The sequence below is a fragment of the Neobacillus niacini genome, assembly GCF_023715785.1.
In the GTDB taxonomy this organism is placed as follows: domain Bacteria; phylum Bacillota; class Bacilli; order Bacillales; family Cytobacillaceae; genus Neobacillus; species Neobacillus niacini_E.
The window spans coordinates 230,685-288,355 of record NZ_JAMBOX010000004.1 but is presented as its reverse complement, the minus strand read 5'-3'; the positions used below and the strand labels follow the sequence as shown (position 1 = coordinate 288,355).

At 42.3% G+C, this 57,671-nt stretch carries 56 protein-coding genes, 1 tRNA gene, 1 pseudogene and 2 other annotated features (1 of these 60 only partly in view); of the genes and pseudogenes, 52 read left to right on the top strand and 6 right to left on the bottom strand.

The window, feature by feature from the left end; all coding sequences use genetic code 11:
* From M3234_RS11045 to yihA, 16 genes and pseudogenes are all read left to right on the top strand, one after another.
* Positions 1 to 143, top strand: the 3' end of a protein-coding gene (locus M3234_RS11045) for a recombinase family protein (RefSeq protein ID WP_262304763.1). 1,327 nt of this gene lie to the left of the window's left edge; only the last 143 of its 1,470 coding nucleotides appear in the window; its start codon lies beyond the left edge, outside the window; it ends in the stop codon at positions 141 to 143.
* Positions 144 to 156: 13 nt separating this feature from the next.
* A complete protein-coding gene (locus tag M3234_RS11040; RefSeq protein WP_262304762.1) occupies positions 157 to 813 on the top strand; it encodes a tetratricopeptide repeat protein in 657 nt (218 codons plus the stop codon).
* Between the two features lie 37 nt (positions 814 to 850).
* A pseudogene (gene gerE, locus M3234_RS11035) lies at positions 851 to 940 on the top strand (spore germination transcription factor GerE); the annotation flags it as partial.
* A 195-nt stretch (positions 941 to 1,135) separates the two neighbouring features.
* Positions 1,136 to 1,585 carry a MarR family winged helix-turn-helix transcriptional regulator gene (locus M3234_RS11030; protein ID WP_262304761.1) on the top strand — a complete coding sequence of 150 codons (450 nt, stop codon included), beginning with the start codon at positions 1,136 to 1,138 and terminating at the stop codon, positions 1,583 to 1,585.
* Between the two features lie 70 nt (positions 1,586 to 1,655).
* Complete coding sequence (gene racE / locus M3234_RS11025) at positions 1,656 to 2,450, top strand: glutamate racemase (RefSeq protein WP_262304760.1); 795 nt, start codon at positions 1,656 to 1,658, stop codon at positions 2,448 to 2,450.
* 110 nt (positions 2,451 to 2,560) lie between these two features.
* Positions 2,561 to 3,610, top strand: coding sequence for a GerMN domain-containing protein (locus tag M3234_RS11020; RefSeq protein WP_262304759.1), 1,050 nt, complete (start codon positions 2,561 to 2,563; stop codon positions 3,608 to 3,610).
* A 211-nt stretch (positions 3,611 to 3,821) separates the two neighbouring features.
* Positions 3,822 to 4,577, top strand: coding sequence for a ribonuclease PH (gene rph / locus M3234_RS11015; protein ID WP_262304758.1), 756 nt, complete (start codon positions 3,822 to 3,824; stop codon positions 4,575 to 4,577).
* A 19-nt stretch (positions 4,578 to 4,596) separates the two neighbouring features.
* On the top strand, positions 4,597 to 5,208 hold the full coding sequence (locus M3234_RS11010; RefSeq protein ID WP_262304757.1) for an XTP/dITP diphosphatase: 612 nt from the start codon (positions 4,597 to 4,599) through the stop codon (positions 5,206 to 5,208).
* Positions 5,205 to 5,720: a metallophosphoesterase family protein gene (locus M3234_RS11005; protein ID WP_262304756.1), complete on the top strand. Its 516-nt coding sequence runs from the start codon at positions 5,205 to 5,207 to the stop codon at positions 5,718 to 5,720. The genes M3234_RS11010 and M3234_RS11005 overlap by 4 nt, the downstream gene beginning before the upstream one ends.
* A 107-nt stretch (positions 5,721 to 5,827) precedes the next feature.
* Positions 5,828 to 5,904 (top strand) — tRNA-Arg (locus tag M3234_RS11000).
* 104 nt (positions 5,905 to 6,008) lie between these two features.
* Positions 6,009 to 7,073 carry a tetratricopeptide repeat protein gene (locus M3234_RS10995; protein WP_262304755.1) on the top strand — a complete coding sequence of 355 codons (1,065 nt, stop codon included), beginning with the start codon at positions 6,009 to 6,011 and terminating at the stop codon, positions 7,071 to 7,073.
* A gap of 160 nt (positions 7,074 to 7,233) precedes the next feature.
* Complete coding sequence (gene tig, locus M3234_RS10990) at positions 7,234 to 8,520, top strand: trigger factor (RefSeq protein ID WP_262304754.1); 1,287 nt, start codon at positions 7,234 to 7,236, stop codon at positions 8,518 to 8,520.
* 372 nt (positions 8,521 to 8,892) lie between these two features.
* Positions 8,893 to 10,152 (top strand): ATP-dependent protease ATP-binding subunit ClpX, encoded by a 1,260-nt coding sequence (clpX, locus tag M3234_RS10985; RefSeq protein ID WP_262304753.1) that lies wholly within the window; start codon positions 8,893 to 8,895, stop codon positions 10,150 to 10,152.
* Positions 10,153 to 10,411: 259 nt separating this feature from the next.
* Positions 10,412 to 12,079: an ATP-dependent protease LonB gene (lonB, locus tag M3234_RS10980; protein WP_262304752.1), complete on the top strand. Its 1,668-nt coding sequence runs from the start codon at positions 10,412 to 10,414 to the stop codon at positions 12,077 to 12,079.
* Between the two features lie 217 nt (positions 12,080 to 12,296).
* Positions 12,297 to 14,630, top strand: a complete 2,334-nt coding sequence (lon, locus tag M3234_RS10975) for an endopeptidase La (RefSeq protein ID WP_262304751.1) — start codon at positions 12,297 to 12,299, stop codon at positions 14,628 to 14,630.
* Entirely contained in the window at positions 14,627 to 15,208 is a 582-nt protein-coding gene (yihA, locus tag M3234_RS10970) for a ribosome biogenesis GTP-binding protein YihA/YsxC (RefSeq protein ID WP_262304750.1), read from the top strand. Before lon ends, yihA begins: the two co-directional genes overlap by 4 nt.
* A 41-nt stretch (positions 15,209 to 15,249) precedes the next feature.
* Here yihA and M3234_RS10965 read toward each other — a convergent pair whose 3' ends face one another.
* On the bottom strand, positions 15,250 to 15,738 hold the full coding sequence (locus M3234_RS10965; RefSeq protein ID WP_262304749.1) for a LiaI-LiaF-like domain-containing protein: 489 nt from the start codon (positions 15,736 to 15,738) through the stop codon (positions 15,250 to 15,252).
* Positions 15,739 to 15,954: 216 nt separating this feature from the next.
* Here M3234_RS10965 and hemA point away from each other — a divergent pair, with 216 nt between their 5' ends.
* From hemA to ysxE, 8 genes are all read left to right on the top strand, one after another.
* Positions 15,955 to 17,295 carry a glutamyl-tRNA reductase gene (hemA, locus tag M3234_RS10960; RefSeq protein ID WP_262304748.1) on the top strand — a complete coding sequence of 447 codons (1,341 nt, stop codon included), beginning with the start codon at positions 15,955 to 15,957 and terminating at the stop codon, positions 17,293 to 17,295.
* Positions 17,296 to 17,313: 18 nt separating this feature from the next.
* Entirely contained in the window at positions 17,314 to 18,147 is an 834-nt protein-coding gene (locus tag M3234_RS10955) for a cytochrome C assembly family protein (protein WP_262304747.1), read from the top strand.
* Between the two features lie 9 nt (positions 18,148 to 18,156).
* Positions 18,157 to 19,095: a hydroxymethylbilane synthase gene (gene hemC, locus M3234_RS10950; RefSeq protein WP_262304746.1), complete on the top strand. Its 939-nt coding sequence runs from the start codon at positions 18,157 to 18,159 to the stop codon at positions 19,093 to 19,095.
* Positions 19,088 to 19,861 (top strand): uroporphyrinogen-III synthase, encoded by a 774-nt coding sequence (locus M3234_RS10945; RefSeq protein ID WP_262304745.1) that lies wholly within the window; start codon positions 19,088 to 19,090, stop codon positions 19,859 to 19,861. The genes hemC and M3234_RS10945 overlap by 8 nt, the downstream gene beginning before the upstream one ends.
* Positions 19,862 to 20,308: 447 nt before the next feature.
* Positions 20,309 to 21,289 (top strand): porphobilinogen synthase, encoded by a 981-nt coding sequence (gene hemB / locus M3234_RS10940; RefSeq protein WP_262304744.1) that lies wholly within the window; start codon positions 20,309 to 20,311, stop codon positions 21,287 to 21,289.
* A gap of 24 nt (positions 21,290 to 21,313) precedes the next feature.
* Complete coding sequence (gene hemL / locus M3234_RS10935) at positions 21,314 to 22,600, top strand: glutamate-1-semialdehyde 2,1-aminomutase (protein WP_262304743.1); 1,287 nt, start codon at positions 21,314 to 21,316, stop codon at positions 22,598 to 22,600.
* Positions 22,601 to 23,083: 483 nt separating this feature from the next.
* Entirely contained in the window at positions 23,084 to 24,229 is a 1,146-nt protein-coding gene (gene spoVID, locus M3234_RS10930) for a stage VI sporulation protein D (RefSeq protein WP_262304742.1), read from the top strand.
* A gap of 111 nt (positions 24,230 to 24,340) precedes the next feature.
* Positions 24,341 to 25,381, top strand: coding sequence for a spore coat protein YsxE (gene ysxE, locus M3234_RS10925; RefSeq protein ID WP_262304741.1), 1,041 nt, complete (start codon positions 24,341 to 24,343; stop codon positions 25,379 to 25,381).
* A gap of 30 nt (positions 25,382 to 25,411) precedes the next feature.
* Here ysxE and M3234_RS10920 read toward each other — a convergent pair whose 3' ends face one another.
* On the bottom strand, positions 25,412 to 25,600 hold the full coding sequence (locus M3234_RS10920) for a hypothetical protein (RefSeq protein ID WP_066311554.1): 189 nt from the start codon (positions 25,598 to 25,600) through the stop codon (positions 25,412 to 25,414).
* A gap of 157 nt (positions 25,601 to 25,757) precedes the next feature.
* Positions 25,758 to 25,992: a binding site (T-box leader), on the top strand.
* 175 nt (positions 25,993 to 26,167) lie between these two features.
* Between M3234_RS10920 and M3234_RS10915 the strand changes: the two genes are divergently transcribed.
* From M3234_RS10915 to M3234_RS10905, 3 genes are all read left to right on the top strand, one after another.
* A complete protein-coding gene (locus tag M3234_RS10915; RefSeq protein WP_262304740.1) occupies positions 26,168 to 28,810 on the top strand; it encodes a valine--tRNA ligase in 2,643 nt (880 codons plus the stop codon).
* 64 nt (positions 28,811 to 28,874) lie between these two features.
* On the top strand, positions 28,875 to 30,197 hold the full coding sequence (locus M3234_RS10910) for a bifunctional folylpolyglutamate synthase/dihydrofolate synthase (RefSeq protein WP_262304739.1): 1,323 nt from the start codon (positions 28,875 to 28,877) through the stop codon (positions 30,195 to 30,197).
* Positions 30,198 to 30,266: 69 nt separating this feature from the next.
* Positions 30,267 to 31,985, top strand: a complete 1,719-nt coding sequence (locus M3234_RS10905) for a sensor domain-containing diguanylate cyclase (RefSeq protein ID WP_262304738.1) — start codon at positions 30,267 to 30,269, stop codon at positions 31,983 to 31,985.
* Positions 31,986 to 32,097: 112 nt separating this feature from the next.
* Here M3234_RS10905 and M3234_RS10900 read toward each other — a convergent pair whose 3' ends face one another.
* The 4 genes from M3234_RS10900 to M3234_RS10885 all read right to left on the bottom strand — a co-directional run bounded on the left by M3234_RS10900 (position 32,098) and on the right by M3234_RS10885 (position 35,505).
* Positions 32,098 to 32,484, bottom strand: a complete 387-nt coding sequence (locus M3234_RS10900; RefSeq protein WP_262304737.1) for a hypothetical protein — start codon at positions 32,482 to 32,484, stop codon at positions 32,098 to 32,100.
* A gap of 212 nt (positions 32,485 to 32,696) precedes the next feature.
* Positions 32,697 to 34,451, bottom strand: a complete 1,755-nt coding sequence (locus M3234_RS10895) for a hypothetical protein (protein WP_262304736.1) — start codon at positions 34,449 to 34,451, stop codon at positions 32,697 to 32,699.
* A gap of 27 nt (positions 34,452 to 34,478) precedes the next feature.
* On the bottom strand, positions 34,479 to 35,045 hold the full coding sequence (locus M3234_RS10890) for a type II secretion system protein (RefSeq protein ID WP_262304735.1): 567 nt from the start codon (positions 35,043 to 35,045) through the stop codon (positions 34,479 to 34,481).
* Positions 35,038 to 35,505 (bottom strand): type IV pilus modification PilV family protein, encoded by a 468-nt coding sequence (locus M3234_RS10885; protein ID WP_262304734.1) that lies wholly within the window; start codon positions 35,503 to 35,505, stop codon positions 35,038 to 35,040. Before M3234_RS10885 ends, M3234_RS10890 begins: the two co-directional genes overlap by 8 nt.
* A gap of 369 nt (positions 35,506 to 35,874) precedes the next feature.
* Here M3234_RS10885 and M3234_RS10880 point away from each other — a divergent pair, with 369 nt between their 5' ends.
* From M3234_RS10880 to rpmA, 25 genes are all read left to right on the top strand, one after another.
* Complete coding sequence (locus M3234_RS10880; RefSeq protein WP_262304733.1) at positions 35,875 to 36,624, top strand: hypothetical protein; 750 nt, start codon at positions 35,875 to 35,877, stop codon at positions 36,622 to 36,624.
* Positions 36,625 to 36,657: 33 nt separating this feature from the next.
* Positions 36,658 to 37,959 (top strand): VanW family protein, encoded by a 1,302-nt coding sequence (locus M3234_RS10875; protein WP_262304732.1) that lies wholly within the window; start codon positions 36,658 to 36,660, stop codon positions 37,957 to 37,959.
* 15 nt (positions 37,960 to 37,974) lie between these two features.
* Entirely contained in the window at positions 37,975 to 39,636 is a 1,662-nt protein-coding gene (locus M3234_RS10870; RefSeq protein WP_262304731.1) for a GspE/PulE family protein, read from the top strand.
* A gap of 11 nt (positions 39,637 to 39,647) precedes the next feature.
* Complete coding sequence (locus M3234_RS10865; RefSeq protein WP_262304730.1) at positions 39,648 to 40,694, top strand: type IV pilus twitching motility protein PilT; 1,047 nt, start codon at positions 39,648 to 39,650, stop codon at positions 40,692 to 40,694.
* On the top strand, positions 40,687 to 41,892 hold the full coding sequence (locus tag M3234_RS10860; RefSeq protein ID WP_262304729.1) for a type II secretion system F family protein: 1,206 nt from the start codon (positions 40,687 to 40,689) through the stop codon (positions 41,890 to 41,892). Before M3234_RS10865 ends, M3234_RS10860 begins: the two co-directional genes overlap by 8 nt.
* Positions 41,893 to 42,043: 151 nt before the next feature.
* Positions 42,044 to 42,541 (top strand): type II secretion system protein, encoded by a 498-nt coding sequence (locus M3234_RS29255; protein ID WP_285858383.1) that lies wholly within the window; start codon positions 42,044 to 42,046, stop codon positions 42,539 to 42,541.
* 7 nt (positions 42,542 to 42,548) lie between these two features.
* Positions 42,549 to 43,313 (top strand): prepilin peptidase, encoded by a 765-nt coding sequence (locus M3234_RS10850; RefSeq protein WP_262304728.1) that lies wholly within the window; start codon positions 42,549 to 42,551, stop codon positions 43,311 to 43,313.
* A gap of 16 nt (positions 43,314 to 43,329) precedes the next feature.
* Entirely contained in the window at positions 43,330 to 44,325 is a 996-nt protein-coding gene (pilM, locus tag M3234_RS10845; RefSeq protein WP_262304727.1) for a type IV pilus biogenesis protein PilM, read from the top strand.
* Positions 44,325 to 45,113: a PilN domain-containing protein gene (locus M3234_RS10840; RefSeq protein ID WP_262304726.1), complete on the top strand. Its 789-nt coding sequence runs from the start codon at positions 44,325 to 44,327 to the stop codon at positions 45,111 to 45,113. Before pilM ends, M3234_RS10840 begins: the two co-directional genes overlap by 1 nt.
* Positions 45,110 to 45,922: a hypothetical protein gene (locus tag M3234_RS10835; RefSeq protein ID WP_262304725.1), complete on the top strand. Its 813-nt coding sequence runs from the start codon at positions 45,110 to 45,112 to the stop codon at positions 45,920 to 45,922. Before M3234_RS10840 ends, M3234_RS10835 begins: the two co-directional genes overlap by 4 nt.
* Positions 45,923 to 46,051: 129 nt before the next feature.
* Complete coding sequence (locus tag M3234_RS10830) at positions 46,052 to 47,134, top strand: SPOR domain-containing protein (protein ID WP_262304724.1); 1,083 nt, start codon at positions 46,052 to 46,054, stop codon at positions 47,132 to 47,134.
* Between the two features lie 385 nt (positions 47,135 to 47,519).
* Positions 47,520 to 48,092, top strand: a complete 573-nt coding sequence (locus M3234_RS10825; RefSeq protein WP_262304723.1) for a Maf family protein — start codon at positions 47,520 to 47,522, stop codon at positions 48,090 to 48,092.
* 33 nt (positions 48,093 to 48,125) lie between these two features.
* Entirely contained in the window at positions 48,126 to 48,815 is a 690-nt protein-coding gene (radC, locus tag M3234_RS10820; protein WP_262304722.1) for a RadC family protein, read from the top strand.
* Between the two features lie 127 nt (positions 48,816 to 48,942).
* Complete coding sequence (locus tag M3234_RS10815) at positions 48,943 to 49,134, top strand: hypothetical protein (RefSeq protein ID WP_262304721.1); 192 nt, start codon at positions 48,943 to 48,945, stop codon at positions 49,132 to 49,134.
* 2 nt (positions 49,135 to 49,136) lie between these two features.
* On the top strand, positions 49,137 to 50,159 hold the full coding sequence (locus M3234_RS10810; RefSeq protein WP_262304720.1) for a rod shape-determining protein: 1,023 nt from the start codon (positions 49,137 to 49,139) through the stop codon (positions 50,157 to 50,159).
* A gap of 49 nt (positions 50,160 to 50,208) precedes the next feature.
* Positions 50,209 to 51,090 carry a rod shape-determining protein MreC gene (mreC, locus tag M3234_RS10805; RefSeq protein ID WP_262304719.1) on the top strand — a complete coding sequence of 294 codons (882 nt, stop codon included), beginning with the start codon at positions 50,209 to 50,211 and terminating at the stop codon, positions 51,088 to 51,090.
* The gene (gene mreD / locus M3234_RS10800) at positions 51,087 to 51,602 is read left to right on the top strand and encodes a rod shape-determining protein MreD (protein ID WP_262304718.1); all 516 of its coding nucleotides are present in this window, start codon (positions 51,087 to 51,089) and stop codon (positions 51,600 to 51,602) included. The genes mreC and mreD overlap by 4 nt, the downstream gene beginning before the upstream one ends.
* A gap of 117 nt (positions 51,603 to 51,719) precedes the next feature.
* Complete coding sequence (minC, locus tag M3234_RS10795) at positions 51,720 to 52,403, top strand: septum site-determining protein MinC (protein WP_262304717.1); 684 nt, start codon at positions 51,720 to 51,722, stop codon at positions 52,401 to 52,403.
* 1 nt (position 52,404) lies between these two features.
* A complete protein-coding gene (minD, locus tag M3234_RS10790) occupies positions 52,405 to 53,208 on the top strand; it encodes a septum site-determining protein MinD (RefSeq protein WP_262304716.1) in 804 nt (267 codons plus the stop codon).
* Positions 53,209 to 53,318: 110 nt separating this feature from the next.
* Positions 53,319 to 54,101, top strand: a complete 783-nt coding sequence (locus tag M3234_RS10785) for a M23 family metallopeptidase (protein ID WP_262304715.1) — start codon at positions 53,319 to 53,321, stop codon at positions 54,099 to 54,101.
* Complete coding sequence (locus tag M3234_RS10780; protein ID WP_262304714.1) at positions 54,094 to 54,960, top strand: M50 family metallopeptidase; 867 nt, start codon at positions 54,094 to 54,096, stop codon at positions 54,958 to 54,960. The genes M3234_RS10785 and M3234_RS10780 overlap by 8 nt, the downstream gene beginning before the upstream one ends.
* 44 nt (positions 54,961 to 55,004) lie before the next feature.
* Entirely contained in the window at positions 55,005 to 56,465 is a 1,461-nt protein-coding gene (locus tag M3234_RS10775; protein ID WP_262304713.1) for an Rne/Rng family ribonuclease, read from the top strand.
* A gap of 36 nt (positions 56,466 to 56,501) precedes the next feature.
* Positions 56,502 to 56,582, top strand: a sequence feature (ribosomal protein L21 leader region).
* Positions 56,583 to 56,595: 13 nt separating this feature from the next.
* The gene (gene rplU, locus M3234_RS10770; RefSeq protein WP_066311643.1) at positions 56,596 to 56,904 is read left to right on the top strand and encodes a 50S ribosomal protein L21; all 309 of its coding nucleotides are present in this window, start codon (positions 56,596 to 56,598) and stop codon (positions 56,902 to 56,904) included.
* 16 nt (positions 56,905 to 56,920) lie between these two features.
* Positions 56,921 to 57,268: a ribosomal-processing cysteine protease Prp gene (locus tag M3234_RS10765; protein WP_262304712.1), complete on the top strand. Its 348-nt coding sequence runs from the start codon at positions 56,921 to 56,923 to the stop codon at positions 57,266 to 57,268.
* Positions 57,269 to 57,562: a 50S ribosomal protein L27 gene (gene rpmA / locus M3234_RS10760; RefSeq protein WP_262304711.1), complete on the top strand. Its 294-nt coding sequence runs from the start codon at positions 57,269 to 57,271 to the stop codon at positions 57,560 to 57,562.
* The last annotated feature ends 109 nt before the right edge of the window (positions 57,563 to 57,671 follow it).

Here is a 57,671-nt window from a genome sequence, read left to right as displayed (position 1 = left end):
AAACAATAAAAGATGCATTTCAAGAATTGAAAAATCAAAATCAGGATTTATTTGATGTATTTCAAACTTTAATTAAAGAAATCGTCATTCATCCTGATGGAACAATTGATATTCAGTATGCATTTGAAGAACCTAAGGAATAAATGGAGGAAATGTATGCAAGAGCATGAGTTTTCAAATATCAATTCATGGGATGTTATTGGTGAAAACAATAACGAGGAAGAAGATGCCTTTTCGTCTCTTTATAAAAAGGCAGAGAACCAGATGTATAAAGGTAACTATAGGGAAGCAATTGACCTGTATGAAATGGCAGCAAATTTAGGTGTAATTGAAGCCCAGTCCTATTTAGCTAATCTGTATCTTTGTGGTTTAAATGGAACAGATATTGAGCCCAATCATCCCAAGGCATTAAAGTGGTTTCAAAAGCTCGCGGAACACGGGGATGAAATAGCTCAATTTCAGTGTGATTACCTTCATTACTTCGGTGTAGGTACAACCAAAGAAGACAGGGAAACTTTAGAAACCGTCTTACAGGGTTCGGAAGTTGATGAGAGAAATGCTTTAAAGCTAGTTGGGCAGATGTATTACTTCGGTGAGGGTGTTATGCAAGATGTGTGGAAAGGAATTGAATTTTTTAAAAAAGTGGCTGATTTAGGAGACGTGGAGGGACAAATAGCGGTTTGTGCATGTTATTTAGAAATTGGGAAAATCGATGAAACTATAAGCTGTTTGAATATGATTGAAAATGCTAATTATGATTTAGTGGAAGCGCAAAAGAATTGGCTGGCACAAATTAAGTCCAATATTTACTGACTATAGGCTTTTTTGTTGGAAGGGTTTGCAAAAACAACGCATTTCAAATGCCATGCAGAAGCTTGGCGTTAAGGGGCGTTCACAAGCAGTTGTAGAGCTCCTTCGAATGGGAGAGCTAGAACTTTAATCATGACCGGCATCCATTTTGGAGGCCGGTTCATACTTTACATATTAGAAGAGGTTTTTGAGCAAATAGTTTCAACTTGAATTTTTTACGAAAAAAGTAGAAAATAAGGACAAGCATTCAAGTGATCCACCATAGATATTTATTTATATAGATAATCAAAGGCTGAGGAGACGCATATTTTAGGAGTGTATGAACATGAAACTCGAAAATACCCAAAAGCTAAACGGGGATATTGTTGCCAATATTGAGAAGGACTTACGCTATATTTCCGGAATAATAAAACAAAAAGGCAGAGAAATGCTTGCCAATTATAAGATTACCCCGCCCCAATTCGTCGCACTGCAATGGCTGTTCGAAGATGGGGATATGACGATCGGCGAGCTGTCTACCAAAATGTACCTGGCATGCAGCACCACCACTGACTTGGTTGACCGGATGGAAAAAAACCTTTTGGTCGAGCGCGTGAAAGACCCAAATGACCGCCGTGTTGTGCGGATTCATTTGCTTGAGGAAGGCAATAGAATTATTGACGAAGTGATAAAAAAACGTCAGGTCTATCTTGAAGAAGTGTTAAAAGATTTCACGGGGGAAGAAGTTCTTCTTCTGCAAAACAACCTAATGAAACTGCATCAAGAAATGCGCTAAAAAGTTAACCTTGCCGATTTGTCAGGGCAGGTGAATTTGGCGCCAATAGAGAAAAAGAGGCGAAGGGATTTTGAAACAAGCAATTGGAGTGATTGATTCCGGTGTCGGCGGATTGACAGTTGCCAGAGAAGTGATGAGGCAGCTGCCAAACGAGAAAATTATCTACCTTGGTGATACCGCCCGCTGTCCATATGGTCCCAGAACAACCGCTGAAGTTAGAAGATTTACTTGGGAATTGACAAATTTTTTATTGAGAAAAAATATCAAGATGCTAGTTATTGCCTGTAATACGGCAACAGCAGCCGCTCTTGATGACATTCGCAAGGAATTAAACATTCCTGTTCTTGGTGTTATTAACCCGGGGGCACGCGCCGCCGTCAAGCAGACGAAAAACTATCGTGTCGGGGTGATTGGAACGATAGGGACCGTAAAGAGCGGCGCCTATGAGAAGGCGTTGAAATCTTTGCACAGCAGGCTTTATGTGACAAGTCAACCGTGTCCCAAATTTGTCCCGCTCGTAGAAAGCGGCGAATACGATGGGCCGATTGCTGAAAGGATCGTTCAGGAAGCCCTGACACCGCTGTTAAATCAAAATTTGGATACCCTTATCCTTGGCTGCACGCATTATCCATTACTCGAACCGCTCGTCAAAAATGTCATGGGCGAGAAGGTTAGTGTCATCAGCTCTGGTGACGAAACCGCGAGGGAAATCAGCGCCATCTTACAGTTTAACGGCCAGCTGGATGAGAGTGGGGAAGAACCGCAGCATGAGTTTTATACAACCGGCTCGAGGTGGATTTTTTCAAAAATCGCTTCACAGTGGCTTGGCCAGCCAATTGAAAATGTAAAAAAAATAAAGATTTGAGCAGAGCCAATCCAGGCTCTTTTTTTTTTACTGTTTTGTCCCATTAGACGGTCTATTTTTTTATTAGGCTCGTATACATAATAGTACAAACTGTCTTAGGGGGGAAAAATATGTTTAAAAATAAAGCAAAAATCTTGGGAATCACAGTGCTGTCTTCCGCCGTTCTCTTATCGGGGTGCGGTTTATTTGGCACGGAAACAACGAAAAAGATTGATCCGCCGAAAACTGTAACGGAAGAGAAGAAACCGGCTAGCCAGGAAACGACCGCCAAAACTGAAAAGAAGGCAGAAGATGTGGTGCAAACGGAACTATACCTCATTGACAAGAACGGCTATGTCGTCCCGCAAACCCTGAACTTGCCAAAAACGAAATCAGTGGCCAAGCAAGCACTTGAATACTTAGTCGTAAATGGAAAGGTCACCGACATGCTGCCAAATGATTTCCGGGCAGTTATCCCAGAGGATACCGAGCTATCTGTCGATATTAAGGACGGGGTTGCCACGGTTAATTTTTCAAAGGAATTTAAAGACTATCAGGCTGCAGATGAGCAGAAAATCCTGCAATCTATCACCTGGACGCTGACACAGTTTGATAATGTAAAAAATGTCAAACTGAAAATGAACGGCCATGAGCTGACAGAAATGCCAGTAAACGGCACGCCAATCAGTGATAACCTCACAAGAGCGACCGGTATAAATATTGATACGGTAGATGTAATGGATATTACAAATACCAAACCAATCACTGTCTACTATATCGGTGGTGAGGAGGGGTCCTATTACTATGTTCCAGTCACAAAACGGATCAGCAGTAAAGAAAAGGATCCAATCGCAGCTGCGGTCAACGAGCTCGTGAAAGGGCCAAGTGATCATTCAAACCTTGTCTCCGAGTTTATGTCGGATGTCAAACTGCTTGAGGCACCGAAGTACGAGAACGGCACTGTCACCTTGAACTTCAACAAGAATATTTATGGAAGCTTTGAGGAAAAGGTGATTTCCCAATCCATTTTGAATTCCATTGTCCTTTCGTTGACAGAGCAGAAAGGGATTGAAAAAGTAGCTGTTAAAGTCGACGGCAAAGCTGAATTAAAAAATGACCAAGGGAAAAAACTGTCTGCGCCGGTAACTCGTCCAGAAAAAGTCAATACAGGTAGTTTTTAAATGGAAACTCACCGATTGGCGAGTCCTTTAGGACGAAGACAGAGGTGTAGTTGAATGTATGCGTGCGAAGCTGAAATGGGAAATTTGGCAAAAATTTTATACATTCATGTTAGCTAAAAGTAGATTTTTGTTATACTATATAGTGACAATGAAAGAGGTTGGCTGGAGGGCCGCCTCTTTCTTATTGCTTTTATCGAGGAGGGATATGTGGATGCGTGTTGACGGAAGAGAGCAACTGCAATTACGGCCTATACATATTGAAACAAATTATTTAATGCATCCGGAAGGGTCTTGTCTCATTTCGGTCGGCAATACCAAGGTGATTTGCACCGCCAGTATCGAAGAGCGTGTGCCGCCATTTATGCGGGGCGAGGGCAAGGGCTGGATTACCGCTGAATATTCAATGTTGCCGCGGGCGACGGAAACAAGGAACATCAGGGAATCGTCAAAAGGCAAAGTGACAGGAAGAACAATGGAGATTCAACGTTTGATTGGCCGAGCGCTTCGCGCGGTTGTCGACCTTGGGGCACTTGGCGAACGAACGGTATGGATTGACTGTGACGTCATTCAAGCGGATGGCGGGACAAGGACAGCCTCGATCACTGGTGCGTTTGTCGCGATGACTATGGCGTTAAATGGCTTGTCGGAGAAAAAGCCTTTTTCGAAGTTCCCGATTACAGACTATCTGGCTGCGACAAGTGTCGGCATTTTATCAGGTGGCCAAACGGTTTTGGACCTGAATTATGCGGAGGATTCCAAGGCTGAGGTTGACATGAACGTGGTCATGACCGGCGGCGGTGAGTTTGTCGAGCTGCAAGGCACCGGGGAGGAAGCGACGTTTTCCTATGACCAGCTGCAAGGGTTATTGCACGCGGCCCAGGAAGGGTTAATGGAGCTGTTTGAAGTGCAAAAAGCAGCGCTTGGCGAGGGGATTACCAAGAAAATTGATGCTAGACGAAAGAAATAAAGTTAGGGAGATTACTGTTATGAAGGAAGTTATTATTGCAACCAAAAATCCCGGTAAAGCCAAGGAATTTGAGCATATTTTTGCATCCAGGGGGATTGCCGTCAAAACATTATTGGATTTCCCGGAAATCCCTGATGTTGAAGAGACCGGGACGACGTTTGAGGAAAATGCTACCCTGAAAGCGGAGGCTGTGTCAGCAGCGTTAAATAAAATGGTCATTGGCGATGATTCCGGATTGATGGTTGATGCCCTTGAAGGCAGACCAGGTATTTATTCGGCACGCTATGCCGGGGAACCGAAAAATGATTCCAACAATACGAAAAAAGTCTTAGCGGAACTTGAAGGTGTGCAAGAGGAAAACCGGACAGCCCGATTTTACTGTGCATTGGCAGTGGCCGTGCCGGGACAGGAAACATTTACCGTGTCAGGCACCTGTGAAGGACGGATCTTGGAGGAGCCAAGGGGCACTAACGGGTTTGGATACGACCCGGTGTTTTACGTGCCGGATAAAGGTGTGGCAATGGCCGAGCTGTCTTCTGATGAAAAAAACAAAATCAGCCATCGGGCCAATGCCTTAAAAAAGCTTGATGAAATGCTTGATTCCATTTTGGAAAGAGCGGGTCGGTCATGAGTAAGGTTTTGGTGGTCAGTGACAGCCACGGGCTCACAAAGGAACTCGAAATAATCAGGGACAGGCATCAGCAGGAAGTGGACTTAATGATTCACTGCGGCGACTCACAATTGACTCCCGATCATCTAGCGTTAACCGGATATTTTACGGTAGCGGGAAACTGTGACTGGGGCGGATTTCCCAATGAACTGGTTACGGATGTTGCCGGTCGGAAATTTTTCATTACCCACGGTCATCTGTATTCGGTAAAGACGTCGTTAATGGGCTTAAAATACAAGGCGGAAGAGACTAGTGCCGATATTGTCTGCTTTGGCCATTCCCATGTACTTGGGGCAGAGGTGGTTGACGGCCGGTTATATATTAATCCCGGAAGCATTCGCATGCCGCGGGAACGCCTTGAAAAAACATATGTGATTTTAGATTTGCAAGACGGTCGCGTGAGCATGGCGGTATACGAATTAAACGGCAGGGAAATTGCAGGATTGTCACGGGAGTTTGTACTAGGAAACTAATGGGGAGAAAATTCTCCCCTCAGCTTTATTTGCAAAATAAGAAAAATACCTGTTGACATTTAAATGCTAGGATAATATAATAAATCTTGTCTTTGATAACTGACTACGTCCCAGTAGCTCAGCCGGATAGAGCATACGCCTTCTAAGCGTACGGTCGGGAGTTCGAATCTCTCCTGGGACGCCATACTACATACCAAAACATCTACTCACCTGGATTGGGTGAGTTTTTTTTGCTTGTTTTTTATGCTACACTATTTTTCAATGACAATCCAGAAGGACGGTATTCTTATGAAGAAACGGGAGCGTGCAAAAAGAAAAGATAATATCATTTTCTTTCCCGGGATTGAAAAAAGATTAATGGACGAGGGCTTGGAAAGCCTGCAAAATAAAAATTTTACCCAAGCGATTAGGCTGCTAGAGGAAGCAAAAGAATTGGATCCAGATAACGATGATATATTGGTTGGACTTGTCCTGGCTTACTTTGAAGCGGGAAGCTACCTAAAAGCCAAGGAGCTTTCAAAGGAGATTTTACATAAAGGCATTGGCGACTATTTTCAGGCCGTAGATTTGTATTTGACGGTCCTGCTACAGCTTCATGAATATCAGGAAATCGCCTCAACGATTGAGGCCCTTCTTGATGAAAAGGAAATCCCGCCGGATAGAGTGCAGCATTTTATAACCATCCTGCAATTCAGCAAAAGAATGGCGGAAAATCATGATTCCAGTTTAGCTGAACAGGAAATAACAAATCCGGCTGAAATCGACTACAAGGGCAACTTTGATAAGCCTTCTGGGGAAAAGGCGCTAAACCTAACGTCACTAAAGACTTTAAATGAACAAATGCTGCTTGTATCAAGCCTTGCAGAAAAAAATGTCAGGCCTTATCTGCAGGAGATCGAGGGTTATTTACAGGATGATGAAGGAAACCCATTTTTAAAAACGATTTTATTAACGCTATTAAAAGAACAGGAAATCGCTCAGGAAGTCACCATCAAGAAGTTTGCAATTGAACGAAAGGTGTCTCCTACACTAATGCCGGAAATCAAAGAGCAGACCAAAATGATAGAAATCAAATCACTTCTGGAAAATATGCTAGAAAGCAGCGACCCTGTCCTTTTTACAAATATATCTGATATGGTCGAGCGAATCTTTTTCATTAGCTATCCATTTGACCTGGAACCTACTAATCCAAGGGCCTGGGCAGCAGCTTTTCACTATTTGGTGCACGTATACATGGGCAGTGACCCGGAAATAACTGTATTGGCAAATAAGTATGAGACTGCGGCGGATGAAATAACAACCGCCATCCGGCAGATTGAGAGAATTGAACAAATTTCTTATCCGAATCTATAGGCTCGCAGTTGAAAGAAAAAAATCATGTGGTATAATGTAAGGGTTGCATTGTGTAAAAATCTATTTTTACATTAAAAAAGTGGAAAATGGCTTAGTACATATTCCGAAATTAAATTTCGTCACGAATGAAATGAGAATAGATGTTGGAGGGAAAAAAAGCATGACAGCACAATGGGAAAAGTTAGAAGGAAACCGCGGCGTCCTTACAATTGAGGTAAGTGCGGAAAAAGTAAACCAAGGATTGGACGCAGCTTTCAAAAAGGTTGTAAAACAAGTCAATGTACCTGGCTTCCGTAAGGGCAAAATGCCTCGTTCGATGTTTGAAAAGCGCTTTGGTGTAGAAGCACTTTTTCAAGATGCATTAGATTTTATTTTTCCAGAAGCATATATGAGTGCAATTGAAGAAGCTGGAATTGAGCCAATCGCTCAGCCTGAAGATGTTGACTTTGACCTTGACCAAATGGGCAAAGACAAGGAATTCACTTTCAAAGCCACTGTACAAGTGAAGCCTGAAGTAAAACTTGGCGAATACAAAGGCCTTGAAATCGAAGAGCTTGATACTGCTGTTACAGATGAAGATGTTCAAAAAGAACTAGAAACTCTTCAAGGCCGACATGCAGAGCTTGTTGTGAAAGAAGATGCTCCAGCTGAAAACGGCGACACAGTAGTAATCGACTTTAAAGGCTTTGTTGATGGAGAGGCATTTGAAGGCGGCGAAGCTGAAAACCATTCTCTTGAGCTTGGTTCTGACCAATTCATTCCAGGTTTCGAAGAGCAGTTAGTTGGCGTTAAAGCTGGCGAATCTAAAGATGTGGAAGTTACATTCCCTGAAGAATACCATGCTGCAGAGCTTGCAGGTAAGCCAGCTGTATTTAAGGTTACTGTTCATGAAATCAAGGGAAAAGAGCTTCCTGAATTAGATGATGAGTTTGCAAAAGATGTGGATGAAGAAGTTGAAACATTAGACGCATTAAAAGAAAAAATCAAGACTCGTTTAGAAGGCAGCAAAAAGCATGAGGCAGAGCACCACCTTCGTGATTCTCTAGTCGATAAAGCGGCAGAAAATGCAGAAGTGGAAATTCCAGAAGTAATGGTTGAAAACGAAGTAAACCGTATGCTTCAAGAATTTGAACAGCGTCTGCAGATGCAAGGCATGAACCTTCAGTTATATTTCCAGTTCTCTGGTCAAGACGAAGCGGCTCTTCGCGAGCAAATGAAAGAAGATGCTGTGAAGCGTGTTAAGAACAGCTTAACATTAGAAGCAATCGCTAAAGCTGAAAACCTTGAAGTCACTGAGGAAGACGTGAATGCCGAACTTGAAAAAATGGCTGGAATGTACAACATGTCAGTCGACAACATCAAAAAGGCATTAGGTGGAACAGACAGCATCAAAGATGACCTCAAACTCCAAAAAGCAGTAGATTTTCTTATTGCTAATAAAAAATAATCATTAAATAGGAACGAGGCACGATATTTGTCGTGCCTCGTTTTAGCTAATTTTTCAATTACATATTATAATAAAGACAGGGAAACCTTTTCTATAACAGGCGGCAGGAGATAATATTTTTGCGGCGAATTAAATTAAGCTAAGGTTGATTTATTAAAAATTTGGTTATCCTGATTTGAGTACATATGCTTCATTTATTGGCAATTCCAACAAATAATACCATAATTGTTTAAAGCGTTTTATTTCCAGTCGGCCTGTAAAATGTGTTACAATGCAAAATACATACTATTGAAGTAATGTTAAGAAAACTCGGATTTGTTGGAAATTCGCCAGCTTTTTTAAAGATTTAGAAGTGTCGAGGGGTGAAAGGGATTGTTTAAATTTAACGATGAAAAAGGACAATTAAAGTGTTCATTCTGTGGGAAAACACAGGATCAAGTCCGCAAGCTGGTAGCCGGCCCGGGGGTTTATATATGTGATGAGTGTATTGAACTCTGCACCGAAATTGTTGAGGAAGAGCTAGGAACTGAGGAGGAAGTAGAATTTAAAGATGTTCCAAAGCCGCGGGAAATCTGTGAAATTCTTGATGAATATGTCATTGGTCAGGATAAAGCGAAAAAAGCGTTATCGGTTGCTGTTTACAATCATTACAAACGGATTAACTCCAACAGCAAAATCGATGATGTTGAGCTGTCAAAAAGTAATATTTGTATGATTGGACCGACTGGTAGCGGTAAAACCTTATTGGCTCAAACATTGGCAAGAATTTTGAATGTACCATTTGCGATTGCTGATGCCACTTCCCTTACAGAGGCTGGTTACGTTGGGGAAGACGTTGAAAATATTTTATTAAAATTAATTCAAGCTGCTGATTACGATGTGGAAAAAGCTGAAAAAGGCATTATCTATATCGACGAAATTGATAAGATTGCCCGTAAATCAGAAAATCCTTCGATCACCCGGGATGTATCCGGTGAAGGTGTGCAGCAGGCGCTGTTGAAAATTTTGGAAGGAACGGTTGCCAGTGTTCCTCCACAAGGCGGGAGAAAGCATCCGCATCAGGAGTTTATCCAAATTGATACAACGAACATCCTGTTTATCTGTGGTGGAGCCTTTGATGGCATTGAACCAATTATCAAGCGCCGTTTGGGGCAAAAGGTAATCGGTTTTGGAGCTGATCCAAAGCAGCAGGAAATTTCATCAAAAGAGGTTCTCTCCAAGGTTCTGCCAGAAGACTTGCTGCGTTTCGGGTTAATCCCTGAATTCATCGGCCGTCTTCCGGTCATTGCCAGCCTTGAACAACTGGACGAAGCTGCGCTGATTGAAATTTTAACGAAGCCAAAAAATGCGCTGGTCAAGCAGTATCAAAAAATGCTTGAAATCGACGATGTTGAGCTTGAGTTCGAAGAGGGTGCGTTGCAAGAGATTGCCAAGAAAGCAATCGAGCGCAAAACAGGTGCTCGCGGCTTGCGTTCTATTATCGAAGGAATCATGCTAGATGTCATGTTCGACCTTCCTTCACGCGATGATATTTCAAAATGTATCATCACCAAGGAAACAGTTGCGAACAACAGCGTGCCAAAGCTGATTTTAGAGGATGGCACTGTTGTTAAAGAAGAAAAATCTGCATAACGCTTTATGGGAACCCGGCCTTTGGCTGGGTTCTTTGTTTTGGTGGTGGGACAACTTGTGGATGACGCTCTCCAACTTGCGTATAGCACTCTCCAACTTGCGGATAACGCTCTTCAACTTGTGTATAGCATTTGCCAACTTGCGGATGACCTTCTCCAACTTGCCGTTGGTGAGTTTTTGCATTTTGTGGTTTATTCCTCCATGCAGCAGGAAATACTTATTAATATCAATTGAGTAATATGGTGCAGGAGGAAACGATATGAGTTGGACGGGGATTGCTTTATTTATACAGCTATTTTTTGGAATCATTATCGGACTATATTTTTGGAATTTGCTCCGAAATCAACGGACACAAAAGGTATCCATTGACCGTGAATCGCGAAAAGAAATGGAGCAGCTTCGGAAAATGCGGTCCATTTCCCTTACAGAGCCATTATCTGAAAAAGTAAGGCCGACAAGCTTTCAGGATATTGTCGGGCAGGAAGATGGCATCAAATCGTTAAAGGCGGCATTATGCGGACCCAATCCGCAGCATGTGATCATCTACGGCCCGCCTGGTGTCGGTAAAACCGCGGCCGCCCGGCTCGTTTTAGAGGAAGCGAAGAAGAACTCAAAATCACCATTTAAACGGGATTCTGTCTTTATTGAGCTGGATGCCACTACCGCACGGTTTGATGAGCGCGGGATTGCCGACCCGTTAATTGGGTCAGTGCATGACCCGATTTATCAAGGCGCCGGGGCGATGGGGCAGGCGGGCATTCCGCAGCCAAAGCAGGGAGCGGTGACAAATGCCCATGGCGGTGTCCTGTTTATTGATGAAATCGGGGAACTGCATCCGATCCAAATGAACAAGTTACTTAAGGTTTTGGAGGATCGCAAGGTATTCCTGGAAAGTGCCTACTATCATGAGGAAAATCACCAAATCCCAACGCATATCCATGATATTTTTAAAAATGGACTTCCTGCCGATTTCCGGTTAATCGGCGCAACCACAAGGACGCCAAGCGAAATCCCTCCAGCCATCAGGTCACGGTGCATGGAAGTATTCTTCCGGGATTTAAACCAAGAAGAAATCGTCACGGTCGCAAAGAAAGCGGCTGCCAAGGTAAATATGCAGATTAAGGATACCGGTGTCCATACACTTTCTACATATGCAAGAAATGGCCGGGAGACCGTCAATATGATTCAGATAGCTGCAGGATTGGCGATAACCGAAGACCGCCAGTACATTAAAGATGAGGATATAGAATGGGTCATCCATTCCAGCCAGATGACGCCAAGAATGGAACGAATGATCAATGAAGAAGCCCAAGTCGGGCTTGTCAACGGCCTTGCCGTGTATGGGCCGAATTCGGGAGCGCTTCTCGAAATCGAAGTCACCGTCATCCCGGCAAAGGAAAAAGGAACGATCAATATAACCGGTATTGTCGAGGAAGAGAGTATCGGCGGCCAAGGTAAGTCGATTCGCCGCAAAAGTATGGCGCGTGGCTCGATTGAAAACGTGATAACTGTGTTAAGGTCGATGGGTGTACCGGCCAACGACTATGATATTCATGTCAACTTTCCGGGTGGGGTTCCGATTGACGGCCCGTCGGCGGGGATTGCGATGGCAACAGGAATCTATTCGGCCATCTATAAGATTCCAATCGATAACACGGTCGCAATGACTGGTGAAATCAGCATTCACGGGAATGTGAAGCCAATCGGCGGTGTCTATCCAAAAGTAAAGGCCGCCAAAAAAGCCGGCGCGAAAACAGTCATCATCCCGGAAGAAAACAATCAAACCATCTTAAATGAGATAGAAGGGATTCGGATTATTCCGGTGACTCATCTTCACGAAGTATTTGAGATTGCCCTAGTAAATCAATTCCAAAAGAATACAGCCATTCCCGCTTCCATTGAGTTATCTAAAAAGGAAAGTATTTAGCTTAATATAACTTCGGTTTGTGTACTGACTCAAACCGAAGTTTTTATTTGGTCGACATGAAAAAATTTTCATTAGAACAGAAATAAGGAGAAAAGATAGATATTTTCATCGTTTGGGGAAGATAAAATAGACACAAAAAAATAAATAGGATAGAATTTGTACAAAGACTTAATGTTTTATCAGAAGAATGAATGTTTGCATGTGGAGGTGCAGTGTTTTGGCGAAAAAGAACGAATTGCTCGTCCCCCTCCTGCCGCTTCGGGGATTGCTTGTCTATCCGACAATGGTCTTGCACTTGGATGTTGGCCGGGAAATGTCGGTCCAGGCGCTCGAAAAAGCAATGGTAGATGACCATATTATTTTCTTAACAACTCAAAAGGATGTCTCCATCGATGAGCCTTCCGAAGAGGATTTATACAAATTTGGTACCTTAACAAAGGTCAAGCAAATGCTAAAGCTTCCAAACGGCACGATTCGCGTGCTGGTTGAAGGTCTATCCAGGGCGGAAATTGTCTCGTTCCATGAAGAAGAAAATTACTATACGGTCAGCGTCATCACCCACGAGGACGAAGATACAAAAGACGTAGAAGATCAGGCATTGATGAGAACAATGCTGGATTATTTTGAACAATACATAAAGCTATCGAAAAAAATATCTTCAGAAACGTTTGCCTCCGTGGCAGATATTGAAGAGCCAGGCAGAATGGCTGACATTATTGCCTCTCATTTGCCAATCAAGCTGAAGGAAAAACAGGAAATCCTAGAGACGATTGATGTAAAACAAAGAATGAACCGGGTTATCAATATCATTTTTAATGAAAAAGAAGTGTTGAATCTCGAAAAGAAAATCGGTCAGCGGGTCAAACGCTCGATGGAACGTACGCAAAAGGAATACTATCTGCGCGAACAAATGAAGGCAATCCAAAAGGAACTTGGCGATAAAGAAGGGAAAACGGGTGAAATCGCCGACCTCACCAAGAAAATTGAGGATGCGGGAATGCCGGAGCATGTCTATAATGCGGCGATGAAGGAGCTGGAGCGCTATGAAAAGGTGCCAACCAGTTCTGCTGAAAGCGCGGTTATCCGCAATTATCTTGAATGGCTGATTTCCTTGCCATGGTCGAAGAAAACCGAGGATGACATTGATATCCACCGGGCTGAAAAGATACTCAATCAGGACCATTATGGTCTAGAAAAAGTGAAGGAACGTGTTCTGGAATACTTGGCAGTACAGAAGCTGACCAATTCCTTAAAAGGTCCGATTCTCTGTCTCGCCGGACCTCCGGGTGTCGGTAAAACAAGTTTGGCCCGGTCGATCGCCACTTCACTAAACCGAAATTTTGTCCGAGTCTCGCTTGGCGGCGTCCGCGACGAATCTGAAATTCGCGGCCACCGGAGGACTTATGTCGGGGCGATGCCAGGGCGGATTATCCAAGGGATGAAAAAAGCGGGTACAATCAACCCGGTGTTCTTGCTCGATGAAATCGACAAGATGTCAAGCGATTTCCGCGGCGACCCGTCGGCGGCGCTGTTAGAAGTTCTAGACCCTGAACAGAATCATAACTTCAGCGACCATTATATTGAAGAAACTTACGATTTATCGAAAGTTATGTTTATTGCAACGGCGAATAATCTCAGCACCATTCCGGGACCGTTGCTTGACCGGATGGAAATCATCACAATTGCCGGTTATACCGAGCTTGAAAAGGTTCATATTACAAGGGACCACCTGCTTCCAAAACAGATTAAAGAAAATGGCCTATCTAAAAATACGTTGCAGGTTCGTGACGACGCGATTTTGAAAGTGGTCCGTTATTACACCCGTGAAGCCGGTGTCCGCAGTTTGGAGCGCCAGATGGCGACGATTTGCCGTAAAACAGCGAAAATCATTGTTTCAGGCGAGAAAAAGCGAGTTGTCGTTACGGAAAAGAATGTGGAAGAATTTTTAGGAAAAACAAGATTCCGCTATGGTCAGGCTGAAGCGGAAGACCAAGTTGGCGTGGCAACCGGATTAGCCTATACGACAGTCGGCGGCGATACGCTGCAAATTGAAGTGTCCTTGGCACCGGGCAAAGGCAAGCTTGTGCTCACAGGCAAGCTTGGCGATGTCATGAAGGAATCTGCCCAGGCCGCATTCAGTTATGTTCGCTCAAAGGCTGCTGAGCTTGGGATTGAAGAAGACTTCCATGAAAAATATGATATTCACATTCACGTTCCTGAAGGCGCTGTGCCAAAAGACGGGCCATCTGCCGGAATCACAATTGCCACCGCGCTCGTGTCTGCGTTGACAGGCAAGCCAATCCGCCGCGAAGTTGGAATGACAGGAGAGATCACCCTCCGTGGCCGGGTTCTGCCGATAGGCGGCTTGAAGGAAAAAACATTAAGTGCCCATCGTGCCGGATTAACGAAGGTTATTTTACCGAAGGACAATGAAAAGGATATTGACGACATTCCGGAAAGTGTCCGCAGCGGGCTTGAATTTGTTCCGGTCACCCATGTGGATGAAGTGTTGCGGCATGCACTGCTTGAAGGCGGGGGCCCTCAAGCATGAAGGTAACGAGTTCAGAGATTGTCATCAGTGCCGTAAAACCGGAACAGTATCCGGAATCCAATTTGCCGGAATTTGCTCTTGCGGGCCGTTCCAATGTCGGAAAATCTTCATTTATAAATAAAATGCTAAATAGAAAAGGCTTGGCGAGAATTTCGTCCAAGCCCGGAAAAACACAAACACTGAATTTTTACCTGATTAATGAACTGCTGCATTTTGTTGATGTTCCGGGCTATGGCTATGCGAAGGTTTCAAAAACCGAACGTGCGGCTTGGGGGAAGATGATTGAAACCTATTTTACGACTCGTGAGCAATTGCGTGCCGTGGTTTTGATCGTCGACCTGCGCCACCCGCCCACAGAGGATGATATCATGATGTATGATTTTCTAAAGCATTATGAAATCCCCTGTGTCGTGATTGCCACCAAGGCAGATAAGATTCCAAAAGGCAAGTGGCAGAAGCATTTGAAAGTGACCCGCGAATCATTAGAGCTTGACCCAGGTGACCATATTGTCCTTTTCTCATCGGAAACGGGCGAGGGGAAAGACAAGGCATGGGCGATACTGGAGAGTTATATGTAGACAAAAACCGCCAAGCACATGAGTGCAAGGCGGTTTTTTGATTATTTTTTCCTTTTTAAGAGAAAATAAATACCAACTAGAATGAAAAGGACAGGCCAGAATTTCCAGACAATGCTCATTCCATTTTGTAATAATCCAAAATATCCAGTAATTTTATCATAAAACAGCTGCAAGACCGCTATAACCAGAAATAAAAAGGCTTGAAATAAACCTGAGTTCGTTTTTTGAAACCGCAGAAAAAAGCCAATTGAAATGATTAGCATTAGCATGCCGATATGGTTATTCGGCCAAAAACTCACGTCGCCGACCAAATGAAAATGAAGGCCAAACCCGGTCATAATAACTCCCGGGAGGATCGCCTCCGAGTCGCCAGCAGAATAACCCTGGCCTAAAAACGCAATCCCAACAATCATCAGCAAGGTTGGCCAGGTGAAAAATTCACCGAATATAGTCATTCCCATTTGCTGCAATAAAAAGTAGGCCCCAAATCCAATTAAAATGATTCCGGGAAAAATTCGTTGATTTTTCATGATAAACACCACTTCCAGTAAGGTTCACTTGAATCAAGTCTATTTTTTTGATACTGTACAAAGGGAAGTATTCTCTATAAAAACCGCTCTTTTTATTTTCTTAATCATAACATATAGTGTCGTTTTATGTTCACATTTTTCGTGATAGGCGGAAAATTGTTCGTGATATAATCAATCTAGTTAATACTGTAATCATATTGGGGGTGTCCTTAACAAATGCATATTGTCGTGGTCGGTCTAAATTATAAAACTGCCCCCGTAGAAATCCGGGAACGGCTGACTTTTAGTGAAACCGATGTTGTGGATGCCATTAAAAAGCTCAACAACAAGAAAAGCATTTTGGAGAATGTGATTTTATCAACATGCAATCGCACGGAGATCTACGCAGTAGTCGATCAATTGCATACGGGCCGTTATTATATTAAGGAATTTCTGTCGGAATGGTTTGGAATGGATCAAACGGAATTTTCTCCATTTCTCTTCATATATGAAGATGACGGTGCTGTAGGGCATTTATTTAATGTTACATGCGGTTTAAATTCGATGGTGCTCGGGGAAACGCAAATTTTGGGACAGGTTCGAACTAGCTTTATGCTTGCCCAAGAGCAAAAAACCACCGGCACTGTATTTAATCACTTATTTAAGCAAGCCATCACTGTGGCAAAACGAGGCCATTCGGAAACAGAAATCGGCGCCAATGCCGTTTCTGTCAGCTATGCGGCTGTAGAATTGGCCAAGAAAATCTTTGGTTCTCTTGCCAATAAGCATGTGCTGATTTTTGGCGCAGGAAAAATGGGTGAACTGGCCGCTCAGAATTTGCACGGTAATGGGGTTAAAAAAGTCACGGTTATTAACCGGACATATGATAAAGCAAAACACCTTGCCGGCCGCTTTAATGGTGAGGCAAGAACGATTGAAGAATTGAACCAAGCCCTCGTCGATGCAGATATTCTCATCAGTTCCACAGGAGCAAAGGACTTCGTGATCACGAAAGAAACGATAGCGAAAGTTGAAAAACAGCGGAAAGGCAAGCCGTTGTTTATGGTCGATATCGCCGTGCCCCGTGACCTCGACCCAAGAATTGCCGATTTGGAAAATGTCTTCTTATATGACATTGATGATTTGGAAGGCATTGTCGAGGCAAACCTCCAGGAACGCAAGAAGGCTGCCGAAAAGATCATGCTCATGATTGAAAAGGAAGTTGTCGACTTCAAACAATGGCTCGGCATGCTTGGGGTTATTCCTGTTATTTCGGCGCTAAGGGAAAAAGCATTGGCAATCCAGGCTGAAACAATGGTCAGTTTGGAACGCAAGCTGCCGAATCTAACAGATCGTGATAAGAAAGTTTTAAATAAGCATACGAAGAGTATCATTAACCAGCTGTTAAAGGACCCAATCTTGCAAGCAAAAGAAATCGCTGCAAGACCAGATGCCGAACAGGCGATGGATTTGTTTATGAAGATTTTTAACATTGAAGAGCTGGCACAGGAACATCAAGTAAAAGCGGCTGAATCGACTAACAAAATACCGGTTCATCAACCGCAAGCTTCCTTTTAATCTAGGGGGCTCCCTGTTATGTTCAATGATTTAATAACAAGGCTACATGAATTTACAGTTGTTTTTTACGCCTTCAGTGTGTTGTTATATTTTTTCGACTTCATTCACCATAACCGGAAGGCAAACCGAGTTGCCTTCTGGTTACTTGCATTTGTATGGGTGTTGCAGACGGTTTTTCTCATTTCCTATATGTTACAAACGGGCAGATTCCCTGTACTGACAATTTTTGAGGGACTCTATTTTTATGCCTGGGTATTAGTAACATTGTCAATAGGAATAAATCACTTGCTGCGGGTAGATTTTATCGTCTTTTTTACCAATATTCTTGGCTTTACCGTCATGGCGATTCATACGTTTGCACCGATGGATACTCATTCCCATGTAATGGCCAAACAGCTGATATCGGAGCTTTTGTTAATTCACATCACAATGGCGATTTTGTCCTACGGGGCATTTTCACTTTCCTTTGTTTTTTCCCTTTTATACCTGTTCCAATATGACTTATTGAAACGGAAAAAATGGGGTCCAAGGTTGTTAAGGATTGCCGATTTGGAGAAACTTGAACGGCTGTCTTACATACTTGCTGTAGTCGGTGTACCGATGCTGCTATTGAGCTTAATTCTTGGCCTGCAGTGGGCGTTTTTAAAGCTCCCGGGAATGCCGTGGTACGATATCAAAATTATTGGTTCGTTTATCCTGCTGACAGCCTACAGCATTTATTTATATTTACGGACAGTGAGAAATCTGTCAGGAAAAAAACTCGCCATTTGGAATACAGCATCATTTTTGATTGTATTAATCAACTTTTTCTTATTTGGTCAATTATCAACATTTCATATTTGGTACTCATAGGAGGCAGTCATGCGAAAAATTATCGTAGGTTCCAGACGCAGCAAATTGGCGCTGACACAAACAAACTGGGTGATTGAACAGCTAAAAAAGCTGGATCCCCGTTTTGAATTTGAGGTAAAAGAAATCGTCACAAAAGGCGATAAAATATTGGATGTCACCCTTTCCAAGGTCGGCGGCAAAGGACTGTTTGTTAAAGAAATCGAGCAGGCCATGCTTGATAAAGAGATTGATATGGCGGTTCACAGCATGAAGGACATGCCAGCCGTACTTCCGGAAGGTCTTACAATCGGCTGCGTACCGTTCCGTGAAGATCACCGTGATGCCTTGATTTCCAAGGGGCATGTGAAATTGGCTGATTTAAAACCTGGTGCGATTATCGGCACTAGCAGTTTGCGCCGCAGCGCTCAATTGTTGGCGAAACGTCCTGATTTAGAAATTAAATGGATCCGCGGTAATGTGGATACAAGACTAGCCAAACTGGAAGGCGAAGAATATGACGCCATCATCTTGGCAGCGGCAGGTCTTTCCCGACTTGGCTGGGCTAGTGATGTTGTTACGGAGTTTTTGGATGCAGATATTTGTATTCCAGCTGTTGGCCAAGGGGCTTTATCGATTGAATGCCGTGAAGATGACCATGAACTGCTTGAGCTGTTTGAAAAATTCACCTGCAAGAAAACAGAACGTGCCGTTCGCGCAGAACGTGCCTTCCTGCAAAAAATGGAGGGCGGGTGCCAGGTGCCGATTGCGGGCTTTGCCTATGCGGAAGATAACGATGAGATTGTCTTGAATGTATTGGTGGCAAGACCTGAAGGAACAGAAATCTACCGTGAAGAGCTTCGCGGGCAAAATCCTGAAGAGCTTGGTATCAAAGCCGCAGATTTATTGATTGAAAAAGGAGCGAAGGATCTGATTGATCGTGTCAAGCTGGAGCTTGAAGATCATGCTTAAATCACCGCCTCTTCTTGATAAAAAGGTGCTTGTGCCACGAGGCAAAGGCCAAGCAGCCTCTTTCTCCCGGCTTGTCGCAAAGTATGGAGGGATTCCGGTGGAAATTCCTCTGATTGCATTCCGGCCGATTCAAAAAAACCAGCGCCTCTCCGAGTGTTTGGAGAAGCTGGGTACATATGATTGGATTATTTTTACCAGCAATGTTACGGTGGAGACGTTCTTTTCCTTTCTTGGAGTAGTCGGGCCGGATTTTCCTAAAATCGGCGTCATTGGGAAAAAGACGGCGAAGGTTTTGAACGAGCGCGGGTTTCCGGTTGACTTCGTTCCTTCCGCCTATGTGGCTGAGGTGTTTGTTGAGGAGTTCTTGCCTATTGTGAGTCCCGGGTCCCGAGTTTTAATTCCAAAAGGAAATCTCGCCCGGGAGTATATCGCTGATTCCTTGACGGAGGCTGGAGCTATCGTCGATGAAGTGGTCATTTATGAAACCTACATGCCGGAAGAGAGCCGGGCGAAGCTTGTGGGCATGCTTGGCGGCGGGGAGCTCGATATTTTAACGTTTACCAGCCCGTCAACCGTTGACCATTTTATGGAGGTAGTTTCGGCAAACGGATTGGAAACCCGACTAGAGCCGTGCATCATCGGCTGCATTGGGCCAATTACTGAAAATAGGCTTCGTGAATACGGACTGCCGGTGCATGCCGCTCCAGTAGAGTATACAGTTGAGGAAATGATTAAGAGTACGATTGCTTATCTTGAAAAAGGGTGAGTTTATATAGATAGATGGCTAGCGCAAGTTGGGTGGCGTTATCCGCAAGTTGAGTTGCGCTATCCGCAAGTTGGAAGGCGCTAACCGCAAGTTGGGTGGCGTTATCCGCAAGTTGAACTGGCTTCTGCAAGTTGGAATGAGCTATCCGCAAGTTGAGTTGCGTTATCCGCAAATTGGGTGGCGTTATCCGCAAGTTGAGTTGTGCTATCCGCAAGTTGAACTGGCTTCCGCAAGTTGAGTTGCGTTATCCGCAAATTGGGTGGCGCTATCCGCAAATTGGGTGACGCTATCCGCAAGTTGGGTGGCGTTATCCGCAAGTAAAAGTGGATTGCCACAGTTAACGAGTGTTATCCGACAGTAACCGTACCAAACGAGAGTAATCAAACCTCATCCGAGAGTAACACACAATGTGTCACGAGTTTCAAACTAATTTTGGAGGTTTTACATATGGATTTGCAATTTTCACGTCACCGCCGCCTGCGCTCAAGTGCAAGTATGCGTGCGTTAGTCAGAGAAAACCACCTCAAAGCTGAGGATTTCATTTACCCGTTATTTATATACGAAGGCAGCGACATCCGCAGAGAGGTATCCTCGATGCCAGGTGTTTACCAAGTTTCGCTCGATCACCTCCATGCGGAAATGGAAGATATCGCAGCGCATGGAATTAAGGCGGTATTATTGTTCGGCATTCCGGAAACGAAGGACGAATGCGGCGGGCAGGCGTACCATGATCATGGTATTGTCCAAGAAGCCACACGCTATATTAAACAACACTTCCCTGACATCCTTGTCGTAGCCGATACTTGCTTGTGTGAGTTTACAAGCCACGGCCATTGCGGTGTTGTCGAAGGGGAGAAGATTCTCAACGATCAGTCACTTGATTTGCTTGTTAGAACTGCCATCAGTCAAGCAAAAGCAGGAGCTGACATTATCGCCCCATCCAACATGATGGACGGCTTTGTTGCAGCCATTCGCGCGGGGCTTGATGAAGCTGGTTTTACCGAAATCCCTGTCATGTCCTATGCTGTTAAATACGCTTCAGCCTTCTACGGTCCATTCCGCGAAGCGGCTGAGGGTGCACCGAAATTTGGCGACCGCAAAACCTATCAAATGGACCCTGCTAACCGCATGGAAGCGTTCCGTGAAGCAGAGTCTGATGTGGCCGAAGGAGCAGATTTCTTAATCGTGAAGCCTGGTTTGCCATACCTTGATATTGTTCGTGATGTTAAAAATAACTTCAATTTACCGGTTGTTGTATACAACGTGAGTGGAGAATATGCCATGATTAAAGCGGCAGCGCAAAACGGCTGGTTGGACGAACGAGCTACTGTTCTTGAACTGTTACTTGGCATGAAGCGCGCCGGAGCTGACTTAATCATCACGTATCATGCAAAAGATGCTATTCGCTGGTTGAAGGAAGAGCAATAATATTTTTCGAAATGAGGGAAAAAGATGCGTTCATATACAAAATCGATTGAAGCATTTAAAGAAGCCCAAACATTAATGCCAGGCGGTGTAAATAGCCCAGTGCGTGCCTTTAAGTCCGTTAACATGGATCCAATTTTCATGGAACGTGGAAAAGGCTCAAAAATTTACGATATCGACGGCAATGAATATATTGACTACGTATTGTCTTGGGGGCCGCTGATTCTTGGTCACGCCAATGATCAGGTTGTCGAAGCGTTGAAAAAAACAGCTGAATCAGGGACCAGCTTCGGGGCACCGTCCTTGCTAGAAAATAAACTGGCCAAGCTTGTGCAAGACCGCGTACCTTCAATTGAAATTATCAGAATGGTTAACTCGGGAACAGAGGCAACCATGAGTGCGCTGCGTCTGGCGCGCGGCTACACCGGCCGAAACAAGATTTTAAAATTTGAAGGTTGCTACCACGGCCATGGTGATTCCTTGTTAATTAAAGCAGGTTCCGGCGTTGCCACACTTGGCTTGCCTGACAGCCCTGGTGTGCCTGAAGGCGTTGCTGCAAATACCATTACAGTGCAATATAATGACCTTGAAGGGGTAAAATTCGCATTTGAACAATTTGGCGATGATATCGCTTGTATTATTGTTGAACCGGTTGCCGGCAACATGGGACTTGTTCCACCGCTGCCAGGATTCCTCCAAGGACTGCGTGACATTACCACCGAATATGGCGCATTGCTTATTTTTGATGAAGTAATGACCGGCTTCCGCGTCGGTTATAATTGTGCTCAAGGCCATTTTGGTATCACACCTGATCTGACCTGTTTAGGAAAAGTAATCGGCGGCGGGCTTCCAGTAGGTGCATACGGCGGCCGTGCAGAAATCATGGAACGTATTGCGCCAAGCGGACCGATTTACCAAGCTGGTACACTATCAGGGAATCCGCTTGCGATGACGGCAGGTTATGAAACCTTAAGCCAATTAACACCTGAGCATTACAATGAGTTTATCCGCAAAGGCGACATGCTTGAAAAAGGCATCAAGGCTGCTGCGGAGAAATATGATGTACCGGTTACCTTTAACCGTGCTGGTTCAATGATTGGTTTCTTCTTTACCAAGGAAAATGTCATCAACTATGAAACAGCGAAGACATCAAATTTGGAGTTCTTTGCTGAGTATTACCGTCAAATGGCTGACCAAGGCGTGTTCCTGCCGCCATCTCAATTTGAGGGATTATTCCTCTCCACCGAGCACTCAGACGAGGATATTGTAAAGACAATTGGAGCAGTTGAGGTTGCTTTTTCAAAGCTTAAATAAAGGAATTCATTTGTCAAGGGGACATCACTGGTTTCATTATGGCCGGGGATGTCCCCTTGAGTTTTTATAAGCAGCCCAGCTGATAAATAGACGGAGGAATTCCGCTTAATTGGTAATTTCTATTAAAAAAGGCTTAAATAAACGGAGAGATTCCGCCTATTGACTCGAAAAACGTGAAAATGGGGTATTTTTCTTTGCATAGTCGGAAAACCTCCGCTTATTTTCCCCGAAATGAGCTCCATACTGGATATAACCGGAAAATCTCCGGTTATTTTTCTTTACTGGTTACCCGGTAAGGGACAAGCCATCTTAGTGGAGTAAGTTTTAATTGTTCGTTACATTGTAATGGAACCAGCTCCTCATACTAGAGGGGCTTTTTCTTTTTCATAGAATCTCGCTTTTTTATCATAAATAAAAAAATGGTTTCATAAAGTGTAAGTGACATAGTGATTTTGCGTAAAGGAAACGAAAGGAGGAGTCGCTTTGTCCCAGGAGAATCAATCGTACCTTAGATTTTCCGTGGAGGAGTCGTTGTGGTTTAGAAAAGGACAGGAAGTCGAGGAGCTTATCTCCATTTCCCTAGACCCCGATATTACCATCCAGGAAAACGATCAGTACGTCACTATACGCGGTTCGCTGGACCTATCGGGCGAATACAAAAGCCTACAGGACGAAAATGACCATCAAGGTGAAGGGGTAGCATCGCAAAAATTTGTGGAGAGAGTTGCCGAACGTGAGGAGGGGACGTGTGAATTTTCACATCGATTCCCAGTTGATATCACGATTCCGAACAATCGAATTCAAAGTGTTTATGATATTGATGTTCTCGTGGAATCGTTTGATTATTCCTTCCCTGAGCGCAGCTGCTTAAAGCTTTCCGCTGAACTGACGATTAGCGGATTATACGGGCCAGATAAGCAGCAAGAACCGGAACCGGAACTTGAGTTGGTCCACCGCTCAAATGAAGAAGGAGAGCCTGAGGAAATTTCGGTAAATCCGGCAGAGTTCCAAAGCAATTACCAGCCTAACTTCTTGTTTGAAACTGAAGCTAGAAAAGAAGAGGAAGAGCAGCCAAAGGCAGAATCGTTTCCTAAGTTCCCAACGTTCAACTATCAACCACCTGAGGATGAAGAAGATACTTACCAGCCCCAGTCGTGGCAGTTCCAGGAAAGCGACCAGCCTGCCAACCCACAGCCTTGGCAATTCCAGGAGTATAATGCTGAAGCCAATCAGCCAGCATGGGGTTATCAGGAAAGAAGCGAGGAGCATAAGGCTGTTAAAGTAGAGGTGGAGGAGGAAGTCGAGGTTAAACTGGAAACAGTTGATGTGGAATATGAAGAAAGCTCATCATCATCTTCACCAGAAGTGGAACATAAGAAAAAGAAGAAATTGTTTGGCGGAAAAAAGAAATCCATGACGCTGACAGAGTTTTTTGCCCGAAAAGATGAAGGCTCATCCCAATCCGTTTTAAAGGTATGCATTGTCCAAAAGGGCGATACGGTCGAAAGCCTTGCCGAGCGGTATGATGTGTCTGTTCAAAACCTGCTCCGTGTTAACAATCTTGATTTGAATCAGGATGTTTATGAAGGCCAAGTCCTATATGTGCCAAAAGCCCTTGCGAAAAAATAATGTAGTGCCAAGAGAATGAGCGGGTTTATTTTTAGACCTGCTCTCCTTCTTTTTTCAAACCTTATCCGGTAGTTAATATTTGTTTCTCCTTTTGAAAGAAGGTTGAGTTCTATGAATGACTCCAATCGCCTTGATACCCTGACACCCATACTAGATCACTATCAAGTCGAGCCTCACTTTGTTGAAGATTACGGCAGCATCCAAAAGATTTACTCAAACAAAGGCACCTTTGCTTTAAAAAAAATTGCCCCGACGACCGGGACGGATTTTATCCGGCATGTTCATTACCTTTATCAAAAGGGCTATAACCGCATCGTGCCGATTTATCCCACCATGGACGGCAGGTATGCTGTACTGCATGAAAATAATTTATATTATCTCATGCCTTGGATGTCAAACGACAGCAGGGGCAACCGCCAGGCACATCACCAACTGTTTCGTGAGCTGGCAAGACTGCACACCCTTTCTGCAAAAGAAATTACCATTAATAAAGAGGAACGCATAGAGCATTATGAAAAAACAATTCAGCAGCTCGATAAACATCAGGAATTCTTAGATGGTTTTATTGATGTTTGTGAAAAAAAGACCTACATGTCTCCATTCGAGTTGTTATATTGCCTATACTACAATGAAATCAACCTGGCACTCCGATTTTCAAAAACGAAATTTGAGGAGTGGTACGAGAAAACAAAAGATAACGAAAAAGCGCGAATGGTTGTTGTACACGGCAAAGTGGCGTCCGATCATTTTGTCTATGATGAGCGGGGCTACGGCTATTTTATCAATTTCGAAAATGCGAGCTACGGTTCGCCGATTCACGACCTGCTGCCATATGTATCGAGAGCATTAAATACCGGACCGAAACGAAATGATGACGTCATTGATTGGATTTATCATTACTATAAATATTTTCCGTTTAAGGATGACGAAAAACTATTGTTCTACAGCTATCTGGCCTATCCAACCCAGGTGATCCAAATCGTAGAAAAGTACTATCGAAAGAAGCGGCCGAGGAATGAGCTGAAATTAGTCCGTCAGCTCCAGCAACGTTACTTTCATCTGAAGAATATCGAGTATGTCGTTTCGAAAATGACGGAAATCGAAAATCAGCGGAAAGCAGCTGAACAGCAGGCAAAAGAAGGAGCCCAGTAGCAGATGTATTTAAACTGCTAAATGGGCTCCTTAAATGATTTCAAAATAAATCGAGATGGCAATAACGATAAAGAATGATAACAACAACACATCAAAAACAGTCGGCAAAAATATCGTCCTCAAGAATTGAAAAATAATAAACGGAATAATTAACTGTCCGCTCAATCTCCGAAACGTTCTGAACCAGGGACGGTATTTATACTTGTGGAAATTCTTCACCAACAAACCTCCCCATTTTATTTGTTGCATTTATTTTATGTATATTCGTAAATTGTGTGAATTCTCCAAAAATCTTACATAGTATAAAAATAAATAAATTTGGTTATGATGATTGACGTCAACCCCTTGTTTTGGGTAGTATAACTATATAATTTAAAATTAAGCTTTGACCGGGAAGAGTACGGTGCCAGCCGGCTTAAAGAGAGGGAAATCAGTAGCTGGAAGATTTCCTAAGCGGACCATCGGAATGTCGCCCAAGAGCTTCTTCTGCGAACGGATTCAAGAATCCTTGTAGTTGAAGACGGATCAAATCCGTTATCGATTTAAGTGCCAATCAGATTTTTGATTGGAAAAAAGGTGGTACCGCGAAGCAAACTCCATTCGTCCTTTTACGACGAATGGAGTTTTTTTATGTGCAGGGGCGGAGCGACGCACCTTATTTCGTTTCCTCAATAGGTTTCTGAAATTTCTAAGATAGTCGTTGCAACTTAATATTGTGTAGCTCTGCTCACACCGCCTTTATTAAGAACTTATGTTTAAGCATGTACAATAGGAGGGCAAAATCGGATGGAAACAAAAGAAATTACGATGCCGACCAAATACGACCCGCAAAGTATTGAAAAAGGGCGTTATGACTGGTGGCTGCAAGGAAAATTTTTCGAGGCAAAGGATGACGAGGGGAAACAACCGTACACCATCGTGATTCCGCCGCCAAACGTAACTGGGAAGCTGCATTTAGGCCATGCCTGGGACACTACACTTCAGGATATTATGACCCGCATGAAGCGAATGCAGGGTTATGATGTTCTTTGGCTGCCGGGAATGGACCATGCCGGGATTGCGACCCAGGCAAAGGTTGAAGAAAAACTTCGCAGCGAAGGCAAAAGCCGTTATGATCTTGGCCGTGAGAAATTTGTTGAGGAAACATGGAAGTGGAAGGAAGAATATGCCTCCCACATCCGCCAGCAGTGGTCCAAACTAGGTCTTGGCCTCGATTACTCTCGGGAGCGGTTCACTCTTGATGAGGGTCTTTCAAAGGCTGTTCGTGAAGTTTTCGTCACGCTTTATAAAAAAGGACTCATCTACCGCGGTGAGTATATCATTAACTGGGATCCATCAACAAAAACAGCACTTTCGGACATCGAGGTTATTTATAAAGATGTTCAAGGTGCGTTCTATCATATGAATTACCCGCTTGCCGACGGTTCAGGACATATTGAAGTCGCTACAACTCGTCCGGAAACAATGCTCGGCGATACAGCGGTTGCTGTTCATCCAGAAGATGATCGTTACAAGCATTTAATCGGAAAAACCGTAAAACTTCCGATTGTTGGCAGGGAAATCCCGATTGTTGCTGATGATTATGTCGATATGGAATTCGGCTCCGGGGCGGTTAAAATTACCCCAGCCCACGACCCGAACGACTTTGAACTAGGTAACCGACACAATCTGGAGCGTGTTCTTGTCATGAACGAGGACGGCACGATGAATGGTAACGCCGGTAAGTACCAAGGCTTAGATCGCTTCGAATGCCGTAAGCAAATTGTTAAAGATCTTCAAGAGCAAGGCGTTTTGTTTAAAATTGAAGAGCATCTTCATTCTGTTGGCCACTCTGAGCGCAGCGGTGCAGTTGTTGAGCCGTATCTTTCAACACAATGGTTTGTAAAAATGCAGCCACTCGCCGATGAAGCGATTGCCCTGCAAAGCAAGGAAAACAAAGTTCACTTTGTTCCGGATCGCTTCGAAAAGACATACCTGCATTGGATGGAAAATATCCGCGACTGGTGTATTTCAAGACAATTGTGGTGGGGACACCGGATACCAGCATGGTATCACAAGGAAACCGGTGAGGTTTATGTTGGTCATGAGGCGCCGACAGACATTGAAAACTGGGAACAGGACAAAGACGTGTTGGATACGTGGTTCAGTTCGGCACTATGGCCGTTCTCGACAATGGGCTGGCCTGATAAGGAAGCGGCTGATTTCAAACGCTACTTCCCAACTGATGTTCTTGTTACCGGGTACGATATCATTTTCTTCTGGGTATCAAGGATGATCTTCCAAAGCATTGAATTTACTGGCGAACGTCCGTTCAAGGATGTTCTCATCCACGGTCTCGTTCGTGACGAACAGGGAAGAAAAATGAGTAAATCGCTTGGAAACGGTGTTGACCCGATGGAGGTTATCGACAAATATGGTGCGGATGCCCTGAGATACTTCCTGTCTACCGGTTCATCACCTGGCCAGGACTTGCGCTATAGCACAGAAAAAGTGGAAGCAACCTGGAACTTTGCCAATAAAATCTGGAATGCTTCCCGTTTCGCGCTCATGAATATGAATGGCCTCACATATGAAGAAATTGATTTTAGCGGGGAAAAGTCAGTTGCTGATAAGTGGATTTTAACGCGTTTAAATGAAACGATTGAGCACGTGACAAAGCTTTCCGAGCGTTATGAATTTGGCGAGGTTGGCCGTGCGCTTTACAACTTCATCTGGGATGATTTCTGCGACTGGTATATTGAAATGGCGAAGCTGCCGCTTTATGGTGATGATGAAGCTGCTAAGAAAACAACCCGTTCGATTCTAGCTTATGTTCTGGATCAAACGATGCGCCTCCTGCATCCATTCATGCCATTTATCACCGAGGAAATTTGGCAAAACCTGCCGCATGCAGGTGAATCAATTACTGTAGCAAGCTGGCCAGCAGTTAACCCTGAGTTTACTAATGATGAAGCTGCCGAAGAAATGAAGCTTCTTGTGGAAATGATTCGTTCGGTTCGCAACATTCGTGCCGAGGTTAACACACCATTAAGCAAGAAAATTAAAATGCTTGTAAAAGCGAAGGATGAAAAAATTCTAAAGTCTGTCGAGAAAAACCGAAGTTATATTGAGCGCTTCTGTAATCCGGAAGAACTCCAAATGGATACAGACATTGTCATTCCTGACAAAGCGATGACAGCGGTTATTACCGGTTTGGAAATCATCCTTCCGCTCGAAGGTCTCATCAATATTGATGAAGAAATTGCCCGTCTTGAAAAAGAATGGGATAAACTAAACAAAGAAGTGGAAAGAGTTCAAAAGAAATTAAGCAACGAAGGCTTTATGAAAAAGGCGCCTGAAAACGTCGTGGCCGAAGAACGGGCCAAAGAGAGAGACTATCTCGAAAAGCGCGGCATCGTTGAAGCTCGAATTAAAGAATTAAAGGGATAAAAAGGGAAGTGAGGCGAATCCAACTTAGGGTTCGTCTCAGCTTTATTAAAAGGGGGTAACAAAAATGTTTTCTACCTATCAAGAAGCCCTTGACTGGATTCATGGACGACTGAGACTTGGCATTAAACCCGGTTTGAAGCGAATGGAATGGATGATGGACAAGCTTGGCCATCCGGAAGCTAAAATGAAGACCATTCATATTGGAGGAACGAACGGTAAGGGGTCGACTGTTACCTTCTTGCGCTGTATTCTTCAAGCTGGTGGATATACGGTCGGTACCTTTACCTCGCCATATATTGAACAGTTCAATGAGCGGATTAGTGTCAATGGCAAGCCAATCAGCGATCAGGAAATTATGGACCTCGCCAATATCATCCGCCCGTTGGCAGATGAGTTGGAGGAAACAGAACTCGGCGGGCCAACCGAGTTTGAAGTTATTACGGCGATGTCGTTCTATTATTTTGCCAATAACAGCAGCATCGATCTCGTCCTATATGAAGTTGGTTTAGGCGGCCGGTTTGATTCCACCAATATCATTAACCCATTAGCATCGATCATTACCAATATTGGGCTTGATCACACAAATATCCTAGGGAACACGTATGAAGAAATAGCATTCGAAAAAGCGGGAATTATTAAGGAGCATACACCGATTTTCACTGCGGTTAAGCATCCCGGCGCTCTCAAAGTCATCCAAAAACAGGCTGACACAATGCAGGCACCTATTTTTAAACTAAATCATAATTTTTCGATAAGCAATCACGAGTCACTTGCCCATGGGGAACAGTTTACCTTGCAGACCCAATTCAATCACTTGGAGCAGCTTGAAATATCGATGATGGGCCAGCATCAAACCGAAAATGCTGCTCTTGCCGTAACGACTGCGCAATATTTAACTCAACAAGGCGAACTCCTTCTCAACCAGCAAGCCATTCGAAACGGATTAAAACAGGCGTACTGGCCAGGCCGATTTGAAATTTTATCTGAGGACCCGCTAGTCATCATTGATGGGGCACATAATGACGAGGGAATCACGGCATTGGTAGAGGAATTGACCAATCGGTATGAGGGCAAAAGCATTCATATTGTGTTTGCGGCCCTAAAAGATAAGAAACTGGATGCGATGATTGCAAAACTCGACAAAATGGCCAGCCAAATTTCTTTTGTCAGCTTCGATTTCCCAAGGGCTGCAAAAGCGGAAGAGCTGGTGAAACTCAGCCAATCTCCTAATAAACTGGCAGTTGATGACTGGCAGACCTATATCCCTGAAGAAATTCAGTCCCTGGAGTCAAACGAAATTTTAGTCATCACAGGATCCCTGTACTTTATATCGGAAGCAAAACCATTTGTGCGTAAATATTTGAAAAATATGACGATTTCTTTATGACAGAATTTTTGCCATTTGGTAAAATGAAATTATCTTGTAATAACCAAATTTAGGAAGGGGGCAGGTCGGATGGGGGTGAAACCGCATGTTCAAAAGACGATATTTCTGGTATGGCTTTTACTGGTTCCTGCGGGAATGTGGTTTACCTATCAGGCCTATCCTCCACAATTTTCAGGTAATTGGCTGAAACTACTGGCATTTTTGGTGTTGACGGTACTAGTTGCCGCCATGCCGATCATGATTAATCATACTCCTATTTTCTTAATCCAATGGGTGGCATTGGCCACTTTTTTAACGTTTGGCCTATTTATTGAATTGGTCATTAGCCAGATTGCTGTTGTGGCGTTATTTATAAAAATTAGGTTGCCAAAAGAACAACTTTTCCGCTTGCCGTTTAATTTGATGATGTTCTTTATTGTCTCCTTCGTCAGCGGTGCAGCTTATTACGGACTCGGCGGTCAAACTGCACCGTCTTTATCCACTGACACTAAGGCATTATGGCTGGCTGTCTTTTATGCGGTTCTATACTATTTTGTGAATCAAATTATTGTCTCGTTTAATTTCTACTATATATACAAGCGAAAAGAAGCTTTTTTTGGAAAAGACTTTTTTGTTGAAACGTTAACGACAGTGATAACATTACCAATCGGAATTGTTCTCTACATTCTATTCAAACAGGTTGGTTTACTGGCCATTCTGTTTGTTGGCCTGCCGTTTGTCAGTGTATCGCTTATTTTTCAACTCTATTATTCAAGTCAAAAAATTAATCATTATTTACAAGATGCTGCTGAAATTGGCCACCAGATGGCAGAACGCCTGCGGGTGGATGATGTTATCAATTTGTTTATTCAAAAGCTTGGGGAAATGCTTCCCGTTGATTATGCTTATATCTTTGAAAAGGTAGGCGATGAGCTAAAATTGAGCCGCCGGATCGAGTCTGGAGAAGGCACATACATGGAAATGCCTCCGCTGAAAAAAGGGGATGGCATTTGCGGGTTGGTGTGGGACAAACAAGAGGCACTAATTTTTTCCGCCAAAAAAGACTGGCAGCAGAAAACCAAAGGATATTTGCCAGATGATACCGAAGCCATTCTATGCGTTCCCATCATCCGCAATAAAAAGGTGATCGGGATCTTATTGCTTGCCTCCAGAACGAAACGGGCATATGAAAAATATCAGTTAACCATTGTCGACATTCTCTGTTCCTATTTTGCTGTGGCAATGGAAAATGCCAAACACTATGAACGGACCAAAAACCAAAGCGAACGCTGTGCCTTAACCAATTTATATAATTATCGCTATTTTGAGGAATTATTACATAAAGAATTTGAACGATTGACAAGGTTCGAACATCGGATGCTATCGTTAATCATTCTGGATATCGATCATTTTAAAACTATAAATGACACTTACGGCCATCAAAGCGGCAATGAAATCCTTCGTGATATCGCCAATCGTATTAGTAAATTGGTAGCGACCCGCGGAACCGTAGCCCGTTATGGCGGCGAAGAATTTGTGGTGCTCCTGCCTGATATTTCGAAGGAAGAAGCATCCCAGATTGCTGAGCAAATCAGACAATCGATTGCCAACTGGCCATTTATCCTTTATCAAGCTCTTGATCAGGAACAGAAGAAAATTCAAGTAAAGGTAACCGTTTCAATTGGAGTGGCTACGGCACCAGAGGATGCGGAGGATTCGTTGGCGCTGGTTCGTCATGCGGACAGGGCGTTGTATATAGGGGCGAAGCAGGCGGGACGGAATCGGGTTGCGGAGTATACGTCGCATTAAACATAAAATGGATGTTCCAACTGAAGTTGTGAGCACCCATTTTATGTATTAATAGCAAAAATTGTCTACTTGAACTATGGAATTATGTAATGCTCTTTCATATCAGATGAGATTACAAGGGGGTTGCCCCAAGGAATTTGCCATTCGAGAATACATACATTTTTACTTTTCCCTTACTATTTTCAAACGCGACACCAACCATTACTTGCCCAGTTTGATTATGCTTAATTACTTCAATTTTTGTAATATCTTTTATGTAGTACCCTTCTTTCAGTGCTTGCAAACTTGCTTTCCAAAAATCAAAACTGATGAGGAGATTCGCGGTTATTTTTACCTTTTCGATTCCTTCAATCGGAGTCACATCATGGCAGGCACAATCGTCATCAGCAGATTGAATAATCGGATTTACCTCTGCTGCTGCTTCTACATAACTGCCCGGCATTACAAAGAGAAATAAACCAATTAGACTCCCAATTAGGATCGGTAATACTCTTTTCATTTTCATTCCCCATTTCTCTATTATTTTCTAGCCATTTATCTCTTTCGACACTCTTCTTCATAATCCTTCAAAAATTCCCTTCAAATAATAAACCATTTTGACAGAATGATGACAAAATGGTTTTTTAAAAAATTCAAAAAAACCCCTCAATCTAGTGAGTAGGTAGATTGAGGAGGAATATGAATTGATAGAGTTGTTTGGGTGGTACCTTATTAATTGGTTCTCTTCACAATTTCAGGATCACTTAAAGAAGTAATATATTCTTCCTCTTCATCTCTTTTAAATGATGTATAGGTTGAAATTAAATCTTGATCGTAAATAATTTTTAATCTTGAATATTGTGAGGCAACTCCATTTGTTATCTGTGCTTGTTGGGTAGCAGATAAATAATTCCCATTATTAGTATTTCCACGTACAGCGGTTAAAATTAATCGACGAGCTGAGATTCCACCAGTTAAGTTGATATTCGAACCTACGCCATACATGATCATATCTTGGTTTGTATAGAAAAAACCTTTTATTTTTGTAGCTCCGTTCTGACCGCTATCAACTGACATATTATACATATCTACATTTCCATTTGCAAAAATGATTAATGTACTATTGTTATCAACACCAGTTATAGTACTTTCTGAAATATCTACTTTGCCCTGAACATAAATAATGGCATCTGCCTTTAAATTTACATTCCTAATCACTAAATCTCCATAAACAAAATAAGTACCTTTTAATGTAATTTCTCTTTTTCCACTTCCACCATTAATTGTCATATTTCCTAATTTATACGTATCTTTATCAACCCATCTAGTACCTGTTTTTTCTTCTTGTTTCCATTCATAACAAATGCCAAAAAAGCTTTTAGCACATACCTTATCAAAATACGTGTATGTCTCTTGAACTTTTTCAGTACCGGTATCACTAACGAAAACAACATCCGTTTTATTAATATTTCGTGTAGGATGATTAGAATCAGTAATATTTAAATTATTTGTATAATTATACTTATTTGAAGATAGTTTATATTTATCAGTAATTTTTTTTGTGATATCGAGAGTGTCCTGTGGGATTGTTGTTTTTGTTAATACACTAATTTTGGGACTATTAAAAAATAGATTGGATATGCTGTTTTGATCGCTTTCAATCGCTGGATTATATTTAGTGTAATAACTGGTTTTCTCAAGATTAGCACCCGAAATATGTTTATCATATTCTTCGAATTTTTTTAAATCATATACTCCTTTATTTTCCTTACTAAAAATAATCTTTGGAGCAACACTTCCAGGACCTGGCGTTAATTTCGCCCTTACACTTGGTTGCCATTTAGCGGTATTGCCACTAAACCAAGTAGCATTGCTAGACAAAATTAAATTTTCATCCGTTTTAATATCTCCTTGGACTTCAATTCCACCATGTAGATATAGATTACCACCATTATTTGTTGAAAGGGAATAACGTAATTGATCCGGAACTGCGTCTGTTCCAATCACAACTTCTGTTGTAGTTTTTTTTATCTTTCCATTCACAATACCTGTACTTATAAGCGGTACTCTCTTCTTTAATTCCATTAATTCGCCTTCACTGCTGTAGACATTTCCAATATTACCAGCATCAATACATACTTTTGTATTTCCGGTTTCACCTGGAATTTCAATTCCGCCTGTGCCATCTGATTTACAAATCATGCTGCTGGATGTAAGAAGACTTGTTAATTTTTCTCTGAAACCCTTTTTTCCAACATTGCCGGCAGTAATATATTTTTCCAATTCCATTTGGAGACTTTTAATCATGTATTCTGTCCCTTTGTCCGCCAAATCGGTACCTTGTACAATGTTTTCTCTCGTTTTGTTTTTGGCTAAACCATTTGTTGTGATGGTCATTATACTTAATCCCATGATCATAATGATGAGGATGACGGCAAGCGTGAGTACAAGCATATAGCCTTTTTCGTTCTTTAATAATTGGGTCATATTTCGTATTCCTTCTTTCCTATACGATTAATACGGCTGAATAATGTTTTTAAATTCTATTGTTTTTAACAAATTATTGCCTTTGCGATTGCTCTTATATTGCAATTTTAGTGAAATCTCATAGGACTTCGCACTAGTGGGATCACCAATTATTTTTGAATCACTTAATATGGAAATGTTCTTATTCATTACCTCATATTCTTCATCTTTGAGAACTAATTTTGTTATGCCGCCTGTTGTTACAAACCCAATTTTCTTAAAAGTATTTATACAAGCTGTATCCACAATTATTGCCCCGCTATTATCTTTTTTGCATTTAGAAGGATCATTCGTAATATTCAAATAGCTATATCCTGTACCGGTTTGATTTTGAATAATATGGGCTTTATTCGTTTCATATAAGGATTTCACCAGTTTGCTGACGATAAGATCCGCTTCATCTCGGATACTATTTTGGATCTGGATTTCACGTGTTGTCTCTGTACTTTGAATAACAATTGGAACTAAAAAGAATGAAATAATAGACATTAACGCTAGCACTGCCAATAATTCGATTAATGTAAGTCCGCTTTCATGTGAATGTTTGTTATTCAATGGAAACATACCCTTCTGAAGATCCCTTCGTTTTGCCATTTGGTGAGGTGACGGTTATAACAACTTTTACTAGGTCCAACTCACTCTCCGAGAAATTTGCATACTTTAATTTACTTTTATCTGTTTCTTGTGATGCTTGATAAGATATAGAATACGTTTTTCCGTTAAGGTCAATTTCCTGTGGGGGATCCATTAATTTCTTATTCGTTTTTGTGGAATCTTTAAAATAATCTTGTACGGCAGCACCGGTTGGTAATTTCGTATACGATTTCGCTTGGACTTTCGCTAAGATGGCATCTGCTAAATTTATAGTGACGATTTTTTCGTTATTAATAACAGCCGTTTTGGAGGATTGAATAAATAATTGTGAAAAACTAAGTAAAATAAGTGTAATTAATACCATGGAAGCAAGTACCTCAACTAAGGTAAATCCATGATTCGATTTAATGATATTATTCATTGAGAATCACCACTTCATAAAATAGTTTTAAAAGTGTTAATAAATACCTTCTCGCTAGGAAAAAGGTTAGGTATATTCGAAGATTAGTATAATCTATTTGATTTATTTTTCATAATGGTAATAATTTAACTCGTGCTTGATTTTTGAAAAAAGTTTAATTTTTCTATTTTAGGTGGTTTTTGGTGAAAAATTCAAGGACCAAGTCATTATAATTTTTTCCAACTTCTTTTAAAATCTTTAATAGTATTATACAATATTTAGTAGACGAATTTTGTCTTTTCTTTGAAGAAATGTTAAAAAAATTAGGTATTTTGTGGTATTTTGTTATTTAATCGAATTATAGTAACAGTGTGTAAGGGGAGAGGATGAATGCAAACAATAATTTGGGCCTTTGTATCCATGTTAGTTGTTTTAGTGATTATGTTAGTTTTACCGATTGGGTTTACAAATAAGGGGAAGCTGGTCATTGCTTTAACAAGTTTTGTGATTGCCTTGGGGGGAGCAGCAGCTAATTCTGTAGTTGAGTTATGGCAAAGTGGGTTATTGCTAGTGGCACTAGTACTTGTCATAGCTTATTTATTTGATAAACGCTTGGGATCGATGTTGTATAAAGAAACGGCCTATTTTGATGATGAATTGGAAGATGGAATTATTAGTGAAACATATCAAAATATGAATAGTAGTTCAAAAGTGAAGGATGAAGATAGATCGTCGGATACTCTACCGATAAACCTTGAGCTAGACTCGTTTAAAGAAGAAAGCACGACACCATTTCTTCCTAATCTTGATAAACCGGCATTAAGTAATTCTATTGAAATAAACGAAGATATTTCATTTCTTCTTGAAAGAGAGACGGAGTTGGCTGCCAGTGATTCTGTTAAGGAACCGTTTCAGGAAACAACTTATTTATCAGATATGGAGAGTTTATTGGACTTGGATGAAAAAGAATTAACTGTGGTTCATCCAGCTGATGATGAAGTTGTGTTACAAGCTTTAGACGACGAGAATGGTCCTATCGATGATTCACTAATTGATTTCCTAAATCATATGAACGAAGTGGCAGTCTCAAACGAAGAAGTACTTGAAAAAACAGATACGGTCAAAAAAGTTACTGTGTAAAATTTCCTTTAAATTGAAGGGAGGCCAGAAATTTTGAGTAATAATAAACAAATGTTGAAATTGTTTGTTGTGCTGTTTTTCAGTACGACATTTATTTTTAGCTCCTCCCATTTTGCTGCTAAAGCAGTGGAGGGGTTATCAAAGGTTGACGGAAAGTTTGCGGAGGGCACCACCATTGGCATGATTAATATTTCCGGTAAAACAAAAGAGGAAGCTGTGAACCTCCTAGAGGAAAAATACGTTGAGTGGATGAAAGGAATATCATTTGAAATGCTGTACGGTGACAAGTCTGCTCCATTCGATGTTAACTTATTTGAATTAGATTCAAGCGCTACTGTTGCAGCCATCAATGATGGGCAAAAAAATACTGCAAATATTACTGTTGACAAAGCAATGGCCGAAGAACAGCTAAAGGGTCTTTTTCCACTTTTAAAAGCGGAGGAGATTGATTGGGAGAAACTCACGCAAACATTAAATCAAATTGCTTCACTTTTTGAGCCTGGCACACATAGCTACAAGCTATACCCTGATTATCTGATTGCTGACCAAATAAAAGACGATGTTGTCATTAGTGAAACTGTTGTGCAACTGGACAATGCTCCTAGTGAACTGCTGTCGATTGTTAATCAAACTCTAACGATTGAAATTGCAGCTGATGCCACTTTTTCTTTACTTGGCTTTGCTGCAAACAATAAGTTGACGGATACGAAGACTCTTAATCTACTGGCAACAGGAATCTATCAGGCTGTGTTAGCATCAAACTTTGAAATTGTTGAGCGGAATATCAGTTCATCACTTCCTGGTTATGCAAAACTTGGATATGAAGCAATGGTAATTCCGGACAAAAAGGTAGATTTGGTTGTCAAAAATCCTAACATGGCAAGCTATTTCCTTGAAATGCAGGTGGACAACAATCAGTTGAAGGTTGCACTTAAGGGCCAAAAACTACTATACAGTTATAAACTGACCGTAAAGGATGAACAAAAGCTTACACCGAAAACAATCATTCAGTACAGCTCCTCCGTCAAACCAGGGAAAACAAAAATTCAAACAAATGGTGAGGATGGGCAAATTATCAAGCTTTATCGTGATATTTATCAAGATAGTCAATTTATAAAAAGCGAGTTTGTATCTGAGGACTACTATCCGGCAAATTATAAAGTGGAAATCCATGGACTTGCTGCGAGTACCGAGTCACCGGCGACTGGTACGACTGATGGTACCAAAAATACTGAATCCAGTAATTCCACAATTGCAGAAACAAACTCAGCTGAAGCAGATCCAAAAACTACTGACAGCGATATATGGGGTAAGCCGAATGAACAACCTAAGTAAAAGTAGGGATCAAAAATGAAGCATACACGAAAACGGCTTGGCGATCTATTAATTGAAGAAGGATTAATTACCCCTGAGCAGTTAGCGACTGTTTTGAAAGAGAAGGATTCCAGCCAAAAGATTGGTGAAGCCCTAATACAGAGAGGCTATATTACTGAGCAGCAGTTAATCGAGGTACTGGAATATCAACTAGGTATTCCTCATGTCAATTTATATCAATATACTTTCGATACTAGTCTTTTTACACTAATTTCTAAAGAAACCGCAAGCCGAAATTTGATTATCCCGTTAAAAAAAGAGGGAAACAAGTTATTTATTTCCATGGCGAATCCTATGGATTTTATTGTCATTGATGATTTAAGGTTGTCAACAGGATTCCAAATTGAACCCGCGATTTCAACAAAAGATGAAATTATTCGAGCAATTAATAAATATTATAATGTTGATGATGATTTTGATGAACTGCTTGGTGAACTGCCAGAAAAAGATAGAACTAGAACTGATGATATAACAGATTTGGATTCACCAATTGTTCGTCTGGTTAATCAGCTATTGTCAAATGCAGTTGTACAGCGGGCAAGTGATATTCACATCGATCCGCAGGAAACAAAAGTGGTCGTTCGCTACCGTATTGACGGTGTTTTAAGAACGGAACGAGTACTCCCAAAAAGCATGCAGAGTGTATTTACTGCAAGAATTAAAATAATGTCCAATCTTGATATTACCGAACACAGAATCCCTCAGGACGGACGGATTAAGTTAAATCTTGATTTCCATCCTGTTGACCTTCGTGTATCAACACTTCCGACAGTCTATGGTGAAAAAATTGTCATGCGTCTACTTGATATGGGTTCAACCTTAAATAATATTAATAAGCTTGGGTTCAATGCCTTGAATCTTAAACGGTTTAACGAAATGATTGAAAAACCAACGGGGATCGTTTTAATTACCGGACCAACAGGTTCCGGAAAATCCTCGACGTTGTACGCGGCACTCAACAAGTTAAATAGTGATGCAGTTAATATTATTACGGTTGAAGATCCTGTTGAATACCAGCTTGAAGGCATCAATCAGGTGCAGGTTAACCAGAATGTCGGTATGACGTTTGCCGCTGGTTTACGGTCAATTCTCCGTCAGGATCCAAATATTATCATGGTTGGGGAAATCCGTGACAAAGAAACGGCCGAAGTATCGATTCGCGCCTCATTGACAGGACACTTGGTATTAAGTACCCTTCACACCAATGACTCTCTTGGTACAGTTACCCGATTACTAGACATGGGAGTAGAGCCATTTTTGCTTGCAGCCACATTAAGCGGGATTGTAGCCCAGCGGCTTGTCCGTAAGGTATGCCAAGATTGCATGGAAGAACAGGAACCGTCAAAACGTGAGCAGGAGATCTTTGCTAGACGCGGGATGAAAATAGATAAAGTTATCCGCGGCAAGGGATGTGCTTCTTGTAATATGACCGGCTACAAAGGTCGAATTGCCTTACATGAAGTCTTAGTCATCAGTGATGATATGCGCAGAGTGATCATGGATGGCGAATCATTTCAAAAGCTAAGGGAAATTGCCGTTAAAAACAAAACCATCTTTTTAATAGACGATGGTATGTTAAAAGTAAAACAAGGTTTAACGACAACGGAAGAAGTTTTGCGAGTGGCAATTCCAGACTAGGAGAAGGAACGATGAAGGAAAGAATTGATGCAATATTAAGAGCAGCTGTTGAATATAAAGCTTCAGATATTCATTTAACAGTTGGTGTACCCCCGGTTCTTCGCATAAATGGTGATTTAAAAAGATATGGAACTGAGAAATTACTTCCTGCTGATACTGAATCAATGGCCAAAGCAATCATTCCTGAAAATATGTGGGACATGTTTAAGGAAAAAGGGGAACTGGATTTCTCTTATGGGGTTCCGGGCAGTTCAAGATTTCGTGTAAATGCCTATCATCAGAGAAAAAGCGTATCAATGGCTCTTAGGGTTGTTGCTTCTACTGTTCCCACGATGGAATCATTGAATTTACCTTCAATGATCCCGAGACTTGTAGAAAAGCCACAAGGTCTAATTCTTGTTACAGGTCCGACAGGAAGTGGGAAATCTACAACCCTAGCTTCAATGATTGATTATATGAATCGAACGATGCGGAAACATATAATTACGCTAGAAGATCCAATTGAATATCTTCACAAACATGGTAATTCAATTATTGATCAGCGTGAAGTTGGTTTCGACACCGGCAGTTACGCTAGCGGATTAAAGGCTGCGCTTCGTCAGGACCCTGACGTTATTCTCGTCGGCGAGATGCGTGATTTAGAGACAATTGGGATTGCCATTACTGCGGCTGAAACAGGTCACCTTGTTTTAGGGACACTTCATACATCAAGTGCACCAACAACAATCAACAGGGTCATTGATGTGTTTCCTTCGGCTCAGCAGGCTCAAATTCGAATACAGATAGCATCTGTATTGGTTGGAATTATTTCACAACGATTATTTCCAACGAGTGATAAAAAGGGGAGGCGAGCTGCCACGGAAATATTGGTTAATAATCCGGCAATAGCCAATCTAATCCGAAATGAGAAAATACACCAAATTCAAAGTACTATGCAGACCTCCCGTGCCCAAGGGATGCATACGCTTGAAATGAGTATTCGGGAGCTGATTGAAAGAGGGGTTATTCAAAAAGAAGCAGCTCAGCAATATTTACAGGAGAAGGAAGCTAATGGCTAGATATAAGTATACAGGACGTGACCGGACCGGGAAGCGGCAGGGTACCGTTTACGCTACTTCTAAGCGCGATGCGATGTTCAAGCTTAAAGAAGAAGGGATTCGGGTCATTGAAATGAATGAAATGCCCGAAACTCTGCTAACGAAAGATATTTCCATTGGTACCCCAGTCAAACTTGAACAGTTTGTCATCTTTTTAAGGCAGTTTGCCACCCTATTAAAGGCAGGTGTAACTGTTGTAGAAGCAACTGTTATTCTGGCTTTCCAAACAGAAAGCAAGACAATGAAAAAAGCATTATTTGACGTGGAACAGGATTTAAGAGAAGGAAATCCTTTGTCAGAAGCGGTAGCAAAACATAAAAAAATATTTTCACCAATGTTTATTAATATGGTGAAATCTGGTGAGGTCAGCGGTAATTTGGACGGAACCCTCGAACGGCTGGCGGATTATTTTGAAAAGCAGCATTACACAAGACAAAAAATTGTCTCGGCGCTCACCTATCCGCTTGTGATTGGAATTATTGCGGTTCTTGCAGTCATATACTTATTGGTTTCTGTAGTACCTACGTTTGTAAACATGTTTGCAGACATGGGTGCAGAGCTTCCGGGGATTACAAAATTTGTCCTAAGTGCCAGTGAATTTATGCAGTCATTCTGGTGGCTGATAATTGGATTATTTCTATTAGTGTATCTTTCGATTATTGCTATTAAAAAGAATAACCGTACCAAATATTATTTGGATTACTTTATATTAAAAATGCCTATATTTGGAAAAATGATGCAAAAGGCTGCGATTGCTCGTATGGTCCGAACCTTAAGTTCATTGTTTTCCAGTTCAGTACCGATTCTCCAAGCGATGTCGATTGTGGAAAAAGTAGTTGAAAATGAGGTCATAGCAAAAGTGATCCGGGATTCCCGCAGTTCTCTTGAACAAGGAAGATCGATGACAGAACCAATGAAAATGCATTGGGCTTTTCCACCGCTTGTAACACAAATGATTTCCATTGGTGAGGAAACGGGTGCCCTTGACACGATGTTATCAAAAATTGCCGACTTCTATGAGAAAGAAGTCGAAATTGGTACAGATAAGTTAAAGTCATTAATAGAGCCAATCATGATTGTATTTTTGGCGGCTCTTGTCGGTACAATTGTTATGGCAATTATGGTTCCGATGTTCTCAATGTTCGACCAAATGATTTAAGTATAAAATTATGACAAACAATCTACAAAAATAGTACCAAAACTACAAATAATGACTTAACTCTTTAAAAAACTCTTTCCACCAGATTACAAATATTGTATACTCATAGAGAAATAATACTAGGTTTAATAGACCAAAAGGAGATGGAAAAATGGTTGAAAATTTAGGTTTAAAACTTAAACAGGAAAAGGGTTTTACTTTGATTGAATTACTAGCAGTTATTGTTATTTTAGGTATTCTTGCCGCAATAGCTATTCCAGCAATTGGAAATGTAATTGATAATTCAAAAGTAAATGCTCATTTGTCTAATGCCGATATGTTGGTAAGTGCTGCTAGAATGGCAATCACTGAGGATCAAACTGCAATGCCTGCAGCGGGCAAGTCAAATGTATTCTCAATAAACTATTTGAAAACTGCAGGATACCTTGATACTATTAAAGACCCTGATGGTGGAGCATATGTTTCAGACGCTGCAACTACTGTAGTAGATTCTACGACAGCGGTTACGACAAATAAATCATACGTAATAGTATCAAATAACGCTGGTAAATTAACTTATAAAGTTGCATTATATGGTTCAAAGAGACAAATTGCTGTGGAAGAATTGTCTAAAATTGATAAAACTAAAGTTGTATCTGTAACTCCATAATAGTTACATGAATAGTCTAATAAGCTTATTGTCCTTCTGTTATGGAATTATTTTTGGTTCCTTCTTTAATGTGGTAGGACTTAGAGTACCCTTGAAAAGGTCAATTGTAGCTCCAAAATCATCATGTCCAAAATGTGGGCATCAACTTAAAGCTTATGAAATGATTCCAGTAATATCATACCTGCTTCAAAAAGGGAAATGCCGCGGCTGTCAGTCGCGGATTTCCCCTATCTATCCAATTATGGAATTGCTTACGGGCATTCTCTTTGCAGTGGCACCACTTTTTGTAGGATGGTCAGGAGAGTTAGTAGTCGCCTTAACACTCATTTCGTTGTTTATGATTATCATAGTTTCAGATATTCATTATATGATCATCCCTGATAAAATTTTAATTTGGTTTGCAGGGATTTTTTTATTGGAACGAATTTTTATTCCGCTATCCCCGTGGTGGGATAGCCTTCTAGGGGCGGTGACAGGCTTTACCCTTCTGCTGATTATTGCACTTGTCAGCAAAGGTGGCATGGGCTTTGGTGATGTCAAGCTTTATGCTGTACTAGGATTTGTCCTTGGTTTTAAACTTGTCCTACTTTCATTCTTTTTATCCACCTTATACGGTGCTGTCATTGGCGGCCTTGCCATGCTATTTAAAATTGTAAAAAAACGGCAGCCTATTCCATTTGGACCGTTCATCGCAGCGGGTACGCTGTCAGCTTATTTTTGGGGTTCGGAAATTATTGATTTTTATATAAATTTTTCACGTAACGGATTTTAACTAAGGGGTTTTTTACATGGCTTTTTCCCTGTTTTCAACTAAAAACCGAATAATTAATTTGATGCTTAACGACCATTCCGTTCGCTTTCTGGAGTTAAAGCAGGCCAATCCTCCTGTCGCCCAAAGGTGGGGAGAACGGTTCCTGACACCGGGCATCATCACTGATGGAAAAATCGTCAATCTCGATGCCCTAACTAGCATACTGGAAGAGTGTATCGATGAATGGAAAATCCAGCGCCGCTCGATTCGTTTTATAGTGCCCGATCAGCTTGTCATTATCCGGAAAATTAATGTACCTGCCGATATTCTCGATGATGAGTTAAAGGGTTATTTGTACTTGGAACTTGGTTCTACCATTCACCTGCCCTTCGAGGAGCCGGTCTTTGATATTTATCCGCTAGGCACTAATGGCAAGACAAAAGATCTGCTGTTATTTGCTGCACCTGAGGAATACGTAATGGCGTATGAAAATTTGTTCTCGCGGCTAAAGCTTCATTCTGTTGCTGCAGATATTTCGCCGTTGGCTTTATATCGGTTATATCATCAACTAAATCAGCCTTCAGAAAATGAAGTTATGTTTTCCGTTCAGTTTGATTTAACAAGTGTCAATCTCAGTATTTTTGAAGGGTCTGTTCCACTGGTGATGCGCAGCTTTGCTATGCCATTTGATGTTGATCAATGGGAGGTAAAGCGGGACCTTCAAGGGCTAATTGTATGCAAATACTTGGGTGACGTTGATGAACTTGTGATCCAGTTTGAAGATATTTTTAAAGAAATGAATAAACTGATCGATTACTACCGATATACGCTAAATAATGAAAGTCATGACATTTCAAAGATTCTCTTGCTAGGTGATCATCCGATGCTTCAAGCGGTGGAAGCCGAAATCAATGAACGCTTTGAGGTGCCGGTCGAAAAGATTACATTTAATCCGGAATTTATGGATAAAAAAGATACCGTTCCAGATCATTTATTGGTACCGCTTGGACTCGCTTTAAAAGGGGTGGTTTAATGTTAGTTGAAATTAACCTGCTGCCCCAAAAAGAACCGAAGAAAATTGCCTTTTTTATCGTTTTGGCACTCTTTGTTTTGGCATTGATATTTGCGAGTGTATTCTACTACTTTCAAATTAGTTCAACACAGGCAAATATAGATTCTGTGACTCGTGAAATTTCCATGACACAAAAAGTCAGGGAAAAACAGGAGCAGAAAAGCGACGTTGTGGAGTCTGCCGATTCAGTCAGCAAGCTGAAAAGTGCAATTGACTGGGCCGATACGTATCCAATCCAAACGATTCCTGTGATGCGTCATCTTACCTCGTTATTGCCTGAGCGTGGATTTATTCAGTCCTTTGGCTATACCGAAGCAGGGACAATCACATTAGCTGTTCAATTTGACAGTTCTAGAGAAGCTGCTTACTTTTTAAATAGCTTAAAGGAATCAGAGTGGATTCAAGATGTAAATCTAAGTTCATTAGCTGCAGTTGAGCAAAAAGATGAAAATACAGAGGGAACTCAAACCGGAACAGATGCAGCTGCCAATGCTGCTGCAAATCCTGCAAATCAGAGCCAGACAAATCCCACTGACACTACGACTGGGGGAACAGCGCCAGCTGGGACTGAGACAAATACAACCGGTTCGAATAACTCATTAGCTGTATCTGTTACTTCTGCAACAGGAAACAACGTAGTGATAAGTCCATATTTGCCGCGGTATAACGGACAGTTTGAAATTACGCTTAACAAAGCCAAGGTGAAGGAAATTGCCCAAAAGGATGAGAAGGGAGTGAGCGGTTCATGAAGCTTCATTTCTCTAAACGGGACAATTTAATCTTGGCCGCTGTTGCCCTTGTTGTGATCCTGGTAATTGTCTATGCTCAATTTATAAAGCTGTCGCCTTTAAAAACTGATTTGAAAACCAAGCAGCAATCCCTGAAAATGGAACAAAAACTTCTAGAAGCTGTTACGCAAAAGAAAGTGGACAATACAAACCAGGTTGTCGAAGGCACAAGAGAGCTGCAAAAGGTGCTCCCAATCTTGCCATTACAAGAACAATTGATCTTGGACCTGGAAAAAGCGGAAGCCGTTTCCAACAGTCAAATTTTGTCAATGAGCTTCTCCAAGGACGGTGAATTGGCTATGGAAACTTCCCAGCCTGCAGCGGAAGGGGAAGCTCCCCAGCAAAATCCTATTGGTCAGGCAGATCCAAATGCAGCCAGTCAAACACCGGCCGCCGCAGAAGGTGCTCCAGACCAGAAAACAGCTGACTCGGCCCATGCGCAACAGCCGGCATCACCTTCATTAAAAAAATTGACTGTACAGCTATCGGTGGAATCACCGAGCTATGTGGAACTAGAAAAATTTGTCCAAACACTGGAATCCTTAAAACGGATTGTTGTCGTGGAAGCAATCAATTATTCGGGCGGACAGGAGGCCACAACTGCTGACCAACTGGCTGAAAAATTGACCTATTCACTGACCATTTCGGCATTCTACATGCCTGACTTGGCTGACTTGGCAGCGGACCTGCCAAAAATTGATGCCCCGGCACCTGCAGGTAAAATCAATCCATTAATTCAGCAGCCGGCAGCAACGAATTCACAGCCATAAACAACATTACGAAGTTACAAATAATTTGACGAAACTCTATGATAACAAGACGACAAAAGTCTTGTTATTTTTTTTTGCCGTTATGATAGGATGGAACAAATCACTGTCGAACGGAAAGGAGTACGAATAGTGGACAAGCCTAAAAATGGCCATACAATAACAATAAAATTAAATGGGGATAACAAAAAATTTAAAGAAGAACGTCAGAATAGTGAACCGGAACCTATAATTGAACCTATTCCAAGAGTGATAAAAATAGACCCTGTTCTATCAGAATCAGATACTAAGGAGGAAACAGCGGCCGCGCAGGAATCTGTTGATGAAAGTTTCGACTGGATCATTCCAGAATCCTCTGAAGACGATATGGAGGCATATAAAATCGTTCCGCCTAAAAGCCCCAAAAAGAGCAGCAATAAAATTATCACTTCTTTTTCGTTTAAAAATAAAAAGAAGCCGAACTGGCCAATAACTCAAATTATTTCTACTGTAGTGTTTGCTGTTTTAATAGGCACAACCATTGGGGTCTTTATGTATAAGCTTGTATTTACAGAGTCAACTATTAATCCTGCTTCATTGCCTGCAGTTGTGGAGGAAGAACAGGACGATAAAAAAGGGGAACCTGGTAGTAAGGATAGTAAGGCAGTGACCGCAGCTGTGCCCGAGTTATCCACCTATATGATTCAAGGCGGAGTATTTAGCTCGGAAGAGGGCGCAAGTGAAACGTTGAATGAAGTAAAAGAAAGTGGTATTCCAGCCCAAATAATCCAAATGGATGGCAAGCATTATCTATTTTTTGGTGTTGCGGACTCCATCGAAACAGCCAAATCAATTGGTACCCAATATAAAGGTAACGGGGTCGACGATGCTTTTGCCAAACCGCTGTTAATTAAGGAAAAGCAAATTTCCGAGTTGAGTGAGAGTGAAAAGAGTTTTATTGAAACTATCCCAACAATCTACCAAACACTTTCGAATGCAACCTCCGGGGCTATCACTTCTAAATCAATCTCAGAAGAAACGACCAAGGCACTTATGGGAATAGAAGCACAACTGAAGGCAAACGGGCTAAAAAATGACAACGTGAAAAAGTTAAACGCTGAATTAACTTCGGCCAATGATAAGGTTAAAGCATACCAAAAGTCAAAGAATAAAAAGGATCTTAGCGAAGCACAGCAGCATTTGTTGAACTTTCTGTCCGTCTATTATTCGATGTGACACTAAAACGACATACAAATGCAACATTTGATATTTTCCGGGAAATTATTTCAGCATATTGCCTGCCCTAACGTGGGCAGGTTTTTATTTATTAACTTTATTTCAAAATTATATCTGCGATAAATTACAACTTATCTGCGGAAAAACAAATATATCTGCGATAATTTCAATATATCTTCGAAAAAACAAATATATCTGCGATTATCAGCATTTATCTGCGATGGCCCAAAACTATGCTTTGGAAATATTCCAACATTAGATATCCATTTGCATAATTTTACATATTTCTTCAAAATTTAATCATATAAAAATTGTTTGCAGCGTCCATTTCTGATACGATTAATTTGTATCTCCCTAAAGCGTTGCAAGAAGGTAAGGTGATGACATGCAAAACCTCATTTTAGCCTCTTCTTCTCCACGGCGAAAAGAACTTCTAGAAACTCTCCGCTTACCATTCGCAATTTCGAGCAGTGATGTGGATGAAAGCTTTGATCCGGCACTCTCCCCCGAGGAAGTAGTGATGGAATTGGCTGATCGCAAGGCCCAGGCCGTTTTTCAAAACAACCGGGATGCTTTTGTGATTGGATCAGACACGATAGTGGTTGCGAATAACAAAATTTTAGGAAAGCCAGCAGATGAGGCCGAAGCTTTTTCAATGTTACAAAGTCTTTCTGGAAAACAGCATGAAGTGTTTACGGGTGTCTCGATTGTGTCTCCAACGAACTCCACAAGGTTTTATGAAAGAACAGAAGTATGGTTCTGGGAGTTAAGTGACGATGAAATACGGTCATATGTAAAAAGCGGCGAACCGTTTGATAAAGCAGGGGCATATGGCATTCAGCAGCTTGGAAGCATGCTTGTCAAGAAAATACATGGGGACTATTTTGCGGTTGTCGGCCTGCCGGTCGCAAGAACGGTGCGGGAATTGCGGCGGCTGGGCTATCAATTGCCGTATTAATCTTCTGCTCCCGAATCAATGGGAGGAAGAAAAATGTCCACAAATACATTAATGATCCGTGATTTTCCTCAAGACGAACGGCCAAGGGAACGCTTTATCAACCATGGCCCGCAAAGCCTATCGAACCATGAATTAATTGCCATCCTGCTTCGGACGGGAACCAAGGAAGAATCGGTATTGCAATTATCCAATCGGCTCTTGACCCATTTTGAAGGGTTACGTCTGTTGAAGTCGGCGACATTGGAGGAAATTACCGAAATCAAAGGAATCGGTTCGGCAAAGGCAATCCAAGTTCTGGCCGCCGTTGAAATTGGCCGGAGGATTGCCAACCTCAATTATAACGATCGCTATGTGATACGTTCACCGGAGGACGGCGCCAAATATGTCATGAACGATATGCGCTTTTTGTCGCAGGAGCATTTTGTTTGTCTCTATTTAAATACGAAAAATCAGGTGATTCATAAGCAGACCATTTTTATTGGCAGCTTGAATGCCTCGATTGTCCACCCTAGGGAGGTATTCCGCGAAGCGTTTAAACGGTCCGCGGCCTCGATTATCGCACTCCATAATCACCCTTCTGGAGATCCTACTCCGAGCCGAGAGGATATTGAGGTGACCAAGCGGCTGGCGGAGTGCGGAAAGATTATTGGAATCGACCTGCTTGATCACCTGATTATCGGAGAAAACAAGTTTGTCTCCTTAAAGGAAAAAGGATACTTATGATACTAGGTTTTTATTTGACGATAGGATATAATATTGGGTATGATTTTTGAGGACTAATTAATAAAATCCGATGAACAAGGATGACCTGACAGATAGGTATGGTTAAGCAACAAGTGGAGAACGTTATATGACAATTAGCAGTGCTTATCCGACAGTTGAAGTACGTTATATGACAGTTAACAGTTTTTATGCGACAGTTGGCGAACGTTATCCGACACTAAACCATGGTTATCTGACAGTAATACACAAAAAAAAATCAAAACTCATTGCCTGCCAGTTAGCTTTTTTGCATTTCGTATCAGAAAGGGAGATACATTGATTATGTTTGGAATTGGAACGAAGGACCTTGGAATAGATTTAGGAACTGCAAATACGCTTGTATTTGTGAAAGGGAAAGGAATTGTCTTAAGAGAGCCATCTGTCGTGGCGATGCAAACCGACACAAAGCACATTGTTGCGGTCGGGAATGATGCAAAAAATATGATTGGCCGGACTCCTGGGAATGTAGTCGCACTAAGACCAATGAAAGACGGCGTCATTGCCGACTTTGAAATAACAGCGGCGATGATGAAGCATTACATACGCCAGGCTCAGAAAACAAAGGGAATCTTTTCAGGCAAGCCTTATGTGATGGTGTGTGTGCCATCGGGAATCACGGCTGTAGAGGAAAGGGCAGTCATCGATGCGACCAGACAAGCTGGGGCGAAGGACGCCTATACGATTGAAGAGCCGTTCGCCGCTGCGATTGGCGCGAATTTGCCTGTTTGGGAGCCAACCGGAAGCATGGTGGTCGATATCGGCGGTGGAACAACCGAAGTTGCCATCATTTCCTTGGGCGGCATCGTCACATCTCAATCGATTCGTGTTGCCGGCGATGAAATGGACGATTCCATCGTTCATTATATTCGTAAAAATTATAATTTAATGATTGGCGACCGGACATCGGAAGCCATCAAAATGGAAATTGGTTCAGCAGGAACGCCGGAAGGCATCGACAATATGGAAATCCGCGGCCGCGATCTATTGACTGGCCTGCCAAAAACGATTGAAATTACCGCCAAGGAAATTGCTTCAGCCTTAAGCGATACGGTGTATGCGATCGTCGAAGCCGTTAAGAACACGTTGGAAAAAACGCCGCCTGAACTAGCGGCGGATATTATGGACCGAGGAATTGTCCTGACCGGGGGCGGGGCGCTGCTTCGCAATTTGGACAGGGTCATCAGCGAAGAAACAAAAATGCCGGTGCTGATTGCTGAAAATCCGCTTGATTGTGTCGCCATCGGTACAGGGAAAGCATTGGATCACATCCATTTATTTAAAAACAAAGCGAAGGAATCGCGTTAACTTAAAAAAGCGGACATACCGCCATTTAGAAAAATAGAGGTGTACTATCATGCCACAGTTCTTTTTGAATAAACGTCTGATCATTTTGCTAGTCAGCATAATTGTTCTCGTGGCATTGATTGGGTTTTCTTTACGGGAGAGGAGCAACCTGACCTGGCCGGAGCAGTTTCTGAAGGATACAACCGGCTGGGTTCAATCCCTGGTATCAAAGCCTGCTCATTATCTTGCAGGCTTTTTTGAAAATCTTCAGGATCTGCAAAATACATATGAAGAGAATAAGGAATTAAAATCACGGGTAGAAAAAATCGCCAGCCTTGAAGCAGAGGTTCAAGAGCTGAAAAAAGATAATAAAGATCTACGTGAAGTTCTCGATGAAACCAGAACCCTGAGAGATTTCGAGCCACTGCCGGCAACTGTGATCGGCAGAAATCCTGATCGTTGGCATGAAATGATTATTATCGATAAAGGAAAATCAAATGGGATTAAGAAAAATATGGCCGTCGTCACGTCAAGCGGCCTGATTGGCAAAGTAAAAAGTGTCACCCAATTCAGCTCGACCGTACAGCTGTTGAGCGCAATGGACCCGAAAAACCGCATTTCCGCCGTTATCCAAGGTGAAACGGAGGTTTTCGGCTTTGTCCAAGGCTTTGATGATAAGCAAAAATTGCTGTTAGTAAAGGCTATTCCCTCAGGGGCAAAAATTGAAAAGGACCAAGCTGTGATTACCTCGGGATTGGGCGGAGTCTTCCCAAAGGGTTTGACAATCGGAAAAGTGGTCGAAGTGAAGCCTGATCAGTACGGTTTAAATCAAACGGCATTGGTCAAACCGGGTGCGGATTTTTATGATATCGAGAATGTCATCGTCATCAAACGATTGATGACACAGCCTGAGGAAGGCGCTTTGAAAGACGGGAAGGAGCAGGAGCTGTGAAAAAATTCCTTCTTCCTCTTTTGTTTTTATTTCTTTTTATTTTTGAAAGTATCGTTATTCAATTTTGGCCGGGGGGCAGCTTTGAGTCCCGGATATTGGCGCCAAGGTTTCTGTTTGCCGCCTTGGCGTTTTTAACGATTTATGTAGGAAAAAAGCAAGGGATCATTTATGCGGCCATCTTCGGCCTCCTGTTTGACGTTGTATATGTCGAGGTGATCGGCATTTATTTATTCCTTTACCCGTTTATTTGCTACCTGATAACGAAATTAATGCAGGTGATTAATACCAATATCATCGTTGCTTTTCTAGTCTCAATGCTTGCGATTGCCTTGCTTGAGGTTGGCGTATATGAACTAAACTTCTTAATTCATGTCACAAGCATGTCTTTCATCGATTTTGTGAATTTGCGTTTGTATCCAACTCTAATCTTAAATGCGATCTTTTTGGTGGTTGCCGCCTATCCCTTTAAGCGCTGGTTTGAGAAGCATGCCGAAGTCCTGAAGGAAGAATAAAGTAAAAGAAGGAGATTGGACACCCCATGGCGAATTTTTTAAAGATGGGGTGTGTTTTGATTGTCATCATCCAGATTGATACTGAAATGTGTTTTTATTATGAGGTGAAATTTCTCCATGAAAAATCGGCAAAATGTTACAATAAAGGGGACAAAGGGCGGACTTGTCCTCCATCTAGACGATCGCTGTTCCTATCAAGAATTAAAGCGCGAATTGGACGATAAACTGACTGCAAACCTGCGGACCCAAGAGGAACGCCATTTAATCACGGTAAAGGTAGAGGTCGGCAATCGTTATCTCACAGGAGAGCAGCGAGAAGAGCTTAAAGAATTAATCCGCAAAAAGAAGAACTTGGTCGTGGACGATATTGAGTCCAATGTCATAACGAAAGAAGAAGCCAATCGGCTGAAGGAAGAAAACGAGGTTATGACGGTATCCAGAATCGTTCGCTCTGGACAAGTATTAAGGGTTCCGGGGGATTTGCTCTTGATTGGGGATGTCAATCCAGGCGGGACCGTCATCGCCGGCGGCAATATTTTTATTATGGGTATTTTAAAAGGGATTGCCCATGCGGGAAGCTTTGGTAATGACCATGCAGTGATTGCGGCCTCGAGCATGAAGCCGTCTCAGCTTAGAATTGCCAGCCACATCAATAGGGCACCGGATTCCAACCCACTTACCGAAAACCGGGAAATGGAATGTGCTTACATAAATGATAACCATCAAATTATCATCGATAGATTACAAGCTTTAATTCAATTAAGGCCTAATCTTACGAGATTGGTAGAAGGGGGACATTAAAGTGGGAGAAGCTATTGTAATTACATCGGGGAAGGGCGGTGTCGGCAAAACGACAACCTCCGCAAATATCGGCACGGCGCTGGCCCTTCAAGGGAAAAAAGTATGCTTAGTCGATACAGACATCGGCCTTCGAAACTTGGATGTCGTAATGGGGCTTGAAAATAGAATTATCTATGATCTTGTTGATGTAATCGAAAAAAGATGCAAAACGCATCAGGCATTGGTTAAGGATAAACGATTTGATGGTTTACTATATCTGTTGCCTGCTGCGCAAACCGTCGATAAAACTGCGGTTAAGCCGGAGCAGATGAAAGAGTTAGTGGAAGAATTAAAACAGGATTATGATTATATTATCATTGACTGTCCTGCCGGAATCGAGCAGGGCTATAAGAATGCAGTTGCCGGTGCCGATAAGGCAATTGTCGTCACCACTCCGGAGGTTTCCGCTGTTCGCGATGCCGACCGAATCATTGGTTTGCTTGAAAAAGAAAAGGATTTAGAATCACCTAAATTAATTGTGAACCGAATCCGCTACAATATGATGAAAAGCGGCGATATGCTTGATATCGATGAAATTACCCAGCATCTATCCATTGAGTTAATCGGCATTGTCGCCGATGATGAGGAAGTTATTAAAGCTTCCAACCACGGTGAGCCAATTGCCCTGAATCCAAACAGCAAGGCCTCAATTGCCTACCGAAATATTGCCCGCCGTATTCTCGGCGAATCTATTCCGCTCCAACCATTGGAGGAAGCCAATAAAGGCGTTTTTTCCAAGTTAAAAAAATTCTTTGGCGTTCGTTAATAGACATGCCTGTTCACATCGAGGTGGACAGGTTTTTTCTTTTTGTAGGGTCATACTCTGCCTGCCATCCTCATAAACTTGTACAAACTGTGTGAAAAGGGTTGATGGGTATGGCACGCTCTACTCCGGATGAAATACGGCGGCGAATTGCCAAGCGCAAACGGGAAAAAGGGCCAGCAAGCAACAGTCCAGACCGCCAAGTGCTTTGGCCTGGACATGAGGAAAAACTCGCATTGAATTATATTCCTCCATCCGCTGGCGGCAATAGTGAAGATGGGCATCCGCTATTTAAAAAGGAAGTGTTCCTGTTCAAAATATTGGCTTCGGTCCTGCTGTTTTTAGTGGTGGCGATTCTGTTCCGCAATCACTCGGCAGCACTAGATCCGGCGCGGGATTACATTGCCAAAACAATGGACAAGGACTTCCAGTTTGCGGCTGTATCCGAATGGTATGAAAATAAATTTGGCAAGCCGCTGGCGCTGCTCCCGTTCTCCGAGGGGGATAAAACAGAGAAAAATGAAGAACTGCAAAAGGGCGCAGTGCCAGTATCCGGGAAAATGCTGGAGAACTTTGAGAAAAACGGCCAGGGGATCATGATTGAAACAGCCAAGGATGCCCCCGTACAAACGATTAATGGCGGAAATGTGGTATTTGCCGGATTGAAAGAAGACATTGGCAAGACCGTCATCATTCAGCATTCCGATGGAACAGAAACCTGGTACGGCAACTTAAACGACATTAAAGTGAAATTATTTGATTACGCTGAAAAAAGAACCGTTGTTGGTACGGTTTCGGCTTCAGCAGGTGAAGACAAAACGAAAGGGCAATATTATTTTGCCGTTAAAAAAGGGGATGGCTTTATCGACCCGATTAAGGTGATTCGACTTGAATAAAGCGATCGAGCTGCTTCGTCATGTTCATATCCATCCTCTGTTATGGCTTGTTATCGCCTTGTCGATTGCGACTGCACATTTTGTGGAGCTGTGTTTGCTGTTAGGTATTATTTTTGTTCATGAAATGGGGCATGCTGCTGCAGCTTCTTTTTTTTCCTGGCGAATAAAAAAAATCACCCTCCTGCCGTTTGGCGGTGTGGCGGAAATGGATGAGCACGGGAACCGACCGATTAAGGAAGAGGCAATCGTCGTCCTGGCGGGCCCGCTTCAGCATGTGTGGCTGGTGGGCGGAGCGTTTCTCCTGAATTCTTTCAACTTGTTTCCGGTAGATTTATTCCCGCTGTTTATCCAATACAATCTCATGATTTTGATTTTTAATTTGTTTCCAGTTTGGCCGCTTGACGGCGGTAAACTGGTATTTTTACTGCTCTCATTAAAAGATTCCTTTACCAATGCCCACCGGCTAACCTTGATCATTTCCTTTATCAGCCTTTGCCTGTTTTCGGCTGCCATCCTGCTTACAGCACCGGCACATATCAATGTCTGGGTTGTCATTGGCTTTTTGTTTTTCTCGCTTTACTATGAATGGAAGCAGCGGCGGTTTATTTTTATCCGGTTTTTATTGGAAAGGTATTACGGAAAAAAATCAAACCCACAGGCTTTAATCCCGATTCAGGCAAATGAACAGGATTTGCTGATTCATGTTCTTGAAAAATTCCAGCGCGGCTGCAAGCACCCGATCATCGTAGAATCAGACGGAAAGGAAAAGGGGACCTTGGACGAAAACGAAATCCTCCATGCCTATTTTACTGAAAAAAGATTGACCGATAAAATCAGCGACCTTCTTTTTTTATTTTAAAAATGTATAATAGAACCAACAATTTAAAAAGTGAGGCCGGCCGATTGGAAAGATTAATTGTTAATTATGCTTCAAGGGAAAAAAGATTTGCCTATTTGCGAAATCAAAAGGTTGAAAAAATCGTCATTGACCGGCCAGAGCATCGTTCTCTGGTCGGTAATATTTATTATGGGACTGTCACCAAGGTGCTGCCCGGAATGAATGCAGCGTTTGTGGATATCAGTCAGGAAAAGCAGGCTTATCTTCACCGCGACCAGCTGCCTGCCTATGTTCTGGCTGATGATAAACAGCGAAATGTATCCTCCTTTGTCCATCAAGGCGAAAAGCTGCTCGTCCAGGTCGAAAAGGATGCAGCCGGTACAAAAGGGGCAAAGGTGACGGGAATTATTGAAATCCAGGGGGATAACCTGATTTACATGCCGAACGGGCGCTATGTGGCCGTCTCGAAAAAAATTGCCGATGATAAGCTCAAGGCTTCGCTTCGCCGGATTGGCAGCACATGTAAAACAGCGGAAGAGGGGCTAATTTTTCGTACATCAGCCTTGAAGTCAGGAGAAACGGAAATCCACGAAGAAATCACGCATCTGCGCGGACAGTATCAAGAACTGCTGCACCGGTCCTCTCAATTAAAAAAGCCGGGGCTGATTTTTCAAAATGACAGCTTTACCGAAATGATAATCGGCCAAGCGGCACGGATGGCTTCCGGAGAAGTCATTGTCGATGACCTCGCGTTAAAGAAACTGCTGGAAGGCAAAAAGATTCCGGCGAATTACTATAATGGAAAGGAAAATATTTTTTCGGCCTATAAGGTTGAGCATGAAATCGATAAGGCGCTAAAGCGGATTGTCTGGCTCGATCAAGGTGCCTATCTTATTTTTGATGAAACCGAGGCGCTGACCATCATTGATGTCAACACCGGGAAATTTTCCGGAAAGCTTGATTACCAGGATACCGTTTTTAAAACAAATCAGCGGGCGGTAAGGGAGATCCTCAGGCAGCTGAGGCTGCGCGATATTGGCGGCATTGTGCTGATTGATTTTATTAATATGAGCCGGGAACAGGATAAGCAGGCCATTCTAGATACCTGGGAGACTGAGATTTTAAAGGATGAAAGGCAGACAAAGGTGATTGGCTTTACTCCGCTTGGCATCCTTCAGTTAACGAGGAAGAAAACGAAGGTGACTCTCTCTGAGGCATTGCAGGCGAAGTGTCCCGTTTGCGAGGGAACGGGGAGAATACTAAGTGCGGAGACAATTGCCTTCAGGTTGGAACGGGAACTGCTTGAGCATCGGTTTTCGGAACACGACGCCGTCCTGATTGAGACAACAAAAGCGGTTGTCGAGGCGCTGCTTGGACCAAATAATGAACATAAGGATGCAGTGGAAAGCCTCTTGCATTTGAAATTATTTTTTTCAATCCGGCATGGAGACAAGCCTTATTATCTATTAAAGCAATTCGGCGTAGTGTCAGAGATTGCCGAAAAATCTGTTGACACTGGGGATTGAATTATGTTAGGATTTTAATGTTATGTTTGTAGCGCACCCGTGCTACAACCGCACAGAACAGGTAGTAAGATTTATGCCTGGCATAAACGCCTGTGGATGGCGAGTCTGAGTTTATAAGGAGGTGCAGTTCATGTACGCAATTATCGAAACTGGCGGTAAGCAGCTTAAAGTCGAAGAAGGCCAAGCGATCTACATCGAGAAATTAGATGCAGAAGCAGGCGAAACAGTTACTTTTGACAAAGTTCTTTTCGTTGGCGGTGAAACTGTAAAGGTAGGAAGCCCTGTTGTTGAAGGCGCGACTGTTACAGCAAAAGTTGAAAAACAAGGCCGTCAAAAGAAAATCATCGTGTTCAAGTACAAAGCGAAGAAAAACAATCGCAAGAAGCAAGGTCATCGTCAACCTTACACTAAAGTTGTCATCGAAAAAATCAACGCGTAAGGTGTTGAACCTATAGATGATTAACATTACGATTAATCGTACGGAAGCCAATTCCATTCAATCATTTATAATCAGCGGTCATGCTTTTTTCTCTGAAAAGGGAACGGATATTGTATGTGCGGGTGTATCGGCGGTTTCAGTTGGGGCAATAAATGCCGTACACGAGTTAACCGGAGTTACTCCTGACATTGCCATTGACCCTGAAGAGGGCTTTCTCCGCTGTGTTCTTCCGGGGCAGCTCCCTGAAGGCATTAATGAGAAAGTTCAACTTCTTCTGGAAGGTATGGTTGTCTCATTACGGGCGATTGAAGAAGAGTATGGCGAGCACATAAAAATAACCTTCAAAAAGCGGGAGGTGGACTAGATGTTATTAAAATTAGATCTTCAGTTGTTTGCATCTAAAAAGGGAGTAGGTTCTACAAAGAACGGACGTGACTCCATCGCAAAGCGCCTTGGCGCTAAGCGTGCAGACGGCCAATTCGTTACCGGCGGATCGATCCTTTACCGTCAGCGCGGTACAAAGATTTATCCAGGTGAAAACGTAGGCCGTGGCGGAGACGACACTCTTTATGCAAAAGTCGACGGCGTTGTTAAATTCGAGCGCGTTGGTCGTGATCGCAAAAAGGTGAGCGTTTATCCAACTGCTCAAGAAGCTTAATGGCTTAGAAAACTCTAACCAAATGGTTAGGGTTTTCTTTTTGGTTAATTTAGGAAAATTTTTCCGCTCTGCTCCCTCTCTCGCTGGTTAAATTTACTTCATTTTCCCC

Excerpts from the sequence above, each read along its gene's own strand:
- M3234_RS10860 (WP_262304729.1), top strand. The coding sequence starts at position 40,687 with ATGGCTAGATATAAGTATACAGGACGTGACCGGACCGGGAAGCGGCAG.
- M3234_RS10785 (WP_262304715.1), top strand. The coding sequence starts at position 53,319 with ATGGCACGCTCTACTCCGGATGAAATACGGCGGCGAATTGCCAAGCGC.
- rplU (WP_066311643.1), top strand. The coding sequence starts at position 56,596 with ATGTACGCAATTATCGAAACTGGCGGTAAGCAGCTTAAAGTCGAAGAA.
- hemC (WP_262304746.1), top strand. The coding sequence starts at position 18,157 with ATGCGAAAAATTATCGTAGGTTCCAGACGCAGCAAATTGGCGCTGACA.
- M3234_RS10825 (WP_262304723.1), top strand. The coding sequence starts at position 47,520 with ATGCAAAACCTCATTTTAGCCTCTTCTTCTCCACGGCGAAAAGAACTT.
- ysxE (WP_262304741.1), top strand. The coding sequence starts at position 24,341 with ATGAATGACTCCAATCGCCTTGATACCCTGACACCCATACTAGATCAC.
- hemA (WP_262304748.1), top strand. The coding sequence starts at position 15,955 with ATGCATATTGTCGTGGTCGGTCTAAATTATAAAACTGCCCCCGTAGAA.
- M3234_RS11040 (WP_262304762.1), top strand. The coding sequence starts at position 157 with ATGCAAGAGCATGAGTTTTCAAATATCAATTCATGGGATGTTATTGGT.
- minC (WP_262304717.1), top strand. The coding sequence starts at position 51,720 with ATGAAAAATCGGCAAAATGTTACAATAAAGGGGACAAAGGGCGGACTT.
- rpmA (WP_262304711.1), top strand. The coding sequence starts at position 57,269 with ATGTTATTAAAATTAGATCTTCAGTTGTTTGCATCTAAAAAGGGAGTA.
- M3234_RS10965 (WP_262304749.1), bottom strand. The coding sequence starts at position 15,738 with ATGAAAAATCAACGAATTTTTCCCGGAATCATTTTAATTGGATTTGGG.
- M3234_RS10945 (WP_262304745.1), top strand. The coding sequence starts at position 19,088 with ATGCTTAAATCACCGCCTCTTCTTGATAAAAAGGTGCTTGTGCCACGA.
- tig (WP_262304754.1), top strand. The coding sequence starts at position 7,234 with ATGACAGCACAATGGGAAAAGTTAGAAGGAAACCGCGGCGTCCTTACA.
- M3234_RS10895 (WP_262304736.1), bottom strand. The coding sequence starts at position 34,451 with ATGACCCAATTATTAAAGAACGAAAAAGGCTATATGCTTGTACTCACG.
- M3234_RS10910 (WP_262304739.1), top strand. The coding sequence starts at position 28,875 with ATGTTTTCTACCTATCAAGAAGCCCTTGACTGGATTCATGGACGACTG.
- M3234_RS10815 (WP_262304721.1), top strand. The coding sequence starts at position 48,943 with ATGACAATTAGCAGTGCTTATCCGACAGTTGAAGTACGTTATATGACA.
- pilM (WP_262304727.1), top strand. The coding sequence starts at position 43,330 with ATGGCTTTTTCCCTGTTTTCAACTAAAAACCGAATAATTAATTTGATG.
- M3234_RS10840 (WP_262304726.1), top strand. The coding sequence starts at position 44,325 with ATGTTAGTTGAAATTAACCTGCTGCCCCAAAAAGAACCGAAGAAAATT.
- mreC (WP_262304719.1), top strand. The coding sequence starts at position 50,209 with ATGCCACAGTTCTTTTTGAATAAACGTCTGATCATTTTGCTAGTCAGC.
- M3234_RS10765 (WP_262304712.1), top strand. The coding sequence starts at position 56,921 with ATGATTAACATTACGATTAATCGTACGGAAGCCAATTCCATTCAATCA.
- M3234_RS10870 (WP_262304731.1), top strand. The coding sequence starts at position 37,975 with ATGAAGCATACACGAAAACGGCTTGGCGATCTATTAATTGAAGAAGGA.
- M3234_RS11030 (WP_262304761.1), top strand. The coding sequence starts at position 1,136 with ATGAAACTCGAAAATACCCAAAAGCTAAACGGGGATATTGTTGCCAAT.
- M3234_RS10835 (WP_262304725.1), top strand. The coding sequence starts at position 45,110 with ATGAAGCTTCATTTCTCTAAACGGGACAATTTAATCTTGGCCGCTGTT.
- M3234_RS11020 (WP_262304759.1), top strand. The coding sequence starts at position 2,561 with ATGTTTAAAAATAAAGCAAAAATCTTGGGAATCACAGTGCTGTCTTCC.
- yihA (WP_262304750.1), top strand. The coding sequence starts at position 14,627 with ATGAAGGTAACGAGTTCAGAGATTGTCATCAGTGCCGTAAAACCGGAA.
- M3234_RS10880 (WP_262304733.1), top strand. The coding sequence starts at position 35,875 with ATGCAAACAATAATTTGGGCCTTTGTATCCATGTTAGTTGTTTTAGTG.
- M3234_RS10865 (WP_262304730.1), top strand. The coding sequence starts at position 39,648 with ATGAAGGAAAGAATTGATGCAATATTAAGAGCAGCTGTTGAATATAAA.
- radC (WP_262304722.1), top strand. The coding sequence starts at position 48,126 with ATGTCCACAAATACATTAATGATCCGTGATTTTCCTCAAGACGAACGG.
- M3234_RS10955 (WP_262304747.1), top strand. The coding sequence starts at position 17,314 with ATGTTCAATGATTTAATAACAAGGCTACATGAATTTACAGTTGTTTTT.
- M3234_RS10850 (WP_262304728.1), top strand. The coding sequence starts at position 42,549 with ATGAATAGTCTAATAAGCTTATTGTCCTTCTGTTATGGAATTATTTTT.
- rph (WP_262304758.1), top strand. The coding sequence starts at position 3,822 with ATGCGTGTTGACGGAAGAGAGCAACTGCAATTACGGCCTATACATATT.
- M3234_RS10885 (WP_262304734.1), bottom strand. The coding sequence starts at position 35,505 with ATGAATAATATCATTAAATCGAATCATGGATTTACCTTAGTTGAGGTA.
- M3234_RS10995 (WP_262304755.1), top strand. The coding sequence starts at position 6,009 with ATGAAGAAACGGGAGCGTGCAAAAAGAAAAGATAATATCATTTTCTTT.
- M3234_RS10915 (WP_262304740.1), top strand. The coding sequence starts at position 26,168 with ATGGAAACAAAAGAAATTACGATGCCGACCAAATACGACCCGCAAAGT.
- hemL (WP_262304743.1), top strand. The coding sequence starts at position 21,314 with ATGCGTTCATATACAAAATCGATTGAAGCATTTAAAGAAGCCCAAACA.
- M3234_RS11005 (WP_262304756.1), top strand. The coding sequence starts at position 5,205 with ATGAGTAAGGTTTTGGTGGTCAGTGACAGCCACGGGCTCACAAAGGAA.
- M3234_RS11010 (WP_262304757.1), top strand. The coding sequence starts at position 4,597 with ATGAAGGAAGTTATTATTGCAACCAAAAATCCCGGTAAAGCCAAGGAA.
- M3234_RS29255 (WP_285858383.1), top strand. The coding sequence starts at position 42,044 with ATGGTTGAAAATTTAGGTTTAAAACTTAAACAGGAAAAGGGTTTTACT.
- lonB (WP_262304752.1), top strand. The coding sequence starts at position 10,412 with ATGAGTTGGACGGGGATTGCTTTATTTATACAGCTATTTTTTGGAATC.
- hemB (WP_262304744.1), top strand. The coding sequence starts at position 20,309 with ATGGATTTGCAATTTTCACGTCACCGCCGCCTGCGCTCAAGTGCAAGT.
- M3234_RS10905 (WP_262304738.1), top strand. The coding sequence starts at position 30,267 with ATGGGGGTGAAACCGCATGTTCAAAAGACGATATTTCTGGTATGGCTT.
- M3234_RS10900 (WP_262304737.1), bottom strand. The coding sequence starts at position 32,484 with ATGAAAAGAGTATTACCGATCCTAATTGGGAGTCTAATTGGTTTATTT.
- M3234_RS10810 (WP_262304720.1), top strand. The coding sequence starts at position 49,137 with ATGTTTGGAATTGGAACGAAGGACCTTGGAATAGATTTAGGAACTGCA.